Raw genomic sequence first — 57,671 nt, 5'->3', positions numbered from 1 at the left:
GATAACCCAAAAGGAGAGCACCGCAAGCAAAAACGTCACATGCACATCCTTATAGCCGCGCAAGGCCCCCTGCAGCGGTGCATTGATACTGTCTGAAACCTGCATGAATACCGCATAGACAAGGAAGCCAGCCAGGATGGGCTGCACCTCGGCACTCGATGTGTAAAGCGATGCAATTTCGCTTTTGAACTGTGTCAGGATAAGGGCCAGCGTCCCGACAAAAAGCATTGTCAGCACGCGGCTCAGGCGGATATACTGCTGTGCATCTGCGTAGCGCTTAGCCCCGACCTCATAGCCAACGAGAATCGTCAGCGTCATGCTGACTGCCAGCGGAATCATGTAGACGATAGTCGTGAAATTCATTGCTGCCTGATGAGCGGCAACGATGACCGTGCCATAGGCCGTCATAAATAGGCCCACCGCACCAAAGATGCTCTGCTCACAGAACATGGTGCTGCCAATCGGTATGCCCACACCGAGCTGCTTGCGCCACTCGGCAAAGTCCGGCCGTGGCAATGAACGGAAGACATGATAGCTTTGGAAGGGCTCGCAGTGCGTGACCGCCAGGACATTCAGCAGCAGGTTCAGCGTAAAGGCAATAGCGGAGCCGACGCCCGCGCCAATGCCACCAAAGGCTGGCAGACCAAAATGACCGTACATGAATACATAGTTGAGCGCGATATTCACGGGCACTGTCGTCATCGTGATAAGCATCGTAAGCCGCGTGCGCCCATGGGCATCGATGAAGTTGCGCAACACCGCCGCCAGGAAAATCGGTACAATGCCTGCCGATACCGCCATCAGATAATGCTGCGTGATGTATTCCACCCGCGGCTCCAACGCCAGCAGCGGCAAGATATACGGCACCAAGAGCCAGCCTGCGCCAATAAATAACACCGCAAGTGTCAGTGCCCAATAAAACCCCTGTTTTACGATAAAGCCAATCTTCTCCCGCTTGCCCGCTCCATAGAGCTGCGAAATGGTCGGCGTCAATCCCGAAATGATTCCGAGAAACGCTCCGAAAAATGGCAGGAACAGATTGACGCCCACAGCAACACCTGCCAAATCCTGCTGGCTGATGTGCCCAGCCATGACCGTATTGAAAAACCCAGTTGCCATAAGCGACAGCTGGGTGATGAAGATTGGCAGCAGCACGGCAAAGAACTGCCGTGCTTTTTGTTTATAGCCAATAGTCTTTTTCATTAATTCTCATCCTTATGCAGGCAGCAATTCTTGTACTTCTTGCCACTGCCACAAGGACATGGCTCATTGCGCCCGACCTTGCGGCGGCGGACCTCCTCGAAGGGGATGATCTTGCCCTGTCCGGCAGCTGCCATGAGCTGTTCCGGCGTATGGCCCTTGAGCGGCCAGAGATGCGTCGAATTGTTATAGGCGATCAAGAGCGGCACGATGGCTTCGGCCTTGCGGTCATCCTTCATGAATCCCAGCTCCGTCAGATAGTCCACAGCTTCTTCCATATTGCCGCCGTTCTGCAGCAGGATGAGGATCTCGCCGACAATATCGGCCGCCTTGAGCACATCACAGCCATGCTCGCGCATGAAGAACTGCGCCAGATCCTTATACGCGATGGTCGCATCGATATAGCTTTCCGTACCAGCATCATAGACCTGGCTGTAGCTCAGCGTGGCAAACGGCAGGCTGCCATGCTTGCGCTGCTCGTCTTCGAGCTTGTTCTCATCGATCAGCGTGTAGTATTTGGCGCCCTGCGGCAGTGCCACGAGCGTATTCTGCCAGCACGAAGCATTGAGCATGACACCGACAAAGTCCATGAACGACAGCTGCTCGCACTGTGCCTCCTCCAGATACGCCGAAACCTGGGCATAGAGCTGGTCGTAGTTCAGATAGCCATAGTAGAACAAGCAGCCCGAAGCCAGACGCGTGACTTCTGTATTGAGTTCAGCCAGGCTGCGGAACGCCCCCGAATCAATCTTCTTGAATTCAGCCTGCACTTCTTTCGGCATGTACCAAGCCAGTTTGTCCTCCTGTTTACCGCAGGAAACAAGCCCCAGCCCGCGCAGATAATCCAGCCGCACATCGTCCGCATTGAATTCCGTCGTCATGCCGTCATGCGCGATAAGATGCTGGAAACATTCATACTCCTCCTCCAGGATCGAGGGGAACCAGCGCTGGGCAAAATTCAGGATCTCACCTGAAAGCCGCTCGGCAAGCTCCGCTTTCTTCAGCGAACTCACGCCCGTCACGTTGAGATTGTAGCGGATGTCGTCCAGCTCTGCCTTCGTCATAGCTTCGAGCATCGGCAAAAGCTCCAGCTTGGCCGGCAGCTTGTGGCGGAACAGAGCCTTGCGGCGCTCTTCCATATCCGCCTTCACCATTTCTTCCAGCGTCTCGTTATTCTGCTCGATTTCCGTTTTCTCTTCCATTATATAAAGTCAAATCCTCTCTTTCCCTACTGTCAACCAATGAATATCCGCTGCATTCTCAGCCGAAAAAGTCCGCAATGCCATCGGCGATTCCCTGCGCTGCCTTCTTGATGCCCTCTTCACTGTTCATCAGCTGCTCTTCGCTCTTGTTAGAGATGAAGGCCACCTCAACGAGTGTTGCCGGCATGTCCGTATGCTTCACGACATAGAAATTGCAGCTCTGCGTGCCACGGCTCTGGGTACCGATCTGATCGATGACCCCCGACCGGATCTTATCGGCCAGCTCACGGGAACGCTTCGAACCCAGCGAGTAATAATACCCCGTTGTTCCCTTGGCAGCACCATTCGAGAACGAGTCCATATGGATGGACACGAAGATATCCGAGCCGTTCTTGTTCGGTATATCGCAGCGCGCCTGCAGCTCCTCGATATCCGTAGCCTTAGAGCCTTTCGGTGATACTTCCGTATCGCGGTCACGCGTCATATAGACCGTTGCCCCCTCCGCTACGAGCAGCCGCTTGAGCTCCTGGGCCACGCGCAGGGTCACGCTCTTCTCCATGACCCCCGTCGGGCCGATAGCCCCCGAGTCACTGCCACCATGGCCAGGATCGATGGTGATCTTGCGTCCCTTGAGCCCCGTGATGCCCGCCAGTTCATCGTCTTTGTCCTCAGCCGGCTCTTCCGGGGCTTTCTCCTCTTCCTTCGGCTGCGGTGCCGGTTTCACTTCAGGAGCAGGCTTGGCCGGCTGTTCCGCTGGCTGCGGTTTCGGCTTCGTCGTTTCCGGCAGGTCGATCTTCGCCTGCGAGGAATCCGGGCTCAGATTGCCAAAATCCATGACCACCCGTCCGGGCACTGTCCCCCCCTTGAGGGTGAACACCTTGTAATTGTTCTTCCCCACCTTGGTCTCGACTACGATGCGTACCGTCTGCTTATCGAACTGGGCCAAGCGTACCTTGCCGACAAAGCGGCTGCCGATGCTGTTATCCTTCTTTACCTTCGGCGAAAGCCAGGCCTTGGGGATATCCACCACCACGCGATCCGGATTGGAAAGGACCATCTTCTTGACACTGACGGCTTTGTCCGCATCGACCACGATGCGCGTCCGGTCCGAATCGGTGCTGACCCGCACGGCCTTTACCTCAGCCAGCCCATTCACCCGCTGGCCAAAATCCGAATCGGCCGCCGCAGCCGGCAGCGCAAATACCATCATATATAATGCAATAAAACACAAACGAATAAGCATTCGTCTCATATCCATAGGCTCCTCCCATCCAGGCACATATACTTCATTATCGTATTTCTCTTGACAAAAATCAAGAAACTTATGTACGAAAAACAGCAGACTGCCAGTATCTACCTATCTATCGTACTACGGCTTGGCAAGAGAATCCTAAGACTTGCGTGGCGATTGGATTAGAAATTCCATAAAAAAAGAACTGCGGTCCCCCACAGTTCTCTGACGATTGCTGCCCAATCAAAGCATATTCTGCAGAAATGCCTGCGTGCGCTCCTCGCGCGGCTGGCTGAAAAAGGTTTCTGGCTCGCCCTGCTCGACGATATTGCCATCAGCCATGAAAATGACCTGACTGGCAGCCTCACGGGCAAAGGCCATCTCATGGGTGACGACTACCATCGTCATATGCTCCTCTGCCAGTTCACGCATCGTCTTGAGCACCTCACCGGTAAGCTCCGGGTCGAGAGCCGAAGTCGGCTCATCAAACAGCATGATATCCGGCTTCATGCAGAGCGCACGCGCAATGGCCACACGCTGCTGCTGACCGCCCGACAGCTGCGATGGATAGTAATCAGCCCGGTCCGACAGGCCGACCTTGGCCAGCAGCTGGCGGGCATACGGCTCAACCTCCTCACGCTTGAGGCCCTTGACCTGCATCGGCGCCTCAAGGAGATTCTCCATGACCGTCATATGCGGGAACAGATTAAACTGCTGGAACACCATGCCCGTGCTCGCCAGCAGCTGACGCTCTTTCTTCGTCTCCACATACTCGGCTTTGCCATCGCCATCAGTGACGGCGAGGAACTCGCCCTTGATCTCGATCGAGCCGCTGTCAATCGTCTCGAGCTTGTTGATGCAGCGCAAAAGCGTGCTCTTGCCTGAGCCAGACGGGCCAATGATGGCAAGCACTTCGCCGCGGCGTACTTCAATGTCGATGCCCTTGAGCACTTCATTATCGCCAAAGGCCTTATGGATGTCATGCATGCGCAGCATGACTTCCTGCTTATCTGTCATATTTGCCATAATATGCCTCCAGTCTCTTGAAGCCCCAAGTCAGAACAAACGTCATCGCCAGATAGAAAACCGCTGCGATCAAGAACGGCGTCATATCGAACTCACGCTGCACGATCGTGCGCGCTACGCGCAGCAGATCATTCATGGCCAGGATATACACCAGCGACGTATCCTTGACGAGATTGATGGTCTCGTTGCTGACCGGCGGCAATACCATGCGGAAAACCTGTGGCAGGATGATGCGCCGCATCGTCTGCGGATAGCTCATGCCCAGCGTGCGGGCTGCCTCATACTGCCCCTTCGGCACCGACTGGATGCCCGCACGGAAGATCTCAGCAAAGTACGCGGCATAGTTGAGGGTGAATGCCAGGAGTGCCGCCGCGATATCCGGCAGGCGTACGCCGACCATCGGCAGGGCGAAATAGACAAACAGCAGCTGCAGCATCAAAGGCGTGCCGCGCATGATCCAGATGTAGAATTCGATGAAACGGCTGAGCAGCCTGAGGCTTGAGAGCCGTCCCAAAGCCGCCAGCATACCGAGCGGCAAGGCAATGATCAATGTGATGAAGAAAATTTCCAGCGTAATCTCTGAACCTTCGAGCATGAGCAGGAAAGTATCGAACAGCTTATCCATGCAAGCGTCTCCTTTAGTGTAGCAAAGTGTTAATACGCTATATTATACACGAAAGCTGTCACCCTGTAAAGCAAAGAGACAGGCCGAAGGGCCTGCCTCAAAACTGTTCCTGTTTATTTTTTCGTGATGTCCTTGCCGAACCATTTCTCGGAGATCTTGGCCATCGTACCATCGGCCTTCATCTCGTCGAGAACCTTCTGTACTTCGTCACGCAGCTGCTGGTTATCCTTGGCGAAGCCGATGCCGAACGTGCTGATCTCACCGACCGGCGAATCGATAGCCTCAAGGCTGTCAGCATGCTTGCTCATATAATAGCGGCCCGTGATCTCGTCTCCGACCACAGCATCGATGCGACCATTTTCCAGATCCATGAAGGCCGAGACATAGTCGGAATACTTCTTGACCTCTTTGACATTCTTCTTGAAGAAATCCGATTTATCCATATACTCTTCCGCCGTGCCCGCACTCTGCGTGCCTACGACCTTGCCAGCCAAGCTCTTCTCATCCGTGATGCCCGTCGTGCCCTTCTTGACGAAGATGATCTGGCGGTTATCCATATACGGATCCGAGAACAGCATGTTCTCCTTGCGCTTCTCCGTGATGTCGAGACCGTTCCAGAGGACATCGACACGACCGCTCTTGAGCTCAGCCTCCTTGCTCGACCAGTCGATCGCCTTGAACTCGACCTCGCGGCCCAGGCGTTTCGTCGCCTCTTTGGCCAGGTCGATATCAAAACCGACGATCTCATTGTTCTCATCCTTGAAGCCCATCGGCGGGAAGTTGTCATCAAGGCCGACAACGATTTTCTTGCCCGCGGAGGACGAGCCGCCGGCATCTTTGGCATTATTGCTGCCGCAGCCGCTGACAAATGCCGCCGTCATCACAGCGGTCATCCCGATTGCTAAGAGTTTCTTCCATTTCATATGCAAACGCCCCTTTTCACTTCTTTATCTCATTAAAGGATTAACATGATGCTATTATACTGTAAACCTGTAAAGGCTGTCAAGCATTTTTTCCTTCTGGTACTTTATTTCGCTTTATTTCCTTTTTTTGCAGGTATTTTCCCCAACAGTGCGAATTATATATATTAGATTCGTATTTCCGAACTACAAGGAGGAGATTACTTTGCGAGCCGTTTCCGTAGAGGATTTAAAAACTGGCATGATCTTAGCCCGCACCATCGTCAATCCCGACATGGTTGTGGTCTTGTCTGAAAATACATTGCTGACCAAGGCCCATATCACGCGCCTGACTTTCCTGAATATTCCTGTCGTCTATATTAAGGACGAATACGAACTCAGTCAAAACTATCAGGCCGTATCCACGATTTTCAACCGTGGCAACGCCTTCATCAAAGACTATGACAGCGTAGTCCAGGAAGCGCGCTCCATCTTCAGCAACGTAAACAACACCGGTACGATTCCGGTGCAGAAAACCGAAGACATGGTGCAGACGCGCATTGCACCGATGGCTGCCAACAGTGGTGCCATCGACTATCTGTATGAGCTCAACCATCTGGCCAGCGATATATACAACCACTCGCTGCGCGTTTCCATTCTCGCCGGCGTCATCGCCAAATGGATGCACTTCGACCGCGAAAAACGCAAAGATATCATGCTTGCCGGCTTCCTGCACGACATCGGCAAGACAAAGTTCCCGCAGCGCTTGCTCGACAAGAACATCAACACCTTGAAAGGCGAAGATTATGAAGCCTATATCCAGCATACCGTCGATGGTCATCATATCCTGAACACAGAGCCGTCGCTTTCCGAAGGGGTAAAACTCGCTGCCATGCAGCATCACGAGCGCATGGACGGCACGGGATTCCCGTTCAATTGCATGGGTGCCGATATCCACGAATACGCGCGCATCATCGCAATTGCTGATATTTATGACAATATCACCACCGAGCGCGAAGGCTATGTCAAGCAGACGCCATTTACGGCCATTGCCTACCTGACCGAGAACATGTTCACTTCGCTCGACCCGACGGTCTGCGTCCCTGTGCTCACGCATATCAAAGATGCCTTCCTCGGTTCGCGCGTCACGCTCAACAACGGCGAAAAAGGAACCATTGCGGCTTACCCGAACGACTTCGCCGCTCACCCGGTAGTAAGCATCTCGCCCGATGAGATCATAAACCTCAACGAACATCCAGAGCTTACAATTACCGAATACAATCCCAAATAACGGATAAATATATGAAAAGCAACGCCCCCATGAGTTAAAGGATTTTCTCCAACTCATGGGGGCGTTGTTTGCTAAATTGCAGTTTATCTGTCCGTACGTGGTTAAAACAAACTCGGTACAGCTCAGCTTGGGTGGGGGCGGGTGCACTTTTTCTCCGCTCCCGCTAAATGACCCGCGCGGCTGCTTTAGTACGTACTTAGATACATGTGCCGGGCAGGCCAGCGGCACGCCAATACATCGAATCGTTCTAGGAAGTACGTGCTGCGGGCCATCCCTCACTGCGTTCGGGCAAATCGCTCCCGCTGCGAAGAAAGTGTCCCCGCCCCCGCCCTCTGCTACGTTTGGATAAGCCTGCTTTGTTCCGGCATTAGGCTACGAATTACAGCGATATGCTTGTTACGAGAGAAACGGTTCGTACAAACCTGCTCATACGGATGATAGGGGCGAACGGGGTAGTGCTTCTTTCTGTCTGGAGCGACTGTCCTAGGCACAGAATGATACGTACTAACGTATTAGCAGGTTGAAGATTCATTCGGGCTATTGCTGAAACGAAGCCGCCGGGCAGGGGAATACCATAAGCGTAACATTGATGGTTTGCGTGAAGAAAATATTTTTTGCCTACACATTCCGTTGAAAAATTCACACCGTTCAAGCGTAGCGCGTTTGGGAACTTTTTCAATGCTTAGTTAAAGGCAAAAAATATTTTTAGCAAAGCATCTAAGTGAAGCGTTGGTACTCCCCTGCCCGGCGGCGCGGCTTTCCTCGAATAAAAACACGGTAATTTACAAACTGCAATTTACTCATACCGTAGTGCTTCAATCGGGTCGAGTTTCGCAGCTTTGCGGGCCGGATAAATGCCAAAGAACAGTCCGATGCCCACGGAAAAGACGAACGAAACGACAATCGGCAGCATCGTGATGACCGTCGTGAATGCGCCGATCTTGGCAATGAGCTGCGACACGGCGCAGCCGACGATGATGCCGATGATGCCGCCGATGATACCAATAACCATCGACTCGATCAAGAACTGCGTCATTATGTTCATGAACGTCGCGCCCAAGGCCTTGCGGATGCCGATCTCGCGCGTGCGCTCCGTGACCGACACCATCATGATATTCATGATGCCGATACCGCCAACCAGCAGCGAAATGCCGGCAATCGCACCCAAAAGCATCGTCAGCATCGCTGTTGACTGGCTCATCGTCTCCATCAGGCTCGTGAGATTGCGGACGTTGAAGTCATCCTCCTTGCCGCCGAGGATATGATGGCGCATCCGCAACAGGGTCTCTACCTCGGACTGGACCTGATCCATCTTGTTGGGGTCAGCGACCTGGATATTGATGGACTGGACATAGGTGATGCCAAGCATACGCTCCTGCGCTGTCGTTATCGGCACATAGACCATATCATCCTGATCCTGTCCCATCGATGACTGGCCCTTGGATTCGAGCAGGCCGATGACTTTGTACGGCTGGTTGTTGATACGGATATTCTTGCCGACCGGATTATCCTTGGCAAACAGATTTGCTGCCACCGTTGTGCCGATAACCGCTACGCGCGAACGCTTATTCATATCATTGGCCGAAATGAACGAACCATTGCTGACTGACAGCGAACGGATGGACATGAACTCCGGTGTCACACCCTGCACCGAGGTTTTCCAGTTGTTATTGCCATAGACAATCAGATATGACCCCGACACCGACGGAGAGACGTATTCGATATTCTTGATCTTGTTCTTGATAGCCTCCGCATCATCGTATTTGAGCGTCTGCATCGAGCCAGCCGCGCCGCGTACACCGCCGCGGTTCGATGACCCCGGCGAGACGATCAACATGTTGGAGCCGAGGCTCGCAATGGAATTCGTGACATTGCTGCGCACGCCCATGCCGACCGATACCAGCGCGATGACGGCCGCAACACCGATGATGATACCGAGCATCGTCAGCAGGCTGCGCATCTTGTTCGCATAGAGAGAGGTCAGCGCCATCTGGAAGCTTTCACTAAACAACATCCATAACCACTCCCTTCCCTTCATCGCGCGTAATCTTGCCGTCGCGCACGAGCAGCTGGCGGCTTGCGCAAGCAGCAATCTCCGGCTCATGCGTGACGAGGATTATCGTGCGCCCTTTCTCATGCATAGTCTCAAAGATTTCCATGATTTCCTTCGTCGACTTCGTATCAAGGTTGCCTGTTGGCTCGTCAGCCATGATGATATGCGGATCATTTACCAGTGCGCGAGCAATTGCCACGCGCTGCCGCTGGCCGCCCGAAAGCTCATTGGGCTGATGGTCCGCACGGTCGCCAAGACCGACGGCTTCCAGATAATGCATCGCGCGCTCCAGCCGTTCCCTGCGTCCTACGCCCGCATAGACAAGCGGCAGAGCCACATTCTCGAGTGCCGAGATGCGCGATAGCAGATTGAAGTTCTGGAACACAAAGCCGATTTTCCGATTCCGTGTGATAGCCAGCTTATCATCGCTAAGGCCAGCTACCTCCTCGCCATCGAGCTTATAGGACCCTTCCGACGGCCGGTCAAGGCAGCCCAGGATATTCATGAGTGTCGACTTGCCCGAGCCTGACGGCCCCATCAATGCGGCAAACTCCCCTTGATAGATATTGGTCGTGATACCATCAAGCGCGGCGAGTTCCTCGCCGCCGATATGATAGATTTTCCGGATACCGGAAAGCTGTATGGTCGGATAACGATTTTCCTTTTTTTCCATCGGATTTCCTGCTTTCCCTCTCATTACATTGGCGGCGGGCCGCCTCTGCTTTTCTTACTGCTCGTTGTCATTGTTGCTGCTTTAGCGGTATAGGTGCTCACGACCTGCTCCCCCTCGGACAGCCCTGCAAGGATTTCCACATACTCATCGCTGTAAATGCCCGTTTCGACATAGCGGTTCTCCTGCGTGCCATCGGGATTCTTGACAATGACATAGGAACCATTCGCATCGGTCTTGAGTGTCGAGATGGGTACCGCCAGCGCCCCTGCCTTCTCAGCCGTATTGATTTCTACGCGCGCCGTCATTGCCGGCAGCAGTTCATTGCCGGGATCATCGACATCCAATGTCACATAGTAGTAAATGACGCTGGAGGACGAAGTGCTCGACGAACTACTTGAGGAAGAAGACGTGTCCCAGCTATTGCCCGTATCCGTCTGCGAGATGTTCGTAACGCGTGCCGTAAAGGTCCGGCCCGTGAAGCTGTCCACTGTGAAGGTCGCCGTCTGGCCAACCTTGACACTGCCAATATCCGTCTCATCGACTTTGGCCTGGATCTGCTTGCTGGAAAGATCGGCAATGCGCATGATGACCGTTGGGCTGTTCGTCCCCTGCACGGCCATCGTGCCCGGCGTCTTCGGCTCGCCGACGACCACTCCCGACATCGGCGCCGTGATCGTCATCTCGTTCATATCCGACTGCGCTTCCGACAGTGCTGATACCGCTGTCTCATAATTCATCTGCGCATCCTCCAGATCAGCCTGGGTCTTGGCGCCAATGCTATAGAGATAACTGGTGCGCTCATATTTGGCCTTGGTATTCGTGACTTTTATCTGTGCCTGGTCACGCTTGGCTTCATAGTCCTTGCCATCGAGCGTCGCAATGGTCTGCCCCGCCGTGACTGTATCGTTCTCCTTGACGAGCACATTCTTGATGCGCGCCGTGACCTTCGAGCTGACCTCGACCGAGTGCACAGGACGGATGGTTCCCGTCGCTGAGACCGTCGATTTCATATCCATGCGTATGACTTCCGTCGTCTCCACGGCCGCTGCCTGCTTGGCCTGCTGCTGGCCCTGATAATATTTCCAGCCGCCAAACGCACAGGCCGCTACGAGCACTGCCGCGATACCGGCCTTTACTTTCCAATTGATGTTCATTTCGTCTCCTCATTTCCTGCCAATTCATCCGCTACAGCCGCCGGTGTTGCTGCCGGCTGCGTATCTGCCCCTGCTGCCACTCCGGCCTGCTCGATGGGAGAGCTTGCCAGCGTCGCGGCAACGTCGGTTGAGAGTTTTGCCGCAGCCTCTTTTTCCGCAGGACTCAGGCTGATGCCCATGGCATTTTCCACCGATGCCTTGTCGCGGGCATAATCATACTGCGCACTGATATAGTTGAGCTGCGCCGTCGAAAGCGCCTCCTGCGCATCGATGATATCGAGCATCAGGCCCTCGCCGGCACGATATTTCTCGCGGGCAATGTAGGCATCTTCCTCAGCCTGATGCACCGCATCCTGCGTCGAATTGAGCCGTTTCTCAGCCTCCCGCATATTGTAATAGGCCTGCCGCACAGCCAGGTCGACATCTTCCTTGTCCTTGAGCAGATTGAGCTTAGCCACCTCGTATTCCGTCTGCGCCGTTTTGACGGCTGCATCGGTGACGCCACCATCGAAGATGCTCCACTTGAGGCCGACACTGGCCGATGCCCCCTGGCTTGACGAGCTCGACGGTTGGAACACATTCGTATTATCCAGCCCCAGCGACAGTGATACCGATGGCAGATAACCAGCCTTAGCAGCCTTTACGGCCTGCTCCTGCTGCTCGACCTTATACTGATCGACACGCAGGTCCTTACGATTGGTATAAGCATAGGCAATGCAGTCATCGAGCGCAATCCCGAAAGCATCGTAGCTGAAATCCGTCGTGAGATTCAGCGGCTCCGTACGGTTTATATTGAGATAGTTACGCAATGTTGCCAGATCTACCTCATAGCTGTTCTGCGCTTTGATGAGATTCTGCCGCGCATTGCTAAGCTCGACCGACGAGCGGATGACATCGATACGAGCCTTAGCCCCCGCCGAGTAAAGCTGGCTGACATTCGTGTAGTGCTCCTGGTATTTATCCACGGTTTCCTGCCGCACAGCCACCGTCTTCTTGGCCTCCAAGGCATCATAATACGCCTTGATGACACTGAGTTTCAGATTTTCGCGGCTGCGATCGGTTAGCAGCCGTGCCGAATCGGCAGCAAGCTCTGCCTTTTTGATATTGGCCTGATTCTGGCCACCTGTATAGAGCGGCAGCGAAGCTGACACACCGGCTCCATTTCTCGCCTGGCGGTCACTGTCACTGCTCTTGCTCGTACTAAGGGTATCCGAAGCCGATACCGACACGCCATTGCTGCCTCTGGCTTTCTTGAGCGCCGCATCAGCCGTATCCTCACCTTTTTGCGTGACCTTCAGGCTCGTGTTCTGCGTGAGGGCCATGTTCACGGCCTCCTGCAGCGACAAATCAGCCGCCAAGGCTGCTGGCATCAGGCCCAGCATGACACTGGCCAGCGCCAATGCTATTTTCTGCTGCCGTTTTTTTATCTGACGACTTATCTTCACAATTTTTCCTCCCCGAAAAACTACTTCATCCTGAAATTCGAATCCTGTTTTCTATTTTAACATAATTCCCCACAACTACATGGGTTTATTGGTTAGATTATGATAAAATAGGGTTGTTGTAAGAACATAAATTTTCTCTGAGAAATTCATTAAAAATAAGGAGCCAGCCATGGACAATCCATACTTTGAACAAGCCCTCGGCCTGCTGCGCCGTTTCTACGGCTATCGCAGCTTCCGCCCGGCCCAGACCCCCGTGATCGAGAGCCTGCTTGCCGGCCAGGACACCGTCGCCATCATGCCGACCGGCGCCGGCAAGAGCATCTGCTTCCAGATACCAGCCATGGTATTTCCCGGCATCACGCTCGTCATCTCACCACTGATCTCCCTGATGAAGGATCAGGTCGACGCTCTCGCCGAGCAGGGCATCCCTGCCACCTATATCAACAGCACGCTCTCGCTCGCCGAATCCGACCTGCGTCTGAACGCCATTGCAGCTGGCAGGTTCAAGCTCGTCTACGTCGCTCCCGAGCGGCTCGACACGAGCTATTTCCAGTACATCATCGAGCACCAGCCCATCTCGATGGTCGCCGTCGATGAGGCACACTGCCTCTCCCAGTGGGGGCACGACTTCCGCCCCAGCTACCGCCAGATTGCGCCCTTCATCGCCGGGCTGCCGCGCCGTCCCCTCGTCGCAGCATTCACGGCGACGGCCACCCCCGAGGTTAAGGACGACATCATCAGCCTGCTTAGCCTGCGCACGCCGCAGGTGCATGTCACCGGATTTGACCGCCCGAATCTTTATTTCGAAGTGCGCCGCGGCGAGGACAAGAAGAAATTCATCACCAGCTACGTCCGCAACCATCCCGACGAGACCGGCATCATCTATGCCGCGACGCGCAAGGAAGTCGACAAGGTCTACGAGCTGCTGGCCAAGAAGAAGCTCGCAGTCGGCCGCTACCATGCAGGCATGACCGAAAAGCAGCGCACGAAGGCCCAGGACGACTTCCTCTACGATAACATCCAGGTCATCGTGGCTACCAACGCCTTCGGCATGGGCATCGACAAGAGCAACGTGCGCTACGTCATCCATTACAACATGCCCAAGAACATCGAAGCCTACTATCAGGAAGCAGGACGCGCCGGCCGCGATGGCGAACCAGGCACCTGCATCCTGCTCTACTCGCCGCAGGATACCATGACGCAGAAATACCTCATCGATGTCTCCATCGATGACGAGCAGCGCAAAGCCCATAACCTCGGGCGCCTGCAGAAGATGGTCGACTACTGCCATACACCAGAATGCCTGCGCCACTTCATCATCCATTACTTCGGGGACAGCTCGGCTCCCGAAACCTGCGCGAACTGTGGCAACTGCAAGGCAGGACTTGAACGCGTCGACATCACGCTTGATGCGCAGAAAGTCTTTTCCTGTGTCTATCGCATGCGCGAGCGCTTTGGCCTGACGCTTGTCGCCCAGGTGCTCAAAGGCTCAAACGATAAACGTGTCCGCGAACTCCATTTCAACGAGCTATCAACCTACGGCCTGATGAAGGAACGCAGTCTTGCCGACATCAAGCTGCTGATCCAGCGCTTTGTCGCCACCGACTATTTAGCAATGACCGAAAGCCAGTATCCGGTACTGACGCTCGAGCCCCGTGCCTACGCCGTACTCAAAGGGCAGGAAAAAGTCTATCAGGCTATGCCCAAGCCCGAACAGGAAAAAGAACCCGCTGCCCCAGAGCTTTTCGACTACCTGCGCGCCCTGCGCAAAGAAATCGCCGCCCGCGATCATATTCCGCCCTATGTCGTCTTCTCCGACGCCACGCTGCGGGATATGTGCCTGGTCCAGCCTGACACCCTCGACGAGATGCTCAACGTCAAAGGCATCGGCGAGCTCAAGCTCGAAAAATATGGAGCTGCGTTCCTGCAGTGCATTAAAGAACACAAATAAACCACAATACAACAATTGCTGTTTGTCTGTCAGTGCGTGCGGAACGGAATCCCGATAGTACGCAGCTCGGGGTTCACGGGGTAGTACTTTTTCTGTTTCCGCTGAATGGACCGTACGACCAGCTCTACGGACTTAGTTACCTGCTCCCGTAACAAGCACATCGATGTAATTCGTGGCCTATCGCCGGAACAGAGCAGGATTATCCCAACATAACGGAGGGCGAGGGTGGGTACACTTTCTTCGTAGACGAAGCGATTGCCCGAGCGCAGTGAGGGATGGCACGCGGTAGATATAAACTAGAACGCCAAGATGTATTGGCGCGCCGCCGGCCTGCCCGGCGCATGTACCTAGGTACATACAACCTGCCAGCGCGGGTCATTTAGCGGAGCAGAGAAAAAGTGCACCCACCCTCACCCCAGCTGAGCTGTATCAAGCTTATTGCAATCTCGTACTGACAGACAAATCGCAATTAACAAAAGACCCGTTGGCTTCCTGTTCAGCCAACGGGTCTTCATATATCATTAAGGCTGTTATCCCCAGCCCTTCTTATTGCATTTTCTGCAGCAAGACTTCTTTCGCCTTGGCGAGCTGCACATCGGTGGTGTCCCCCTCCTGAAAGTCCACCTCGACGTCCGGTTCGATGCCGACGCCATCGATGCAGCGCCCATTCGGCGTGTAGTACCTGGCAATCGTGAGCTTCAAGCCATCGTCCTCGAACAGCGGCACAACGACCTGCACCGAGCCCTTGCCATATGACTTCGTGCCCACGAGCGTGCCTGCACCGGTATCCTGCAGGGCACCTGCCAGGATCTCTGACGCGCTCGCGCTGTTGCCGTCAATGAGTACCACCACGGGATACTTGGGCGCCTCCAGCGAGGAATCATGCTCCTCCTTCGAGCCGTCGCGCTGGACGACGGAAACGATAGGCCCCTTCGGCACCAGCAGGTCAGCGACCTCCACACAGCTCTTGACGAGTCCGCCAGGGTTCTGGCGCAGATCGATGATGAGCCCCTTCATGCCTTCCTGGCCGAGTTTTTCGAACTCTTCCTTGAACTCCTCGCCGGTGCTCTCACCAAATGACGCGATGCGGATGTAGCCCATCTGGGTGCCATCCAGCAGCTTGCCCTTGGCCGTGCGCAGCTTTATCGTATCGCGCTTTATCGTGTAGTCTCTGTCCTCAGTTCCCGCGCGGCGGATGGTCAATGTCACATCCGTACCGACATCGCCACGGATATGCATCGAGACTTCTTCGGGCTGGTACTCAGTGACCGGCGTGCCGTCGACAGCCACGATCTCATCGTTGGCTTTGAGGCCTGCCGCCTCACCTGGCGTGCCCTCAAGCACCGACACGATGGTGACCTTGTTGTCCTTGAACCCCATCGTCACACCGATGCCGCCGAACGTACCGGCTGTATGCTCCTTGAGAGTCTTGTACATATCTTCCTTCAGGTAGATGGAATGCGGGTCGCCCAAGGATTTTACCATGCCATCAATGGCCCCATTCATCAGATCATGCGGGTTGACATCGCGCACATAGCGCGCCTCGATCATGCGCTTGACGCCAAGGAAACGCACGATATCGAGTGCCTTCTCCCCATTGAGCCCCAACGCAGCCGCCAGCCCCATCAAGGTCAGCAGGCTCGACACCAGGGCCGTGGCTGCAAGGCCAAGTATTATCTTTTTTTTGCTCACATACTGCATGTCTTTCTCCGTTATAAGTAACTATACGGGCTGACCGGCTCACCGCCACTGCGTACCTCAAAGTGGCAATGCGGCCCGGTGCTGTTGCCTGTCGAGCCGCAATACGCGATAATATCGCCCTGGCTGACCGACTGGCCCACCGAAACGGCCAGCGATTGATTGTGTCCATAAAGCGTCGTGATGCCGCCACCGTGGTTGATGATGACCGTATTGCCATAGCCAGAGATCCAGCCGGCATATTCAACGGTACCAGCCTGTGCGGCGCAGATGGCATCACCATAGTCCGCACCGATGTCGATACCGCTGTGGTACTTCTGGGTCCCCGTGATCGGATGCACGCGCCAGCCGAAATCCGACGTGATCGTGCCGCCTACCGGCCAGATCATCGAGCCATTGCCAGCCGCCGGCATATTCGCCATGCTGCTGCGCTGCAGCATCGCCGCGATCTGCTTCGATGCGGCCATGAGCTCATCATACTGACGGTCAACGGTGGCCTTGTCATTCTTCATCTTATCGATGATTTCCTTGCGGCGGCGCACCTTCTCCTCCATGACCTCGCGAGCCTGGCGCGCCTTGAGCTCCTGCTCGGCCCGCGCTTCCTTGTCCTTGGCAAGGCTCGCTTGCGTCGTCTCGATCTCATTCTTCTCGGACAGTACGCTCTGCACGAGATCATAGTCCTGGCGGATGACCTTCTTCAAGAGATCCATGCGCGTCATGAAATCCGCGAAGTCCTTCGCGCCGAACAGCACATCAAGATACGATACCTGTCCATTGATATAGATATCGCGCACCCGCTTGCCGAGATGTGCGCTCTTCTCCTCATAGTCCTTGCGGACCACCTTGAGCCGGGCTTCATTCTCATCCATGCGCGCGATGGTTTCGTCAAGGGCTGCCTTGAGCTCCTTATGGGCGGAAATCGCCACCTCTGCCTCTTCGTCCACCAGCCGCTTTTCCTCGGACAGCGACTCGATTTTCTGCTGCAGGGCCTCGCTTTCCTTACGCTTCTCCTCCGCCTGGCGTTCGTAGCTCGCCTTGTCATCCTCACGGGATGCCTGCACGGTCTCCGCCCCGAGGGTCGTGAGGAAACCAGCCGCCAGCGCGATCGCCACAGCCTGTTCTGCTTGTCTTTTCATGCCTCTGCTTCCTTCCTCAAACCTTCAGGAACCGCTTGAGCGAGATTGCCGAGCCCAAAGCACCGATGGCCATGCCCGAGAGGATGATAGCCACCGTGACGTAGTTCATGAACGGGTACTGGGGCATCAGCGGGAAAAAAGCCAGCGTATTGTAGATCTTGGCTGCCATCGCTGCGTAGAAGCTGCGCAGGGCAATCGCCGCCAGCGCGCCGCCGACAAAGCCCATGACCACACCTTCGAGCACGAAAGGCCAGCGGATGAACCAGTCCGTCGCACCGACATACTTCATGATGGCAACCTCTTTGCGCCGCGCAAACACCGTCAGGCGGATCGTATTCGAGATGATGAACAGCGTCGCCGCTGCCAGCAGCACCATCAGCGCCAGGCCGAATACGCGGATCAGCCGCGTGATGTCAAAGAGGTGCTTGACGACATCCTGGCCGTACTTGGCCGCCTCGACGCCGTCCATCTTCTCGATGGCCTTGGCCGCCGTCTCGACCATGTCCGGCTGAGCTACCGTGAGCTCAAAGGACTCCGGCAGAGGGTTCTGGTCCCCCAGCGCGTCGAGCAGGTATTTCTGGTCGCCCAGGCGCTCGGTCAGGCGTTCCTTGGCCTCCTCGCGGCTCACATACTTGACGCTCTCGATGCCCTGCATCTTCTCGATGTCCTTCTGCAGATCCTTGCGCGCCGAAGTCTTTATGCTGTCCTCCAGATAAACGCTGATCTGCACCTCCGACTCCAGCGAGGAAGCCAGCCGGTTCATATTGAGCACCAGCGTCAAGAAGACGCCGAGCACGAACAGCGAGACGGCTACCGTACCCACCGAGGCAAACGACATCCAGTTATTGCGCCGGAGCGAGTGGAATACCTCCGTGATGAAATATTCACTGGTCCTAAGCTTCATAACCGTAGCCTCCTCTTAATTCATCGCGCACGATATGGCCATCCTCGATGGCGATGACGCGCCGCTTCATCGTATCGACGATCGTGCGGTCATGGGTCGCCATGACGATTGTCGTGCCTGCCTTGTTGATGCGCTTGAAGATATCCATGATATCCCAGCTCGTATCGGGGTCAAGGTTGCCCGTCGGCTCATCGGCGATGACGATGGCCGGATCGTTGACGATGGCGCGCGCGATCGCCACGCGCTGCTGCTCGCCGCCTGAGAGCTGGGCCGGGAAACAATTATACTTGTCCCTGAGGCCGACGACGTCGAGCACCGCATTGACACTGCGCTGCATCAAGCGGCGCGGCGCCTCGATGACCTGCATCGCAAAGGCCACATTCTCGAACACCGTCTTGTCGGGCAGCAGGCGGTAATCCTGGAAGATAACGCCAAGGCCGCGGCGCAGGTACGGCACCTCTTTGTGGCTCATATTGACGACATCGTGACCGTTGACCGTAAGGACACCGCTCGTCGGCAGCTCCTCACGGAACAGCATCTTGATGAAGGTCGACTTGCCGGCGCCGCTGGCACCGACGATAAAGACAAATTCGCCCTTCTCGATATCGACATCGACACCGTCGAGGGCCACAGCACCATTTTCATATATCTTGGAAACGTTGCTCATATGTATCATAGGATACTCATCCTCCGCATTCAAATTGCAAAACTATCTTTTATTGTACCATATCCATGGTAAAAATATAAGCCTTCCCCGAACAGGGAAGGCCTGTATCTATTCACTTATGGGCCAGATTCAGAGCGAGCTCCGCATTGCTGGCGGCCTGATCGCGCAGTGCCGCCAAAAGCTCTGCATTCTGCTGGCGGAACGTCTGCTTATCGTTCCACTTGCGGCGGATCTCCGCCATGAGCTCATCAGCCGTGACATCCCGCAGATTGCCGACCGGCTCCTCGCCGATGGACTGCAGGAAGCGGTCAATCTTCGGGTCATAGGAAATGCCGAGCATCGGCACGCCCATGACACCGGCAAAGATCAGCGCATGCAGGCGGATGCCGAGCATCAGATCCATGTTGCCGACGAGCGATAGGAACTCGCTGGTGGTGTACTCATCTTTGAGCACCGTGCAGGGCTCCTGGGTACGTGCGGCAATATCCCGCGCCGCCCGCACATCGTCGGGGAACTGCATCGGCAGGAACACGACGCGGGCACCGAGCTCTCGGACCACGCGGTCGGAGACTTCGGCGAGCACCTCTTTGTAATGGGTCCAGCCCTGCCACTCGCGCACCGAAATGCCGACGACTGGCTTAGCGCCATCGGCCTGATAGGCCTTGAAGATGGCACGGCCAGCCGCACGGTCCACCGGATGGATAGCCAGCACCGGATCGGCCGTACATTGAATTTCCGGCCGGCGAATGCCCAGGCGATCAAGCTCCTTCAGCGAACCCTCATCACGCACCGTGATAAGATCCACGCGGTTGCCCAGCCAGCACATCGCCCGCTCAGCCACTCGGCCAAGTATCGGGCCGATGCCCTGGGCATAGAGCATGACCTTCGTGCCCAGCAGGCGAGCCAGCAGGATGATGGCCAAATAGTAGTAAAGACTGCGGCGGCTCGTGACATTCTGCAGCAGGCTGCCGCCGCCGCTTATCAAGAGATCCGCCTGGCGAAGCTCGCGGATGATGGCCGGCAGTCCGAGCCAGGAAACCGCATCGACGCCATGACGCTTGCGCGTATCTTCAGGGTCAGCAGAAATCACCGTGATATGAAGTTTTGGGTCGAGATCTCCAAGGACCTCCAGCATTGCTGCCAGCATCGCTTCATCGCCGGCATTTTTCGAGCCGTAATATCCCGATACGACGATCCTGCTCATGAATCTGCCTTACTCCCCTTTGCTTTCGAAATAATGACCTGCCAGAGCTCCACAAGAACCATGGCTGCGGCGCCAATCCCTGCGCCCAGCACAATGCCGCCGATGCCACGCATGAACGACATATAGACCGGCGTGCGCATATGCGCAAACGTCTCCACCATCGACCCCTGGCCAATCGTGGCCACGAGCACCAAGGCGAAAAATACCATCGTCGGCCACTTGCGCCAGAACGCCATTGCGGCGAGCATGAAAGCCGGATGGCCAATCATGAGCTCCTTGGTACGCGGTCTGGCATAGAAGGCCTGCTCAAGGAACGCGCGGAACTTGAGCTCCGACTGCGAAACCGGCATGCCCGACGTGTGGCCGCTGCGGGCCACGAAGACAATACCGGCAATGAGCACGAGCCCCATCAGGAACAGGGTCTTTACCCGAACCGGCATATCGAGGATCTTCTTGAGCTGGTTGACGACACCTTCGGTGTCATCCATCTTGCCATCGAAGATGTCAAAACGCTGCAGGAAGGCGGCGCCCACCAAGAGGATCGGCAATACAAACGTCAGCTTGATGCCGCGGAAAATCTGGAATTCGAGCAAATACTCGGTATCGGCGAGCGAACCCGAAAGATAAGCCGCACCGATATAAGCAAGTGCGCCAGTGACGAACAGCGCCAGAGCTGCCGTCACGATAAGGCGCGGCAGGGCGATTTTGGCCTTCTCCTTGAACGCGCGCACGCGGTCAAGCTGGAAGATGACCGCCAGCGCTGGGAAGACATTTGCGCTGGCCAGTGCTGCCAGGATGCGGATTTTCGAGCCATTGCCCATAAGCACCGGTACCGCAGCAGCCAAAGCAAACAATACAAACAAAAGATACTGCGTTTTAGGACGCGCGTTGAGCGCCGGAATCACCAGCGAAAGATAGAGCACGACAGCCGCCGCTACGCCCATCATAACGAGTGCACGCAACCCCTTGGACGGCAGGAGCTCCGGGAACGTGCCCGCCGGGCCGATCGTATAGCCATGCGCCACGAGTTTATCATGCGTATCCTGGAAATATTTCAGATTCGTCTCCAACAGGCTCATGTTCGGCGACGGCTTGTCGTAGATGCGCAGCAAGTCGATGCGGATATTGCGCTCCTCATCCGTATTCGACCAGCGCTCGACAGCCGTGTCGATCTTGAGCTTCGGCTGCTCATCCTTCGGCACCGAGTAGAGGCGCGCCACATGGTCATAGCCGACGCCCTTGGCCACCTCGTTCATGCCATCCTGATGATAGAACTGCAGCTGCGTCGTCGCCTCGATGAGGCCCAGCGTCAGGCCGCGTTCCTTCATCTCATCGATGGTCGTCTGCAGCGCCTTCGTCGCGCCCAGCACCTGGCTGCCCGAGAACACGACCTCCGAGATGCGGAAGCCATCCATGCGGCCAAATACCGCCTTGACATCCTCCGGCGTGCAGGCCGTGAAATTGCTCGGGCGGGCCAGCACATAGAAGCCCGCATCGTTTACAGCCTGCATCTCATCCGTCGGCATGCCGATATCCATCTTGACGAAGGACTCATAATGCGCCTTTACGGCCATGACCTCTTCGGAACCGACCTTGAAGAGTCTGACGCGGTCTGCACCGAGACGGCGCGGCAGATCTTCCTTCAGTTCCTTCCACGTCTGGGCATGATGGCCGACGATATAGACCTCCGTGCCGATGATCTTGCCCTCAGCGGCCAGCTTCTGCCAGAGCGGATCTGCCAGGCGGCCACTATGGTAATCAGCCAGCAGCTGGCTGCCTGCAATGGCCGTCGCCTTGCCGTTGGCATTGAGTTTCTTGAACGTCGTATCATAGACAGCCAGCGAAGTGATGCCGGCCTCCTTGGCCTGCTGCAGCACCTCGTCCACCGGCTTGCCCTCTCGCTCTGCCAGCTCGATAAGCCCCTCATAGTCGATAGCCATATCGACCTGACGATTCACCTGCTCGGCAGCATGGCGCTGAAAGCTTATCGCCAGCGCTGCGGCCAGACCGATGGCAATAAACAGCAGCAGCCAGCGGTTGTACTTGAATACCTTCATTGCTTCACATTCACCTTATTCCTTATTATCCCGTGCCGCCGTGATGATGACAGCGCCATCCGTCTGCTCGACCTGACGGATCTTCATGCCCAGCGGCAGTTTATCGGCAGCCGCCAGCTGGATATTGCCGAAAAGATCGCCCAGCTTGGCCGTACCGATAAGGGTATTTCTCATTTCCAGTCTCGTCATCAGGAAGAACAAGGCCCCGCTGTTCTCGGTAATCTGCCCTTCCATCTCGATATCAGCCACGCGGCCGAATATCTTGGCATTGGCCGTGACCAGCACGCGGTCACGGTTGATGCGGACCTGGACATTCTCTATCTTGTCTACGCGGCGCTGCAGGACTTCCCGCAGGTTCTCTTCATCGACTGTGCCCGTGAGCGTGAGCTCATCGGCCTGCTTCACCTTTATGCCCTGCTCGCTGAAGAGCGCCGGCATGTCGAGCTGCACATTGCGGCCCTTGAGCGTGAGTTCCCGCAGGAACACCTGGCCGACCTTCGCCTGATGCAGCACTGCATCGAGCTGCTGGATGCGCCCGATAGCCAGCAGTGCTGAAGGCGTGGAAGCCACCGTGACCACGACATCATCCGTCGCAGCCTTCTGCGCCAGCTTTGTCTTGATGGTCGACTGCGCCAGCCATGGCAGCACCGTCGCGCTTGACACGATTAATATTATGAATAACAAGCCCAGAATAGTCAAGCCTTTTCGCAAATCAATCACCTCGCAAAGTAACAAGGAGCCAGGAACATTCGCGTACTCCTGACTCCTTTAAGATTAGAATTCGTGATTTGCCTTGGCATTCAAGAAGGCACGGATGAACGGATCGATCTCGCCATCCATGACAGCCTGAACGTTGCCCGTCTCATGGTTCGTGCGATGATCCTTGACCATCGTGTACGGCTGGAATACATAGGAACGGATCTGGCTGCCCCACTCGATATTCTGCTGATCGCCTTCGAGCTTGGCAAGCTCAGCCTCTTTCTTCTCCATCTCGAGCTCGAAAAGCTTGGCGCGCAGCATCTTGAGGCACTGCTCACGGTTCTGCAGCTGCGAGCGTTCATTCTGGCACTGGACGACGATACCCGTCGGCTCATGCGTCATGCGGACAGCCGAAGACGTCTTATTGATGTGCTGGCCACCGGCGCCCGAAGCACGGTATGTATCAACGCGGACATCGGACATATTGATATCGACCTCAACGGCATCGTCGATTTCCGGCATGATATCGCAGGCCGAGAACGACGTATGGCGGCGCGCATTGGCATCGAACGGCGAAATGCGCACGAGACGATGGACGCCCTTCTCCGACTTGAGGAAGCCATAGGCATTGTGCCCCTTGATAAAGAGCGTTGCCGACTTGACGCCAGCCTCATCGCCCGGCAGCAGGTCAGCCGTCTCGACCGTAAAGCCGTGACGCTCCGCCCAGCGTCCGTACATGCGCAAAAGCATCTGCGTCCAGTCCTGTGCCTCCGTTCCGCCTGCACCAGCATGCAGCGTCAGGATGGCATTGTTGGCATCGTATGGACCTGAGAGCAGTACTTCCAGCTGCAGGGCCTCAAGTCCCTCGGCGACGGCGTCAAGTTCAGCCTTGACGTCCTCTTCCATGCTCGCGTCATCTTCTTCCATGCCCATCTCGAACAGCGTTTCTGCATCCTCAAACTTATTGAGCAGTGCCTTGTATTTGTCGACGCTGATCTTGACATCGTTGAGCTCCTGGTTGATTTTCTGTGCCTGCTCGGCATCATCCCAGAAGGTCGGCTCGCCCATCTTGTATTCGAGCTCGGCGATTTTTTCCTCTTTTGCCGGAACCTCGAGGGACGTTTCCATCTGCGCGAGCTTTTCACGCAGCTCGCCCAGCTGTGGTTTCAAATCTTCTAGCATTGTTCCACCTTTACTTATGTAAAACCTAATGATCTATCTTACTCGTCCTTGCCGCAGCAATTCTTATACTTCTTGCCGCTGCCGCAGGGACATGGGTCGTTGCGGCCGACCTTTTTGCCATCATTCGTGACCGGTTTCTTCTTCGCCTCTGCTGCGCTGACTTCATCGCCATGGGAGGCCTGCGCATTTTTCAGATGGTCGGAAAGCTGCGAGCGCTGCTCCTTGATAGCCTGCTCGAGTTTCTGCTTCTGCGCGGAGCTCGGTTCCTCGCCAGCCTCCTGCTGCGCAGCAGCTGCCTGCTGCTCCGGCGTGATGATGCTGACATGGTACATCAGCGAAGCGATCTGATCCTGGATAGCACCTTCCATTTCCTCGAACATATCCAGCGCCTCGATCTTGTACTCGACGAGCGGATTGCGCTGGCCATAGGCACGCAGGTTGATGCCCTCGCGCAGCATGTCCATATGGTCGAGATGCTCCATCCACTTGCTGTCAACGACACGCAGCATGACGACCTTCTCGAGCTCGCGCATGTTCTCTTCGCCAAACAGCAGCTCACGCTGATGATAGCCTTCCTCAGCGAGTTTCTCGAGCTCTTCTTTGAGCTCATCGCGGCTGAGCTCTACGAGCTCTTCCTTCTTGAGGCGGCCAGCCGGCGCGTAGATCTTCTCGGCATCCTCGATGAGGCCGTCGAGCTGCCACTCCTCCGGATACAGCTGCTCGTTGGCATACTGGTTCATCTCGTCTTTGATGATGTGCTTGACCATGCCCATGATGTTCTCACGCAGGTTGTCGCCCATGAGGATCTTGCGGCGCTCGCCGTACATGACCTCACGCTGCTGGTTCATGACATCATCATACTCGAGGACATGCTTGCGGATATCGAAGTTGCGTGCCTCGACCTTCTTCTGCGCATGCTCGATGGAGTTCGTGATGAGCTTATGCTCGATCGGCTCATCCTCTTCCATACCCAGCTTGTCCATCATGCCAGCAATGCGGTCCGAAGCAAACAAGCGCAGCAGGTCATCTTCGAGCGACAGGAAGAAGCGGGATGCACCCGGATCGCCCTGACGGCCCGAACGGCCGCGCAGCTGATTATCGATGCGGCGGGACTCATGACGCTCCGTGCCGACGATGAACAGACCGCCAAGCTCTGGCACACCTTCGCCGAGCTTGATATCCGTACCACGGCCAGCCATGTTCGTCGCAATCGTGACAGCACCCTTCTGGCCGGCATCGGCGATGATTTCTGCCTCTTTCTCGTGGAACTTCGCATTGAGCACATTGTGCGGGATGCCATTTTTACGCAGCACAGCACTGAGTTCCTCCGACTGCGTGATGGACGTCGTACCGATAAGCACTGGCTGCCCTTTGGCATGCAGTTCCTTGACAACCTTGCCGACCGCTCTGTACTTAGCCTTCTTGGTCTTGTAGATGAGATCCGGATAATCAACGCGCTGTACCGGCTTATTCGTCGGCACGACAATGACCGGCAGATTGTAGATCTTGAGGAACTCATCTTCCTCCGTCTTCGCCGTACCAGTCATACCAGCCAGCTTGTCGTACATGCGGAAGTAGTTCTGGAACGTAATCGTGGCCAGCGTCTGTGACTCGCGCTGGATCTTGACGCCTTCCTTGGCCTCGATAGCCTGATGCAGGCCATCGGAATAGCGGCGGCCTTCCATCAGGCGGCCCGTGAATTCATCGACGATGATGACCTCATCGCCACGCACGACATAATCGCGATCGCGCTTCATAAGAGCCTTAGCACGCAGTGCCGCCGTAAAGCAATGCGAGAGCTCGATATTCTCCGGTGCGTAGAGGTTCGTGATGCCGAGCATCTTCTCGATTTTCGGCACCGTACTGTCGGCTGCAGCTACGGTCTTCTGTTTCTCATCGACCGTATAATCAGCACCTTCCTTGAGTCCTGCGACCGCCTTGGCCATGACTGCATACATATCCGTCGATTTTGCGCCCGGGCCCGAAATGATCAGCGGCGTACGTGCCTCATCGATAAGGATCGAGTCCACCTCATCGACGATCGCATAATGCAGCTCACGCTGAACCATCTGGTCCTGCGAGATGACCATGTTATCGCGCAGATAGTCAAAACCGAACTCGTTGTTCGTACCAAACGTGACATCGCAGCCATAAGCGTATTTACGCTCCGGGAAATCCATATCATGGACAACCAGGCCGACCGTCAGTCCAAGGTAACGATAGAGCTTACCCATTTCCTCGCTATCACGGCGGGCCAGGTAGTCATTGACCGTAATCACATGAACGCCCTTGCCCGTAAGCGCATTGAGGTAAACCGGCAACGTCGCCACGAGCGTCTTGCCTTCACCAGTACGCATCTCAGCAATGCGTCCCTCATGCAGGCACATACCACCGATCATCTGGACATCGAAGTGACGCATGCCGAGCACACGGCGCGAACCCTCGCGGACTACAGCGAAAGCCTCCGGCAGGATATCATCGAGCGTCTCGCCATTTTCGAGACGCTCACGGAACTTATTCGTATAGCCCGTCAGCTTATCATCCGTCAGATTCTGCATCTGCGGTTCGAGGGCATTGATTTTCTCGACGACCTCGCGATAACGTGCTATCTCTTTATCGTTATTGTCACCCAAGAATCTTTTAAGAAATCCCAGCAAACAAAATCACTCCTATTACAATTATAACTTCTACAAGTAGTCTTACCTTACAATATTAACAAACTGCCTTAGATAAGTCAATTCATGCAACTCTTTTCCTATTATATTTATAGCTTTACTGCATCATAAAAGCCTTCCCTGCCGGGAAGGCTCTTTTTTCGCTATTTATTTGTTTTGACCGGTCAGTTGCCTGACTCGATCAGTCCATAGTTGCCATCGGTGCGCTTATAGACCACATTGACTTCCTCCGTCTCCGAATCACGGAACACGAAGAAGTTGTGATTCAGCAGGTTCATCTGCATGATGGCTTCCTGCGTATCCATAGGTTTGACGATAAAGCGTTTCGTCTTGACGACCTTGTACTCCTCATCCGAGTCATCCTGTTTGTCGGGAACAGCCGGTGCCTGCAGCGCCTCCGCCTTGAATCCGCCACCGCGGAAACGACGAGCCAGTTTCGTTTTCTGTTTGTGGATCTGACGCTCCAGCTTTTCTACGACCAGATCAATCGACGTGTACATGTCCATCGTGGCTTCCTCGCCGCGAAGCAGGATGCCACCTTGCACCGGTACCGTGACCTCAACGATGTGACGGCCCTTCGATACCGTGAGCAATACGGAAATCTCGCCGACATTGTCAAAGTACTTCGTCACTTTGCCGACGCGTTTCTCCACGTACTCACGCAGGGAAGGAGTGATCTCGATGTTCTTGCCTCTTACAGTGAATGTTGCCATACGACACATCCCCTTTCTTATGATGGACCATGGCAGATGCCACGGCTCTTTTCGTATAATCCTGCCTCCCGGTAGGTTTATACCCTTAGTATTCGCCAACAAGCAGCAAAACCCTTCTTTTCGGGCAAAGAAAAAATCTGAAATTTCAATGAAAGTGATTCTGCCCATCAAAAAACCCGGCTCAAATGAGCCGGGGTGACATTTTACCTTTGTCTTACGCCGTCTTTACGACATTCGACGCCTGCGGGCCGCGTGCACCCTCGACGATGTCAAACTCTACAGCCTGACCCTCGTTCAGAGTCTTGAACCCTTCGTCCTTGATTGCCGAAAAATGTACGAATACATCATCGCCATCCTCACGAGCAATGAAGCCATAGCCTTTTTCCGCACTGAACCATTTTACTTTGCCAACCATTGAGATTCCTCCTAGTGAAAAAATACCACACCACAACAATAGTGGTCAATCCTAATTATAATTGTTGGCAATCCCACTGTCAATATTTCTATTTTTTTCTGACAAATTATTTTTATCTTGCAAATCCGCGATTACAGTACTTTGGATAAAAACAGCTTCGTACGCTCCTGCTGTGGATGCTCGAACACCGCTTTAGGCGTCCCCTGCTCAAGGATCTTGCCCTGATCGACAAACAGCAGCCGGTCGCCGACTTCACGGGCAAAGCCCATCTCATGCGTGACGATGACCATCGTCATGCCCTCCTTCGCCAGGCTGCGCATGACATCGAGTACCTCGCCGACCATCTCGGGGTCAAGTGCTGATGTCGGTTCGTCAAACAGCATGACCTTCGGCTTCATCGCCAGCGCCCTGGCAATCGCCACACGCTGCTGCTGGCCGCCCGAAAGCTGGGTCGGATAGTTATCAGCCTTATCTGCCAGCCCCACGCGCGTCAGCAGCCGGACAGCCTCGCTTTTCGCTTCGTCCGCTGCCATATGGCGAACCTTCATCGGCGCCAACATGATATTCTGCAGCACCGTCATATGCGGGAACAGATTGAACCGCTGGAACACCATGCCAACTTCCTCACGCACCTTATTGATATTGGCTTCGCCATCCAGCACGATACCGTCGACACAGACCGTTCCCTTCGTCGGCTCTTCCAGATAGTTCATGCAGCGCAGCAGCGTGCTCTTGCCCGAGCCCGACGGCCCAATGATGACGACAACTTCTTTTTCCTTGATATCGAGGTCGATGCCCTTCAAAACATCCACCTTGCCATACGATTTATACAAATCCTTAATGTTTATCATCAGTCTTGAACCTCCACTCCAGATAAGCCACGAAACGCGAAATGGAAAGCGTCATAATCAGATAGATAATCGCAACGCAAGTCCAGATTTCCACCGACGCATACGTCTTGGCGATGATCAGCTGGCCGCGGCGCGTGAGCTCCTCAAAGCCGATAACCGAAACGAGCGAGGAATCCTTGAGCAAAGCGATAAACTCATTACCAAGCTGCGGAATAACGCGCTTGAACGCCTGCGGGATAATGATGTAGCGCATGGTCTGTGCCCAGGTCATACCCAGCGAACGTCCAGCCTCCATCTGCCCCTTGTCGATGGACTGAATGCCCGAGCGGAAAATCTCGGTGACATAAGCCCCTGAGTTCAGCCCACAAGCACTGATGGCCGCGACATACGGATCGCTGCGCTGCCCCGTCAGCAGCGGCAAAGCAAAGTATACCAGGAAAATCTGCACCAGCAGCGGCGTACCGCGGAAAAAATCGACATAAACAGCCGCGATGATGCGGAAAATGCGGATATTCACGATGCGGGCAATGCCCATGAACAAACCGATGATGATACCGACGATAACCGACAACGCGGTGATCTTGACGGTGATAGCCGCCCCCATCAACAAGAGCGGCAGCGAATCCTGCACCAGCTGGAAATTGAAATCCATAAACCTTCACCTGTTTCCTTTGCCATTTTGTTTAATATTTATACATCCATAAATAATTCTATAGTTTATTATATTTCAATGTCCATTCGGTGTCAACACTGAATCATAAGCTATAATTCCAGTAAACAAAAACACCGGTCGCCTAGCTGACCGGTGTTTTTTTATGCAGTTTCAATGATTATTTTTTCTCACCAAACCATTTGGCGAAAATCTTGTCATACTCGCCGTTTTCTTTGATTTTCTTGAATGCAGCATTGATCTTTTCCTGCAGTTCTTTGTTGTCCTTGCCGACAGCGATGCCGTAATCCTCAGCCGTCAGTTTCTCCTCGAGAGCCTTGACGCCCGTAGCACCGCTCTTCGTGATGTAGTAGTCATTGACCGGACGGTCATTCACAACAGCATCGACACCGCCAGCCTTGAGCTCCATGAAGCAGTCTGCCGGCGTGTTGAGCGTCTTGACCTCAACCCCATCGATCTTGCTGACCTCAGCTGCACTCGTCGTGCCCATCTGGACGGCAACCTTCTTGCCTTTGAGATCCTGGAAGGTCTTGATACCCTGCTCATCGCTGCGGACTACCATCGTCAGACCAGACTGATAATACGGCTCCGAGAACAGCACATTCTGTTTGCGCTCATCATTGATTGTCATACCCGAAATGATGACATCGATATTCTTGCCCTGCAAGGCCGGGATAAGACCATCGAAACCGAGATTCTGGATTTCAACCTCATAGCCCATCTCCTTGCCGATAGCACGGATCAGATCCATATCAAAGCCCTGGTATTCTTTCTGTCCCTCATCCTGGAACTCGAACGGTGCAAAGTCGATGGACGAACCGACCTTGAGCACCTTAGCCCCCGAGCCGCTGCCCGAAGAAGCATTCTGGCTGCCGCCGCAGCCAGCCAGAGCGAACACAGCAAAGGCACAAACTGCCAGAAGTGCCAATACTTTTCTCATTTTCATAAAAATCCCTACCTTCTCAAATAGCTTTGTCATTTACAGTGAAACAAAATGGAGCCCAAGCGTAAAGCTTGAGCTCCATTGCTCACGCACATTTATTATTATAGCACACGCTGAGCAAACTGCAAGAGATTAGTCTCTCTCAACTCTTTTTTTATTGAAGCAGTCACGGCAGTAAACCGGACGGTCATTTTTCGGCTCGAACGGAACTTCCGTCTCCTTGCCGCACTCAGCGCAAGTTACCTTGAACATCTGACGCTGCTCACCGCCCTCACGCGTACGACGGCGTTTGTCACGGCAGTCACGGCAACGTGCCGGCTCGTTCTCGAAACCTTTCTCAGCGTAGAACTCCTGCTCACCAGCGGTGAACGTGAACTCCTTGCCACAATCTTTGCATACCAGTGTCTTGTCTTCGAAAGCCATAAGATAATCCCCTTACTAGAAAAAATAAATGTTACTTTTGGTCCCCCACTTCTCTTTATGTAAAAAACACGAAGAAAAGAACGTCCCAAAGGTTATTATACTAAATTACTGTCAAAAATGCAAGTTTTTTTGTTATTGTTTAATTTGTGCAAAAATTCTCCCATATTTGACAATAACCAGTTTCCAACTCATTCATATAGTTTTTGCGATCCATGAGCGGCGATTTGAGCAGATTCGCCCTAAGCCCCGAATGGTACGCCCCCACGAGCTCCGGTGCATTGCCAAGCTGCACAGCCCGGCGCACATAGTTGATGTCATTTTCAACCACCAGCTCCTTGACCCCAGCATTCGTGAGAATTGACGCCCCAAAGCGTGCCCCGTGACTGCGCCCGCGAATGCTCACAACTGGCACGCCCATATAGAGTGCCTCACAGGTCGTAAGGCCGCCATTATACGGCATCGTATCAAGCGCAATATCGATGTCGCGGTACTGCTCGAGGTAATCAGGACTGTACGGCCGCAGCTCCACACGTCCCAGGCTGATACCCAGCCGTGTCAGGCGGTCTTTCACGATTGCCTGTCCCGATGGGATGCTGCAAATCTTGCCCTTGATGACAAGCCGCGAGTCTTTGACCTGATCGAGGATGCCCCGCCACAAAAGCAGCGTCTCATCGGTCACCTTGGCAAAATTGTTGAAACTGCCAAAGGTTATATAGCCATTGCGCATACACGGAGCCTCCATACCAGCTGCTGGTATCTCGCGCACAAAGCCTGGCGCATAGCAGAGATGCGAGTGAGGCAGGCGCAGGATCTTTTCTGTAAACCCAGCGGCCGTAGCCTCCCCTGTCGGCAGACAGACCTCATCGGAAAGAAAATAATCAATAGCCGATAGACCCGTCGTATTCATATAGCCAATGCCTGCCATCTGCACGGGTGCCGGACGATATGCCATGATGGGCAGGCAGCTCCCCTGCGTATGCCCCGACAGATCGACAAGGATATCGATCTTGTCCTCAGCAATCAGCCGGGCCGCCGTCCGCGGGCTGCGGCCGCGCAGCTCCCGCCAATGTACATGGCAGGCACGCAGCTTACGCGTTACCTCATCGGTGCGCCCTGTCGAATAGCAATAGATAGAAAACCGCTTGTCATCGTAATACTTGAGCAGCGGCTCCAGAAAAGAGGCTACGGCATGTTCACGGAAATCCGGCGACAGATACCCGATGCGCAGCTTCTTGCCCGGCAATTTCTTCACATCATCGTGCGCATAAGCCGTGATGCCAAGCAGCGGTTCATATTGCTCAGCTGCCTGCCGGCTCTCCTGCAGCGACTGATTCCGGTAATTACGCATGAACAGGTACTTGCTGTACGAATCCGCCTTAGCCAGCGGCTCATCCATAAGCTCACTGCGCGCCAGAAGTTCCGCCGCCGCCTTGTCAGGTGCTGCTGCCAGATATTCCCCATCGGCAAGCCATCCACGCGCTTTGTCAAGGATATGCTGCAGCACACCATAATACGCATCATCGGGGTCAAGTGCCTGCCGCTTGCGCTCCGTCTCTGCGACGATTTCATGCAAGAGCGGCAATTCCTCATCGAGACGGAACTCGACAGCCGCCAGGCCAGCCTTTACGAGCCGCCCACGCAAATGCTTGGGCTTCCTTGCCAGGATCTCCTCCACCAATGTCTGTGCCTCTTCGCGTTCTCCCGAATACAAGGCAGCTTCGGCCATGACAGCTGCGCCGTCCATGCTTTCCGCATCGAGCTCCCAAAGCTCCCGCGCACAAGCGCGCATCCCCTTGGGATCGCCATCCGCCGCAAATTTATCTGCTAAACTCAGCCAATTCAGTACATCGTGGTTCATGAACAAGGACTCCTACTCCGTCTCGTAATCTCGCATATTTTCTTACATTCGACAAAAAACCTGAAACTCCTGCTAGACTACAGGAATTTCAGGTTTTCACTCACACCTCTGGATGCAGCTCGCTTCCATATTCCTTTACGAATATCTTCTGATACCCCTTATATTCCACAGCCAGCGGTTTTTCCTTCGGGCAATGGATGCACCAGAAATCTTTTTCCTGATTAGGAACTACTACCTTGAGCCCGCGCCGCTGCATCTCCTTGCAAAGCGACGTATCGTAAAGATGAAAGCCCGTGAACAGGTCTTCACGCCACGGGATATCATACTGTGTCGCGATGAACAGGCCATCGACAGCCTCGACCTCCTGGCATGCTCCCTCGGGCTCCCGGCAATGCGAATCGACGACGCTTTCGGGCTCGCAGGCATGCAGCACACGGCCATACGTCCGCAGCCCATCCCACCAGACACCGCTCTTTGGCAGGCTGCGGCAGCCAATCACACCAACTGCACCTACTGTTTCATCGGCAAACAGTTTTTGCAGATCACGCACCAGATGCTTATTGACTACCAGCGTATCCTGATGCAGATAGACCTTATACTTGGCATCCGACTGCTGCATGCCAGTATTGTAGCCCGCACACATCGAAGCTGCGCCATGCACGGGAATAAATTCAGCCGTCATCCCAGCAGGCAGCTCCAAATGCTCCAGATAAAGGCGGCACTCACTATACCAATCTTCACTATTGACGCAGGTAATAAAGGCTACCTTACTATCGTCAAGCGCTTTGTTTATCGTCAAATCCATCAAATATCCCTCATCTTCCCGGCTGCGCCTGCAATTCCTGCTCCAGCACCTCGATCCAGCGCAGTTCCTGCACCGAAGTCACATTTTCCCGCGCACTCTCCAGCATCGCCACGATTTCATCGAGTTCCCGCCCCGAATAGCGGACAAGATTCCGATAGAACCTTTCTGGATGGAACACTGCCTGTTTCACGAAATTTGCCGTATAATCGGCAAACAATCCCGTCTCTTCATAAAACGCCCAAAACAAGCGGCATTGCCCCTCTAAATCCACACCGTATTCGATGCGATGCAGATAATCCGACAGCTGTTTGCGCTGCTCCTTCGTATACATAGACTTTAACAGCGCCATCTCAGGCATCGAGCGATCAGCCTTCACCAGCCAAAACTCCGTATCGATATCCGCATGGATATTTTCAAAGCCCGCCGCCACGAGCTTGTCCACGATATCACTTTCTGCCTCGCGCCGCTGCGGCCGCACGGTCACATTCTTGTAATACGAAGCATAGAGCAGCCGCTCGAACTCTGACTTCGCATAAAGCCGCGCCACCACATGATAATAATGGCCATCCATCAGCTCCTCAAGCACCGACCAATGACGGATATTGCGGAAACTCGTAAGGAAAGACCCCGTCTGCTTCAAGAACGTCGAGAACCCCGCCGCGATATCCTGCGGATTCCCCGCCTGCTCCAAGGTCAGATCCGAAATGATGTAATCGAGGCTCTCCGTAGCAAACGGCAGGCGCTCGGACAGATAATCCACGCAGGAAAACTCCACATCCAGCCCCTCATAACCATCCATCGCATCCGGTTCAGCCGCCACCGCCAAAATCTCCGCCCGTGGCATCATCCGCCTGAGATCCGGCAGGTAGTAGAGACTCTCCACCACCAATATCCTAAGCGGCAGCCCCCCCGCCTGCAAGAACCCCAAAAGTTCCGGCTTTATCTCTTCCGCCATTACACGCCTCCATCTGTCTATACTAACATTTCTACTGCCTTTACAATATCTGCCGGATTTACCTGCTTGATACAGTGGCTGTATTTCTCTTTACAGCCGCCATAACAAAATTCCTTCGCACAGGCACCGATCTGTTCGTCCGGACAGCAGATCACGTAGTTCGTCTGCCAGGGAGCAAACCTCTGGTTCTCGCTGAGCACCCCCGCCAAACTGCCACAGAACTCCTCCGCCTCTCGTGAGACCATGACCACTGGCAGACCGGCTGCTGCCGCCATATGCATGACGCCCGTATCGTTACCTATATACATGCCGCAAAACGACAGCACTGCCGCCGTCTCAAGAACGGAAGTCTTACCCACAAGATTACAGGTAAGCTCCGCTGGCAGCAGCGCCTGCAGTCTTTTAGCATCTTCCTGTTCCTTCTTGCCGCCTAACAGGACAAAATATACTTCCCCCTGACGGCATATCCCCTGCAGTGCTTCTGCGTATTTTTCCACAGGGTACTTCCGGCTCTCCTGACCAGCGCCCAGACCTATGGCCACCATAAAGCGGCCAGATTGCCGCCCTCCCTGCAATAACATCTCTGCCTTTTGTGCATCAGCTTGGCTATACCATATTTCCATGTGTTCATCTGCCACGTTCATTTCCATCAGCCGCAGCAGATATAGCATCCGCTCTGCCTCATGGATGATATCTGCTGGAATGACATACGAATCCGTCATCAAAGCCGATTCCATCCGGGTGTCTTTCACTGGATATCCATATACAGTATCGACATTACAGCTATATCCCACACGCCTTTGAGAACCACTCAGATATGCCGCCAGTTGGGATACTGTCTTATCGTCGCCCCATTGCGGGCAGATGCTGATGGCATAGCGCTCAGACCAGAAGTTCTCTGCACAAAGCTGCAAAAGCTCAGCAAAGAATCTTTTCTTGTCGATGTAGAACAACAGCTTATCAAGAACCAATATCCGATTGACATAGGGACACTTCTGCACCAACGGATAGATTGCGGGACTGACCAAAAGCGTGATATACGCTGCCGGATGATTGCGGCGTACCTCCCGAACAAAAGCTGTCGTAAGGACCATATCCCCCATCGCATCCAGCCGTATCAGCAGGATATGCTGCTGTCCCTTGCTGTGTTCGTCACGGAAGCCCTGCCTAGCAAACACCGGCTCGAAAGCCTGGACAAGACCTTGCCAATCCCACTTGGCAAAATCTGCCCCTTGCGCATATTTCTCTGCCACCTGCACCAAAGTCTCCATCCGGTTCACCCCCTGGCAAACTATTACTTTATTCTTCAGCTGCTTCTCTCTTCACCGCTGACAATGCCGTCTCGATGACTTTATCCATGTCGTAGTATTTATACATTGCCAACCTGCCGCCAAGAATCAGCTTATCCTCCTTCGCCGCCAGTTCGGCATATTTTTCATAAAGCTGCTGATTCCGTTCGTCATTGACCGGATAATAGGCCTCTTCGCCTGGCTTCCACTCCTGCGGATACTCGCGGGTCACATAGGTTACCGGCTGCGTGCCGAACTCAAAGTGCTTATGCTCGATGATGCGGGTATACGGAACTTCCGCCGCCGTATAGTTCATGACCGCCACACCTTGATGATTTTCCTGTTCCAGCCGCTCTGTCTCAAACTTCAGGCCGCGATACTCCAGCCGCCCGAGCTGATAGGCAAAATATTCATCCAAGGCTCCTGTATAGACCACCTTGCGAGCCACGCCTTCATACTCCCCTCGGGATGCATTATAGTCGACGCCAGTCCTTACCTCGATGCCCTCCAGCAATCCCGCGATGATCTTATTATAGCCACCGATAGGGATTCCCTGATACAGTGCATTGAAATAGTTATTGTCATAAGTATAGCGCACGGGCAGCCGCTTGATGATGAAAGCCGGCAGCTCGGTACACTTGCGGCCCCACTGCTTCTCCGTATAGCCCTGGATCAGCTTCTCATAGATATCACGGCCCACCAGCGAGATGGCCTGCTCCTCGAGATTCCGCGGCTCACCCTCTATCTCAGCCCGCTGCGCGGCAATCTTTGCCGCTGCCTCAGCCGGCGTCGTCACGCCCCACATGGCATGGAACGTATTCATATTGAAGGGCAGATTGTAAAGCTCCCCACGGAAATTGGCCACCGGCGAATTCACATACTGATTGAAGTCCGCAAACTGGTTCACATACTGCCAGACCTCTTTGTTATTCGTATGGAAAATATGCGCGCCATACACATGCACATTGATGCCATCGCGCTCCTCACAACGGATATTGCCGCCCACGGCCTCACGCTTCTCCAGCACCAGACACTTCTTACCCCGCTTCGTCATCTCATGCGCAAACACCGCACCAAACAACCCTGAGCCTACAATCAAATAATCCAATCCATCCTGTCGCATCATGCTCTACTCCTGATTTCTTATCTATCCTAATGTTAAACCGATTCTTCATAAAGCCGCCCATATAGGGATTCCATTGCCCGCATATACGCGTCACCATCCATAAGCGGCAACTCCTGCATCATACGGCGAAGATTTGCCCGCAACAAAGCAAGCAGTTCCCAATCACCCGCAATCTTCACAGCAATGTCCACATAGCCTTCCGCCGCCTCGGCGACCAGCTCCTGCAGACCAAGATTTGCCAGAAAACTATAGCCGAATCTTGCCCCATGACGATTTCCCTTCAGCGTCACCACGGGTACCCCCATATAAAGGGCCTCGCAAGTCGTAAGACCGCCGGGATACGGACTAGTGTCCAAAGCAATATCCATATCATTATACTGTTCGAGATAATCCTTCGATAATCCTCTAAACTCGATGCGTTCCATTGGCATTCCGAGCCGCTCAAAACGCTGACGCGTATAGGAAAGACCTTCCTCCGTGCCCAAAAGCGAATGTTTCAACAATAGATGCGAATCCGGCACCCGCTGCAGGATTTCCTTCCACAGCAGCAGCATGCCATCATTGACCTTCGCAAAATTATTGAAACAACCAAACGTCACATACCCCTTTGCCAGACACGGCAACTGCCCCACCGCAGGGAACTTCGAAAACGGCTGATAGCAGAAATGACTCTGCGGCAGACGCAGTAATTTTTCCGTAAAATAAGACGAATATTCCTCCGGCGAACAATAACGATCAGACAGGAATCCCTGCATCTCCTGCATTCCCGTGCTATTGAAATAACCAATCCCGGAAATCTGTACTGGTGCCGGCCGATACGCAAACACCGGCAAGGCATTTTCCGCTGAGTGACCGGCTAAATCCACCAAAATGTCGATTTCATCAGCCCGTATCTGTCGCGCTATTTCCGCCCACGAACCGTCGGAAACATCCCGCCAGGTATCACAGCCCTGCTGCAAAGCCGCCGTCACATCATCAGGCCGCCGCACCAACGAATACCCATAAACTCGAAAGCGCTCCCTGTCATATTGACAAAACAGCGGCCGCACGAACTGTGCCACCGCATGATCGCGCAGGTCAGCTGAAAGATACCCCACACGTATCTTTTCATGCTGCCAGTCCGGTACTGGATATGGCTCTATCGCTAAATCCGCTAAGAGCCTCCGATACAGCGCATATAGCGACTGCATGTATTCCGCAGTAACGCCATCGATGGCATTGGCCGAAAAAAGCGCATTGCTGCACTCCACGAGCTTCTGCTCCTTATCCGGCTCAAGCTCCACAGATTTTTTAAACGCTTCTACCGAAAGCTCGCTCTCCCCAAGCCGCCGCAACACCGAGCCCAACATACTCCAGGCATCAGCCAAAAGTTTTGCCTCACCTGAATCCGCAAAACGTTCCAGCAGCTCCTCCAGCACCTTGACTTCTGACACATACTTCTGCCGGTCGCGCAGGATATACGCCATAAGCAGCATCCCACGCAAAGATTTCATGCCACTTTGCTGCCAAAACTCATCCAGCAACTTTTCCGCCTCAATCAAACGCCTTTGTTGCCATAAGCGGAACACATTCCGATAGGCCTCGATTAACCGCTGACGCCCATTTTCCATATCCCAACCACCTTAACTATATCGCCTCTACTTGGCTTGATAAAGCTCTAAAAAAATCTGTTCCCCAAAGCTGCAATTTTTCTTCCGTTTTGATAAAACTCCTCACATCCTGCTTTGCCTGTTCATAATCGATCGAATCAAATCTCTCAGCCAACATATTCCTCAAATCCTGAATGGTCAAAGTATCTTCTTTATTCCAGTGCCCAGTCTGCTCCAGGCGCTTTTGTAAATGGAACAGATTGACCTTTGTCCTATTCGTAATATACCAGACAAAGTCATAAATGTCTCGCCCTTTTACCCTGTTTCGCCAATTTCGACAAAGCACAGCGTGTAATTTACCGGCAAACAACGACGGTTCATCATACAATCGAACCATGTAAGGAACAGGACGCAGACCATACTTGATATCATACGAAGCGCCCGCAGGAGGATTCGTATCAATCTCCATCTTGATTTTTATTACCTCATGTGGTGCAATCCCTGGAAATCCACGCTCCTCTTTATCCCATATCGTAATCAATTGGATTATGGTTTCGCCCTTGATAAATGCCGACTGAACGTCGGTTTGATTGGCCTTTATCTTTTTAGAAACCGACATTTCTAGGCCATGACTTGCCAAAGCTTCCTCCACATAGGAAAAATATTTCTCCAACGAAAAGTCCGCATTCGGCTCAGCTAGGGAAAAATCCATATCTTCAGAAAAACGATCCAGCCCGTAAAAGATCCGCAATGACGTCCCACCATAAAAAGCCGCTTTTTGAAAAAAATCACTGTGGCTCAATCCATATAACGCAATCTCCTGGACAATCTCCTTCAACGCATTCCTATAGTCATCCGCCGTCTGTGGTTCATAGAACTTCATATAGTCATTCAATAACGTATCCACCAGCTCACCGCCCCTTGTCCAATAATTCCCCTAGCAAATTCAAAGTGCGCCGTCTATAGCGTGGCACCAGCTGCTGTAGCTCTTGTCGATTTAGCTGCGCAAAAGCTGCCTCATCAATACGCAAATCAGCAAACAACAATTCCCTCAATGCCTTTTGACTATATACGGGTTTCTGAACATACAGCATATCGCATAATGCCTTTTCTGGCGATGCAATTGCATAAAACATATCATTCTCCCTCTCACACTTAACCCCAAGCGGAAAAGCAGCCGCAGGAATATCACGATATGTAAAAACGCCCAAATCATTTTTATATATCTTGGAACGATTCTTCCGAAAAGTAGCTGAGGTACAAGCGTAAACACGCTCCGGAATCAAACCATATCTTGAAAGCGCAGTTTCAAACGAGATATACGACGGCCCATATATAACACCTGCTACTAGATATGAGGAAATTTTAGTGGTTGTTACATATAATCCTCTTCGCAAACGAAAAAGATTCCCCTCCTGAACCATTCGCTTGATTTTCATATCAGGATTGGCATAACCAGAAAAAGAATCTAATAAATCATATGTCGTTCTAATCATATCACTTTCCTCCACTAACTATAATTATATGATAGTTAGTGGAGGAAATCAAGATATCTTCAAATACTCTAAACGAGTTAAACAGAAATTCGTGTAGCAAAATACTGTCCAATCTTATGAATAAACTCCAAGGCATCCGCTTTCATCACATCTGGAAATGCCGTCAACACCGGTGCCGTCTCAAAACTCAATACACCTTGATAGTCAATATTCTGCAAGCCACGGATAAAACCTTCCCAATCCGTGGACGAGGCATTTTCCCGCGTCCGCGTGAACGTAAAGGGGATCTGATGCAAGTCCAGCCGCCCATCGTTATCATGGATATGCAGCACCTTCAGCCGCTGCCCCAGCTGCGTGAGGAAATACTCAAAATCCAATCCTATCAGGTTCGCATGGCCTGTATCAAAACAGAAGCCCAGCACCTCAGCACCATATTGCTCATTGATGCGGTCAATCCGCTCGACAGCCTTATCCACATTACAGCACGGTCCCTCAACGATATGGCCATTCAAGTTGTCATAAAGATTCTCGATACAGACCGTTATTCCCATCTCCTTGGCCATCGGTGCCAGATAGTGAATGAACCGCTCCGTCTCCGCCCACTCAGCCTCCTCAGCACCAAGGAAATACGTAAGCTTGAACCCATGGATTACGATATACGGACAGTCAAAGAACTTGCAAAGCTGCATACTCTTGGGCGCCATTTCCTCCCATAGATAACGGTTGAGCTCGTTATTCCCCTGCGGCACATAGGCAGGATAGGGCATATGCATCTGCCCAATCGTGATGCCCATCTTCGCAGCCGCCTGCTTATGCGGCCGGAAGAACGCCTCCAGTTCCGCCATTGACTTGTCAAAGAAATGGCTATTCTTCATCTTGTAGATATCCGTATTCCGCATATAACCATTCAAACTGAAATCCACATGCGAAAACCCAGCTTCCCGCAAAAGCCGGAAACCATTTTCCGGACAGGCATCATCGATTGCCTCTTTCGTCTGTACGCCGATTCCCTGTACCGTCATTCCTTCACCTGCTCTTTCCATGCATCCGACTCCAGCCGCTCAAAATGAAACGACGGCATGAACTCATCATTAAACCGCTCAATGGGATTCTTCAGTCCCATATCCCGCAGCTGTCGCTCGATTTCTTCATAATATATATTGCAGATAAATATCGCACAATCCTCCGGCAAGCTCCGTAAATCCTCCGGCGCATGCACCGAAAGTCCACAGAACTCTGTCCCCCAGACCTGCGGATTATTATCACAAGTATAAAGCGGCGGAAATTCCTCGCCATAGCATTTCATATAAGCCCGGCACATATTCCCCGCACCAAACAATACCCGACTGGGATAACGTCGCAAACACTCCTCCATTTGCACCTGCCAGGTCAGATACTCTGCCACCTTATGCGCAAAGGATAGCATCGCAGGACGCAACAGCCCTGACAAAGCCGTAAGCGTCGTCCGAAAATCCAGTACCGCAACGCCAGAAAAGTGCACTGCCCGCAAACCACGGATAAAATTCAGCCAATCCATGCGCGAACCGCCGCCATGCGCCGACGAAAACGGTAACAACGAATCATCATGGACACCATCGTTTTCCCGCAGGATAACCGCCTGCAAGCGTGCGCCTAAAGCAGTCACGAAATCATACATATTGATTCCTATGAGGTTACACACCCCCGCATCAAGACAAAAGCCCAACACCTCTGCCCCTAACGCCGCATTGATTTCATCGACAAATGCCACCGCCTGCGCTGGCTCACCACAGAACCCACGCACCAAATGACCGTTTATATTCCTATAACTATTCACCACGAGCAAGCGGACTTTTGCCGATTGTGCCATTCGCCCCAGTCGCAGAAAGTATTCACGGTTCTTCGCAAAATTCTCTGCATAACTACCACCAACCAAACTACGCACCACTAGCATGTCAATACTATACTGAGCAGACTTTTGGATACAAATCTCTGCCAGTCTTATCTCAAGTTCTTCCGAATCCGGAATCTTCTGCTCGGACTCAAAATGCGGAGCAAAAGCCAAGCCAAGTAACACTCCCTGTCGCTTGGCCTCCTCGACATACCGATCCGCCCACTCCTGCCAATGAGCCTCAGCCTCAGCCCGCCGTTTTTTCCCAGCAAAACCACCAGCAAACAGCCCAAAATCCACCACCGTCTCAGCAAAGCCACTCTGACCAAGCTTCTCCAATCCACCACGCGGCCGCCTATGCTCAACAATCCCCACCGGAGAACAAACTACCTTCATACTTACACCTGCCTAAACAAAACCACTCTTGCTATCAAATCAGCCGTTCCGTAATCAACTTCTTGAGCTTTGTCGACGACGTACTCTGCGTATACGGGAAGAACACCATCGTGCTGCCCCGTTCCTCCAACCATGCTTTCTTCTTCAGCCATACCGAATCATGTTCGTAATCACTACCAGAGAATTGTACATCGAAGTGATAAAGCTTCCAAGCCATATTCGTATCCGGATGCTCGAAGGGGATTTCATGTGCCTCATCCACGTAGCGGCAAGCTCGCACCATTTCCAAGCGCTCCTCAAACGGCACAAAAGGCTCTACCTTCTTGCCCTCACGCACCTGGCGGTCAGACACCACGCCTACAATCAAATAATCGCACTGTTCCTTTGCCCGGCGCAGGAGATTCAAATGCCCGATATGAAAAAGATCAAAGACTCCTGCTACATACCCAATATGATACTTTTTCTTCTCCTGTTTGAGAGAAACTTCCGCATTCGCTACCATTGGCGCTCTAGGAACCACATAACTTTTGCCTGGATTGAAAATACTGTAATCATCAACGCGCAGAGACTCCAACTGCTCCATAACGGGCAGGAAGTCTTTGATGCAAACCAAGACCTTGCACTCTCCCGGCTGCATCTTTTCCAATATTGCCGGTGGCTGGATTTGCACGCCATGGATTTCTTTTCCCCATGCCGCTTCATTATTATCAACGATAGCATATACCGGATAACGGACACGATAAAGATTCATAAATTCATGCGCATATCTGCCACTACCGAAAAGAATCAACTTCTTTGTATCTGCATCCTGGAATATGTCAAAGAATAATTTCCGATAATCTCGAGCGGGATAATTCATCCGTCTGCGATTTGCCTGCATTATGTCATCATCTCGCCGCACCTGGCGATGATATTCGCGTAAAATATCTTCCTGACGCAATTTCCGTAAGAACGCCCACTCCATCTCCAGCCATCTCTGTTTTTCCGCTAATAATCCATACCGCTCATATAATTCATCTGCCGGAAGTATCTGATGCAACTCAGAATTGCCCGCATACAAAGTCGCAATCATGCGCGTCAAAACTACATTTACCGGATAGTTCGGTTCTGAAAACTCCTGATCAAAGAAAACGAATTTTCCATCCAGATAAAAACTGTTCAATGGGACCATATCAAGAAAGGCCTCATCAAAGAGATCTGTCTCTCCCTTCTCTCCTCGCGCATCGATAAATTCTCCGCGATGAATCGGTGAAGACGCCAAAATTGCATCCCGAAAATCATCCATAACCTGTAAAAACGCCGCTTTATCCTTCAATAATAAGTTTTTTAAATAGACCTGACCTGTCACGGACTCGATATAGGGCATGACATAGTGTCCATCATCCTCTAAATGCCCCTCCACGACAGGCACACCACGTTGCTGCAACGTCTCCATATGCTCTACCAAGCACTTTAGGCGATCCTTCCCTTCCGGGTAAATTACTTGCTTGCTGACTGTACCATCATCATGTATTACCGTCATCATGGCATTTTCTTTGCCACGTTCCACAGACGACGTCACATAAAGTGCATCCGCAAATTCTCCTGTCAACGAACATTCTATCAGAAAGGCGTTCGCCATCCGATGGAACAATCCATTATCGGCCAAAGTTCCATATAGAGACTCTTCCTGTAAGAATACAGATGGTGGATAATGATAGTTCGTGAAGAGGCGATTAGCCATATCCTCCTTTGGCAACTGCCCATCTGCGAAAAGAAACACCGGCTCAGCTAAATTCGGCAGAACCGAGTAAAACTTCCACCGTGACCAACCAGCAGCAGATAACATCGCCTCTATTTCGTTACGAGCATACATTCTCCCCGAAGAAGATTTCCCTCGACGATAGTTCTCCACGCCATCAAAGGATTCATTAGTATAAAGATCACGATCTCCACAGAAATATCGCACACCTAATCGATTATTTAGCCCTAACAAAAGGACGCCATCTCTAACCAACAGCTTCTGAAGCTTCATTAAAACTTTCACTGGATTAGTGGCATGTTCCAAGCTGCCTATCAATAACACATAATCAAAAGATCCTTCTACCTCTCCTGATTGCTCAATTCCTGCAACAACCAAATCCATCTGGAAATCATTGCGCAGTACAACACCCAAAGCATCATCTTCGCCCAAAAGCAATGCTCTGCGCCCTTTCTCGAACGGATACCAACGGATCAGCGCTGTTGGCAAATATTCAACAAGTTTTTGACCATTTATCCCAGCTATATCAGTCAATATCATAAACCTCCCCTATTTATGCATCCCATATATCCCCGAATATACCGATTCAACTATCAGCAATCAAATATCATACACGCAAGGCCTGTCGCACCTCTGGCATAAACGACACCACATGCGTAAAGCCTTTATCAAGTAGATTCGCCAGTATCTCTGGCTGTGCCTTCATACCTGTAGCCATTAAAATAACATAATTTGCCTGCTCTAAAACCAACTCATCAACGCAACGAACTCGAACTCCCTTCACATAATCATCATTGTCTGCCATATCTGACACCACAAAACAATCGATTTGCTTACCATGGACACGCAGTGCATCCAAAGCCGCTCTTCCAACTTTTCCAGCACCGTATATAGCAATCTTTGGAGCTTCATCAAACACACTAAAAAAACCATTCATTACAATATATTTACGCCATAACATCACACAATTATCAAAGAAAAACTGCTTAGGATCATCCAACAACTTTTGTAAAGCAATCCAACTCCATTTATTCCAAAATTCTTTATGCAACCGGCCATTTCGTTCATATTGAATCATTTCATCGCACATATGGTTATAGAAATTCCATTGGCTATCAAAAGTAAGCCATCTATCAAAACAATTCCACAGATAATGTCCCCATCTAAAATATGGGATTAAATATTGATATTTATCATCCCAGTCATCCCGTGAAGAAAGGAACCTCTCAGCCTCATCATACTCATCGCACACACAGAAGAGTTTACCATTACTACGTACAGACGCATTCACATTATCGCGACGATAATGATAAAATGCTTTTTTCGTAAACACCGCTCGCTCAGCAGATGCAAATACTTTTGTCCGCCAAGCTATATCCTGAAATGATGCACCTGGTGTCTCTGAAAAAGATATGTCATTCTCTATCAAAAATGATTTCTTATACAGATTACTCCAAATACTCGGATTTAAATCAAAAATTTCAAAAGTATCTTCTTGTGACACAACTTTATCATACCACTCATCAGAAATAACATCACAAAATACATCCGAACCATTTGTATGAATCCAAAACGCAGATTTCACTACATCTGCATCATTATTCTTTGCTATATCATACAAAAATGAAAACATATTATTTTCTATAAAATCATCACTCTCGACAATTCCTATATACTCCCCCTTAGCAACAGATAACCCCAAATTCATTGTCTTCCCATAGCCACTATTAGGCTTATCAATTACACGAAATCGTGAATCGTTCCGTTCGTATTTATGTGCAATTTTAGAAGAATCATCTAAAGAACCATCATTTAAGCATATAATCTCAAGCTCCAGCATATCCTGTGCTGCTAAACTTGACAAACATTGGTCTAAGTATTTTTCTACATTACATATCGGCACTAAAACTGAAACTTTACACACGTTTTATTCCTCCAAAAATACATTAAATATATTAAAAAGCGTACAATATAGTTTCACAATCATTGAAAAAATAATGACGCATATAAAATTTATAATCCGCATTAAAACTCAATATTATATTCGGTATTTCCCATAAATCTGTAGGTTTATGGTATACGGATATTGCCAGTTTAGGCATCCATTTACGAATAGTCTTTTCAGCACCATATAGTCCCTTTAATTCCGCACCTTCTACATCCATTTTTATAAATGTAACACGTTCTCCAGCTAATTCATCATCGATTGAAGCAACAGATATCGTATCATTACCAATTGCTTTCTCATCCTCGATGATTTTAGATCCAGGACCATTTTCTCTAAATTGTAATACAGTATTTTTATCCCATACCCCTTTATTGAACAAAGTAGTATTCTTTAGTGTATTATATATCTTCGCACAATTACTATAACTAGCTGCATTAGGCTCAAATCCATATATATGATCATATTTATCATTAGACCACTCCGCAAATCTTATAGCTGACATTCCATCAAAAACGCCAGCATCTATAAAGACCTCATTATCCTCATGTTCGAAATATGGACAATCAAAGTATTGTTTATACACAGGTTTATCTACAATATCAGCAAGGATTAAAATATTATCGTCACCAAATCCATTAGACATCAACTGATTGTATATCTCTTTTCTTGCTCCATAGGCTGTAATAATTATAAACTCATTTTTATAATTATTACATAATTCATCAAATGAAATGACCGGAATACCCAAGCACTTGCTGCCAGCTGGTAAATAATTATCCACATATAATAATGGCTCTACATTAAAAAATTTAGGCAATGCATATCTGGGAATTGAACTCCACCAACCTGCCCCAAAGAATATTACTTTTTGGTGCCTATGCTTCTCAAAAACATTAAGCAAATGTTTATAATCATCAATTTCATAAATAATTTTATTCATAAAGCTCGGATCTTCTGTTATATTATACATTAATCGATCAGAATATATCTGTTTTGATTTGTCGTCCTGCATTTTACTATATGTCTCTTTTATAACTTTTGGCACTATCATTTCACATATCCTCCTCATATTAAAAAAGTATACTATTCCAAAAATCTTTCAAATTATTTTTTCTATTGTTAATTAAAATCCTTTCATGTGCAGCCGTACCTAATATATGCAACAAATCTCTTTGTCTATATAGTTTTCCAATGACCTCTACAATTTCATCAACATCACCTACAGGAACCACGTACCCATTTCTACCATTATCTATATCATCCAAGGCCCCCGATGTATCGGTAACAACTGGTACAGCTCCTGCTGCCATAGCCTCTGCCTTTGAAATACTATTACCTTCCCAATCCGAACAAGAAACCATAACATCTTGTGTTTTCCAAAAAGATACCATTTTCTTCTTTGGTAACTGCCCCAAGAAATCAACTTTACTCCCGAAACCTTGCCTTTTCAATTCTTCTTCCATACTTTTCCTATAACTACCGTCACCAGCAATAGTAAATTGTATATCCATATCTTTCTTTAAGAGCATTATAATAAGTGACAACAGTAAATCAGCTCTTTTCTGTTCTATTTCCAGCCGACCAGCATAACCAATTTTTAAACTATCACCTACGCCTGACCACCCGCGTTCCAAACATTCAACACATGGAATATACCACCCAAGATATTTGATCTTATTAGTGGGAATATGATAAACATCCAGCAACATTCTTTTTTGTTTAGAACTCATATACAAAATACGATCAATACTATCGATATATTTTGCGTAAGTCTCATAGTACTCCTTCATATCATTATGAACAACAGCTATTATTCTTATATCTTTATGGCAACGACTCTTAAGCCAAGCCATAATATCTAATATTATATTGCAAAAATTACAGATATAAACGAACCTGTTTTCGCTTAATAATTTTCCAGCAACAATCAAACCATATTCAAGATCACGAGTCTTACTATCTTGCGTTATCCCTATAACCTCTTTATCGGTCATATCATAAATTTTCGTTTCATAACTACGGGAAATATACTTGACATTTTTACCATTATTCTTTAAGTAATTTCCCATATCTACTGACCAGGATTCAACGCCCCCCAAAACCACACCATTGCCCAGATCAAAATAAATATCATTCCAAGATTTACTTTCGTCATCATTTGTATGGTGCAATAATCTCATAAGTCGTGGTAAGACAAAATCTAAAAATTCCAACCGATTTTCATATTTGTATACATTAGCAGATACAAGCCCCTTGGACACAATCTTACTCTTTACTTCTTCCCCTCCGTGTGCCATAGTAATTAGGATACTTGCCTCCTTGGCAAATCCTTTCCCTTCGACCTCAAAAAAATCCCTCGCACTTAAGACTGGCACCTCACCTACATATTTCTTTTCCGTGCCCACATTCATATCAAGATAACAAACAGGTTCTATCTTATGTTTAGAGAACAACGATCCGCATTTCTTTCCAATTTTCCCCGCCCCATAAAAAATAAATTTATCAAAAGGACGGAAAATTTCCATCTGTTCCTGCTCAAGCCCCAACTCCAACAGTTGACGTTTCAATGTTAAACCAAAAAACTTGGAAGTAATCACATAATAAGCATGAGGATACGCTTTGCAGCATTCTTCCACCGACAATGCACCAGTAATACGACCATTATCACAACAGGCTTTTACTTTTATCCCCTGCCCCTTGCAAATCGCCTCTAGGCACTTCCCTCTTTTCCCATAGCCAACGATAATAACATCTCTATCCTCTAATCGCTCTACGAGATTCTTTTCCCATTTTTTCTGACATTTTATTATCCTGCTCATAAAAACAGCATACGTTACAGGATGATCCATCAGCATAGAAAAATCCCATTCATCCGTATCGTAATGCTCGAAAAATGGCCTTATCTTCAAATAATCTTTCTCCAACATTAGATGAAAATCATATTTAGCAGACATACGACCAAACTCGTTCATAAAAATATGCGAAAGTCGTCTCATTACCAACGGAAAACATCTAGAACTTTTGATACTTTCTTTTTTTAATAAGAATCTAATTTCCTGATATACGAACTCCAACACCTTTGGATTTAAAGTAGAGGATCCCTCTCGCATATACCGATACTGATACATAGCCTTATCTACGTAATACAAGCTTTTGGCTACAGCTAACACCTGTAGAACAAAACCTATATCCTGAAAAGCAGCACCAGATGTCTCATTGCATAATATTTCGTTTTCCCTTAAAAAATCCGTTCTATATATACCACTCCATATATTGAAATCCGAACCCAAAATTATATCTTTAACCGTATCGTCCAATTCATTTAACTCGATAACCCTATTGTAATATTCCTTCTTCCTAAACAAAGGGATATATACTTTTCTTTCCTTCATCCCCTCTACTTCTATGACCCTTTGGTAATCTGCCTTGACTATTTCCGCTTCTGTAGATTCGCCGATTTCAAAGAGCGTCTCATACATATCTTCAACAATATAGTCATCTGATTCGACAATAGCCGTGTACATTCCCTGAGCTAGGCTGATGCCAATATTTACCTGATGACCATAACTTTTTACGTCACTATTTACAAAACGGATTCTGTCATCATATGCTGCGATTTTTTTTATTTTTTCTGTTGTCCCATCCGTAGAGTTGGCATCCACGCAAATAATTTCAATATCCTTTAAACTTTGTCGCATCACACTTTCAATACATTGCTCAATATATTGTCCAACGTTGTATGACGGTATTATTACTGATACCTTTACCATCGTGTCACGACCTCCTTTTCATTCCTAAATAAACGCTATCGCCTCCTATAGCATCATTCATTCCCCTTCCTCTAACACATATCACGACTAGATCAAAACTACTATAAATTTCTAATTATTTTCATTTCATTTATGACATCATATCCTGATAAATAATCATGTGATACAAATTTGTCAATTATAGAATCATCCATTATCGAACATGTCGGATCTAAAAGATCAAGCATATTAAGCATTAAACATATAGAACGTTTCCTTGTATACCATTTCTTATCTAAATATGAATTAATAAACTTTTCCATATTAACCTGCAACTCTTTAAGCATCTCTGCATCATACTTTGTATCATCATTAAACAACGGTTCTCCGTCTTGATCAAATGCTATTAACTGACCTCCGCTAGAAGCATATACTTTTTCTAATATCATACTCTTCTTAGAAAATGATGATAAAGACGATATCTCTTTAGCGTATGTGCTTTTATTAAGTAAATCTTCATTATCTTTATTGACTATCAGTCTAACCGTCAATAAATTTATCTTTTTCGCGATAAGATTTGATAAACTAGACAAGCTATTACCAGTAGTTTGAATGTCCACTAGGTATATTTCTTTATATTTTTCTAAATTCTTTTTGTTTATATAGCGCAAGAAATTATCCCTTTTCTCCTTCGAAATCGATACTATTTCACTTCTATGATTGGCTAATTCTACTCGCAAACATTCATTAAATTCTTCATCATCCATATCTCCAAACAAACCATCATATGACAAATTATAATCCGTGCCGTATACCAAATTTAGATATTCTCTGAATTTCATATTACTATAGGCCTTCCGCGCATATTGAAAACCTGGTTCTATTCTATCAAACGATGTTATCTCCCCACCTCTAAGTGCTTGACGCGACACATAAAAATAATCTGCAGTAGGTATATCCAATCCAATAGCTTTAAGTTTTTGATACATCTGATATAAGAAATAACAATCACGTGACGAAAACAATACAATCGCATTTTTTCCTTTCACTTTATCTATAATCCAACTGATAACCCCCATAGCCACACCAACAAAACAAGAACAAGCCATTGTTGCTAAATTATCGAATTTTATTTTTCCCTTACCTAAAGACAACGCAAAAGGCGAATTAAACAAAACATTTATAACCTCGCCCAAAAAAATCTTATCGTCTAAGTTAGTTACATTTTTTTTTATTTTTGCAATAGCAGATGTTTCCAACATTTCTTTCGCACTCATTACCACAAAAGTCGAAATTCCAAATCGTCTTGCCATTTCGCCATCACTAAACCAGTTATCACCAACATGTATTATTTTTTTGTTTTCTTTCACACTATTTAAAAATACTTTATATAAGCCTCCATCATGCTTTGTCATGCCCCACTCATTAGAGACAAATATTTTCTTGTAACCACTTATCCCATTTTTTTTCAATATAGTGTCTAATACGCATGATGGCAAATACATGTCAGATATTAAATATACTTCTTTACCTTTATCAGTAGCATATTTTAACGCATCAAGCACTTGCACCCTAGGGCACAAAACTTTTTCTTCCCACAACAATTCCATAGCCTTTATTTCATCTATATCGCTCAATGAAATTGCATTTTTTTTACTCATATATTCATATATTTCATCTAGGCTTGGCTCCTTACAATCGAGACGAAGTATTTTCTCTGATTCAATTCTCCACTCCGCAAATGGTATATTATTCCCATTTTCTCTTAATTCTCTTTCGACCAGAAAAAAAACATCTCTAGGTTCAAGGACCTTACGCATTAATAGCGTATCAAAAATATCAAATGTTACTATTTCATTATCATCAATCTTTTTGCAAAGATCTTCGTAACAGACATCCCAATAAGGATTACGTATATTCTCCACATTCAATCTATGCCCTTGCATATCAAATACAGGAAATTCTGCTGGTAATATTCCCTTTATCCTATTATATACAATTCTAGTAGATGCCGGTGTTGCAGCAATGACTATTACGTCACTCAAGTTTAAAGCTTTATATATAGAGACAACTGGAAGCCCATACAATTCACTTCCTACAATATTATCGTCTATTAAGCACCGAATATTATATCCCTTGATATTCTTCAAAATATATTCCGCATTTTTTCCGACGCCATATATTGCCATAGATGAATTTCTATATTCCATAAAACTTTCATCAAAATTCTTTTGGGCATAATCCATTTTATTCCTCTTTCTAAATAAAAATATTCAACAGAAATATACCTAATATAAAAACATATCTTTTTGTTTATTCAATCATATCCGAAACTTTGTTACATAAAAAAATCAATCACAGCTTACTCCAAACTATTTCCCTAATTTTTTTCCTCAGTATATATATTGCCACATCATTATAATACCAAGGAAAGCAACCAAACTTATATGTCTCATCTGTGTAACAATATTGTGGATCTATTTTTACAGATATGACATTGTATTTATTCTTAATATAATTATAATAAGACGCAAGACGATGATTGATCCTTCTTATTTCATTCAAGTTGTTGTATGACTTTCTATTCTTAAAAGAACCATATTGTTCCACTAAATACAACTCAATTAAAATAATTTCTGTATTGGTTTTTTTTATATTACCATAAAAATCATCCACCGCTTCCTCCCATACAGCCTTCCCTTCTCTAGAATCTCTATCCAATATTTCAACATTATCTTTAATTTTGCATTGAGTTTCAATCGCTTCACTATATAAAAGCATACTGTCTTTATATGTAATTATATCATTACGTTCATCCAGCAAATCAACAATTATATAATCATATTTTTGTGTATTACATTTCCATAACTTTCCCAAATCTTTCTTTATCATTTCTATACGATACGTATTATTGCCAACATAATCCAATAGTAAATTGTTTTTTATTGGTTTACTCATTATACTTATAATACTCGTAAATGAATATACATCATTTTGATAATCAGGAAATAAAACCAAACCATCATACACTTTTGCAGCAATATGACTTCCAATACTTGCAATTTTTTTTGATGTATCATCTATCGAAAAATTCTTACGATAAAAATCAATCATTTCTCTTTGAATATTACCTGCATCAAATTCTCTTGCCATTCTCCATCTAGGAGACAATTGAGAACGACATAATTCCAAATATTCCCTTTTGTATTTTTCAAAAATATTTCTATCCTTGGCTAAATATAATAAATATTGCAAAGCAATAATCATTTCTTTATATTTTAATCCGTGCAAATGCATTATGCTACCAACACGTTTTCTATAATTATATAAAGGCATTTCAACAACAGCATATGAACAAAAATAATACACTAATACCCCATATACAGCAGTGTCTTCATATATAATATGAGGAAACTCTATTCCGATTTTTTCCCACGAGCTTTTTTTATACAACGCTGCACATACACTCGCATTAATCCCTAAAGCTACGCGATCTTCAATACCAGCATTAATAAAATTAAATATCGATCTAACATTCGATATCTTACTAACACCGTTATCCATACGGATGACGGTATCACAATAAACCGCATCGACATTATCCGAAATTTTTGAAATCATCTTCTCTAGATAAAACAAGTCTAACCAATCATCTGAATCAAGAAATGTTATCCATTCTCCATTTGCTTTTTTTATGCCATAATTTCGAGCTGAGCCCAGCCCACCATTTTCTTTATAAAAATATATAAATCTATGGTCTCTCTCACACCATTCATTGCATATTGCTTGACAACCATCCGTACTACCATCATCGACTAATATCGCTTCAAAGTCGCCATATGTTTGATTTGCAACACTTTGCAAGCACTCATTTAAAAACGGTTCAACATTGTATATAGGAATTATAATCGAGACTTTAGCCATTTTATCACCTAATTCGCTATCCGTTTACCAAGGCATCTATTATTTTACCATAACGTTTAACAAAAGCATCATTCGAAAAATATTTATCATATATTTTCCTATTATGATTTTTTTTGCACACCAATCTATCCATCAAACATTTATAGTCAGTATCATCGTCAACCAAGTTTATATTATCACTAACATTAAATTCTGTATTCCCGGGAACATTCGATAGTACAATCTGTAAATTATGATACATAGCCTCTAGTGTAGCCAAATCAAAAATGCTTATTCTGTGCAGCATGATGTATACATCCGATATAGAAAACAGATAATTTATTTGCTCATGTTCCATAAAATCAAACTGAATATAATCAACCGAAGAATTAGATAAACAGAGCCTATCCATTTCAGCTCTAACTTTGTCCTTCAGCACTCCATTAGCAACAACAATCCATCTAATTTTCTTCGTTACATACTTTGAAATTATTTCCAAAAACATCGGTATCCTATCCATACCCTTTGAAGTAGTCATTTGACCAACACTAAAAAAAGTTATATAGTCATCATCCTTTTCTACTCCACTTACAGGACAATATGATTTAAAATTACTCGGAAGCAACGTATTATATGCCGCATCTCCTCCTTTATATTTTAAATCATATCCCCCCCAAGTCTTTCCAAAAAAATATTTTGCCCCACTACTAGGAAAAACTACACAAAATGCGTTTCGCAAGCTAAATTCTTCTAACCTATATATCAATTCCTTCTCTTTTTCTCTTAAACATATCCCCATTTTCTCCATTTCATAAACCGTCTCGCCTTGGCTATGATATACTAAAGCATATTTCTTTCCATTTGCAGCTAAACCTGCTGCTGAAAAAATATCATGAGAAATATATGCTGTATCCTCATCTTTAGATGATATTTCCTTTGCAAATTCCACTGCGCCTAAAACATTAGGGCATGTATAATCCAAACTAAGCGATATCCAATTTTCTTTTTTATAGCTATAACACAGATCGATGTTATTATATTTATCTCCCAATAAAACCTCTTGTGTATACAGAACTTTTCCAGCACCTCCCATCATTGCAATTTTTGATATATCAAATGTCCTATATGCAATACTTCTTACCTTCGTAATTTTTTCTTTTATATGTTTTTTTTCTACCTTTATGATATCATTAACATATCGCAAAGAATTATCTATTATTTCCTTCTTGCTCAATCGTACCAACGACTCTTCTTTTACCAAAAAAATTCTATCATCATTTATATATTTTCTTAAAAAACCATATATACTTTCAGCATTACTATTAACTGCCTTATCATTCCCTGCAATTAGATATATCAATTCTTTTTTCTCTTCTTCAGCATCGAATTTCGATATCTCTATGCCTAATATTGACTCTCCACATTTCTTTTCATCATTATCATAAACAATAATATTTTTTATATCATCTTCTATTAATCGAAAAATCAATCGTTGTCCATAGTGCCCTGCTCCAAAAACGGCAAAATTACAATTTCTATTCTCACTTACGACTTCATTATAATCAAACCATTTCACGTTAATTTATCCTCCGTCAGTTCTAACATTTTCCTCTGTCACTCTATCATTTATTCAGTTGTCGTTTTCCTTATCAAACCACACCATCTTAGAACAGACTATCAAAATCCACCCGTTCGAATACCTCCAGTTTCCCTCCCCGAGTAGCGTTGTATATCTTCACGCCTTTTTCCTCTGCATAGTGGCGCGCAACTTGATAGCTCACAAAAGTCTCCTGTACTGGGAATGACGTTCGCGGCTGTTTGTCTGTACGACTGCAATATTCTTCAATAAAATGATTTCCTTCATCCTGAGGCATTCCTTTGTAATCGCAATCCGCTCCAATCAAGTATATTTCTTTAAAGCCCATGTACATCGCCATTTGCAGGCAAGAAAAGACGACTGTTCTCCCTCCTGAGACAAACCGACTTATTTCCTTAGAAAATCTTGGCCATCCATTCACTCTGTCATTCGAGAGATGATAAACATGCATATTTTCCCCCAACGGTTTAGCAGACCACTGGGAGATACCCGTATCAGCCAAAAAAATATTTGGCAACTTCAAATCCCTCACCTCATGCTCATATTCCGTTAAGCCATGCATGTCTTCAAATAAATAATAATCTGGCCGCCATTGCGTTCTATCGAAACATCTATAGACCATATTCACACTCATACATAGCTCATTTTTCTCATGCAACCTATCCAGATCTGCTAGTCTAAGACTTGGACCAGTTGCCACAATAAAGAGCCTTCGCTCCGCTCTCTTATGTATGTTAAAATATTTTCTAAGTTCCGGATGATGATATTTATCCATCTGCAAAGCAAGATTCCAAAAATCCTCAATTCTATTGGCTGGATATACGCAACTTGCCGTTTCGATATTTTTTTCTGCACACAATATAACATTTTTATTGTTTGGCTTAGTCTCTACTCTTATACCTAACTGCTGTGCTTGTTCAAAAGTGATACCTTCAAGCCCTGGAAGAAAAGAAACTTCCTGCCATCCATGCTGTTTGAGATATTCATATAATAAAATAGCAAAAAGATTGATACCATAAATATACAAAGGTAATTCTTTAGGGAATCTACTTAAATTAAGATCTCCAAAATGAACCGGCATTCCTAAAGAAATTTCAGATGGTTCTTCTACCGTATAAATAACAGGTATATCCTTATAATCGTGAAGAACAAGGTTTATCTCATCAGCATAAAGCGGGGAAACAATAATAGGATACCCAGCATAATCCTTCTGATATCTCTCAAAAGATATTACCGGAATCCCCTCTAATGAATCCATTACTTTATGGTTCTTATCGATAAAAGCCACTATCCTTTGCCCCAAAAGACCATGTAGCCGTTTTCCTCTAAGCCCAGCTCCCCAAACTACAAATTCCAACATGTTATCAATCACTCTCTTTTCCTTTCGGGCACTAATATATCTCATTCTATATATTTTTCTATAAATTCATCTATAGGCAAGAAAAAATCATCATATCTCTCCCTAATGACTTCATCATCCCAATTCCACCATTTTATCCGTTCCAAATCCTCTATCTGTTTAGGATTATAACGAAACTTTATAATACGGGCTGGAACACCAGCCACGATGGCATAAGCCGGTACAGTTTTGGTAATAACAGCTCCAGCTGCGGCTATCACTCCATCACCTATGTCCGAATAATTGGTTATAATTACATTCGCTCCCAACCATACATCATTACCAATAGTTATACGATGTACACCTGGCACCTTACCTTGAGGAACAAGTCCCGAAATATACCATTCTTCGGATTCCCAGGCCTCATACGGAACTTCCTTGAATCCCTCTACATTTTCAAATCCACCACTACCAGTCAAAAAAGGCGATGTAGAAAGTAAATTAGTTGGATGATTGTTAATTACTGTGGAACCAGCAGCAAAACTGCAAAAAGCTCCCACTTGTTTTACCAAAGGATGATTACAAAGGCCTCCATAACTATGTTTACCACATTGTGTCTTTTCCCAATTTTTAGGATTCCAAAGGCCTCCACGATTCAAATCCTTTTGAAAAACATCCAATATACGTTTCTCCGAAATAATCCCTAATACTTTTTCGCGGAGTATATCATGTATAGCTGGATCCGCTGTAGCAAGAATTAAAACTATATCTTCATTACCCTCTTTATTCAATTCAATCAATGCAGATGACGCTTTTACATGGGGATTAAATTTACTTATATTTTCATCGAAAATATACACAGGATTCAAGCCAAACTGCTCTTCCAAAATCCTTTTAGTAACAACACCAAGCTCTCCAAAAGGATATATAGCAAACCGTCCCCCCCGAAGGACTTTTGTAAGCTATTTTTGATGCCATTAGAGATTTTTTAAAAGTCAGTCATGTTTCTCATCCTTTAAATAA

General features: G+C 48.9%; 46 protein-coding genes (1 of these 46 running past the window's edge). 2 read left to right on the top strand and 44 right to left on the bottom strand.

Annotated features, from left to right (window positions below; genetic code table 11):
* The 6 genes from FZ041_RS09945 to FZ041_RS09920 all read right to left on the bottom strand — a co-directional run.
* Positions 1 to 1,203: the 5' portion of an MATE family efflux transporter gene (locus tag FZ041_RS09945; protein ID WP_149189440.1), read on the bottom strand. It extends 144 nt beyond the left edge of the window; the window shows 1,203 of its 1,347 coding nt (coding positions 1-1,203); the start codon lies at positions 1,201 to 1,203; the stop codon falls past the left edge of the window.
* A complete protein-coding gene (locus FZ041_RS09940; protein WP_149189439.1) occupies positions 1,203 to 2,402 on the bottom strand; it encodes a YecA family protein in 1,200 nt (399 codons plus the stop codon). The genes FZ041_RS09945 and FZ041_RS09940 overlap by 1 nt, the downstream gene beginning before the upstream one ends.
* A 58-nt stretch (positions 2,403 to 2,460) precedes the next feature.
* Positions 2,461 to 3,654: an N-acetylmuramoyl-L-alanine amidase gene (locus FZ041_RS09935; RefSeq protein WP_149189447.1), complete on the bottom strand. Its 1,194-nt coding sequence runs from the start codon at positions 3,652 to 3,654 to the stop codon at positions 2,461 to 2,463.
* 222 nt (positions 3,655 to 3,876) lie between these two features.
* Positions 3,877 to 4,659 (bottom strand): amino acid ABC transporter ATP-binding protein, encoded by a 783-nt coding sequence (locus tag FZ041_RS09930; protein ID WP_149189438.1) that lies wholly within the window; start codon positions 4,657 to 4,659, stop codon positions 3,877 to 3,879.
* Positions 4,640 to 5,284, bottom strand: coding sequence for an amino acid ABC transporter permease (locus tag FZ041_RS09925; protein ID WP_075442404.1), 645 nt, complete (start codon positions 5,282 to 5,284; stop codon positions 4,640 to 4,642). The genes FZ041_RS09930 and FZ041_RS09925 overlap by 20 nt, the downstream gene beginning before the upstream one ends.
* A 113-nt stretch (positions 5,285 to 5,397) precedes the next feature.
* A complete protein-coding gene (locus tag FZ041_RS09920; protein WP_075442403.1) occupies positions 5,398 to 6,207 on the bottom strand; it encodes an amino acid ABC transporter substrate-binding protein in 810 nt (269 codons plus the stop codon).
* Between the two features lie 202 nt (positions 6,208 to 6,409).
* On the opposite strand from FZ041_RS09920, the gene FZ041_RS09915 reads away from it, so the two are divergent.
* The gene (locus FZ041_RS09915) at positions 6,410 to 7,474 is read left to right on the top strand and encodes an HD-GYP domain-containing protein (RefSeq protein WP_255449340.1); all 1,065 of its coding nucleotides are present in this window, start codon (positions 6,410 to 6,412) and stop codon (positions 7,472 to 7,474) included.
* A 796-nt stretch (positions 7,475 to 8,270) separates the two neighbouring features.
* Here FZ041_RS09915 and FZ041_RS09910 read toward each other — a convergent pair.
* The 4 genes from FZ041_RS09910 to FZ041_RS09895 are packed head-to-tail and all read right to left on the bottom strand — an operon-like array spanning position 8,271 to position 12,799.
* Positions 8,271 to 9,488 carry an ABC transporter permease gene (locus tag FZ041_RS09910; protein ID WP_149189437.1) on the bottom strand — a complete coding sequence of 406 codons (1,218 nt, stop codon included), beginning with the start codon at positions 9,486 to 9,488 and terminating at the stop codon, positions 8,271 to 8,273.
* On the bottom strand, positions 9,478 to 10,200 hold the full coding sequence (locus tag FZ041_RS09905) for an ABC transporter ATP-binding protein (RefSeq protein WP_075442401.1): 723 nt from the start codon (positions 10,198 to 10,200) through the stop codon (positions 9,478 to 9,480). Before FZ041_RS09905 ends, FZ041_RS09910 begins: the two co-directional genes overlap by 11 nt.
* A 23-nt stretch (positions 10,201 to 10,223) precedes the next feature.
* A complete protein-coding gene (locus FZ041_RS09900) occupies positions 10,224 to 11,354 on the bottom strand; it encodes an efflux RND transporter periplasmic adaptor subunit (protein ID WP_149189436.1) in 1,131 nt (376 codons plus the stop codon).
* On the bottom strand, positions 11,351 to 12,799 hold the full coding sequence (locus FZ041_RS09895; RefSeq protein WP_255449338.1) for a TolC family protein: 1,449 nt from the start codon (positions 12,797 to 12,799) through the stop codon (positions 11,351 to 11,353). The genes FZ041_RS09900 and FZ041_RS09895 overlap by 4 nt, the downstream gene beginning before the upstream one ends.
* 169 nt (positions 12,800 to 12,968) lie before the next feature.
* Between FZ041_RS09895 and recQ the strand changes: the two genes are divergently transcribed.
* On the top strand, positions 12,969 to 14,750 hold the full coding sequence (gene recQ / locus FZ041_RS09890) for a DNA helicase RecQ (RefSeq protein ID WP_149189435.1): 1,782 nt from the start codon (positions 12,969 to 12,971) through the stop codon (positions 14,748 to 14,750).
* Positions 14,751 to 15,296: 546 nt separating this feature from the next.
* On the opposite strand, the gene FZ041_RS09885 is transcribed toward recQ, so the two are convergent.
* The 34 genes from FZ041_RS09885 to FZ041_RS09720 form a co-directional block, all read right to left on the bottom strand.
* Positions 15,297 to 16,442: a S41 family peptidase gene (locus FZ041_RS09885; protein WP_187626362.1), complete on the bottom strand. Its 1,146-nt coding sequence runs from the start codon at positions 16,440 to 16,442 to the stop codon at positions 15,297 to 15,299.
* 20 nt (positions 16,443 to 16,462) lie between these two features.
* Positions 16,463 to 17,584, bottom strand: a complete 1,122-nt coding sequence (locus FZ041_RS09880; RefSeq protein WP_149189433.1) for a murein hydrolase activator EnvC family protein — start codon at positions 17,582 to 17,584, stop codon at positions 16,463 to 16,465.
* A 16-nt stretch (positions 17,585 to 17,600) separates the two neighbouring features.
* The gene (ftsX, locus tag FZ041_RS09875) at positions 17,601 to 18,488 is read right to left on the bottom strand and encodes a permease-like cell division protein FtsX (protein ID WP_149189432.1); all 888 of its coding nucleotides are present in this window, start codon (positions 18,486 to 18,488) and stop codon (positions 17,601 to 17,603) included.
* Positions 18,478 to 19,164: a cell division ATP-binding protein FtsE gene (ftsE, locus tag FZ041_RS09870; protein ID WP_149189431.1), complete on the bottom strand. Its 687-nt coding sequence runs from the start codon at positions 19,162 to 19,164 to the stop codon at positions 18,478 to 18,480. The genes ftsX and ftsE overlap by 11 nt, the downstream gene beginning before the upstream one ends.
* 103 nt (positions 19,165 to 19,267) lie before the next feature.
* A complete protein-coding gene (gene csaB / locus FZ041_RS09865; RefSeq protein WP_149189430.1) occupies positions 19,268 to 20,359 on the bottom strand; it encodes a polysaccharide pyruvyl transferase CsaB in 1,092 nt (363 codons plus the stop codon).
* Positions 20,356 to 22,416 (bottom strand): DUF5693 family protein, encoded by a 2,061-nt coding sequence (locus FZ041_RS09860; protein WP_149189429.1) that lies wholly within the window; start codon positions 22,414 to 22,416, stop codon positions 20,356 to 20,358. The genes csaB and FZ041_RS09860 overlap by 4 nt, the downstream gene beginning before the upstream one ends.
* 15 nt (positions 22,417 to 22,431) lie before the next feature.
* The gene (locus FZ041_RS09855; protein ID WP_187626361.1) at positions 22,432 to 23,127 is read right to left on the bottom strand and encodes an LmeA family phospholipid-binding protein; all 696 of its coding nucleotides are present in this window, start codon (positions 23,125 to 23,127) and stop codon (positions 22,432 to 22,434) included.
* A gap of 63 nt (positions 23,128 to 23,190) precedes the next feature.
* On the bottom strand, positions 23,191 to 24,297 hold the full coding sequence (gene prfB / locus FZ041_RS09850; RefSeq protein ID WP_075442391.1) for a peptide chain release factor 2: 1,107 nt from the start codon (positions 24,295 to 24,297) through the stop codon (positions 23,191 to 23,193).
* Between the two features lie 38 nt (positions 24,298 to 24,335).
* A complete protein-coding gene (gene secA / locus FZ041_RS09845) occupies positions 24,336 to 26,954 on the bottom strand; it encodes a preprotein translocase subunit SecA (RefSeq protein WP_149189427.1) in 2,619 nt (872 codons plus the stop codon).
* Positions 26,955 to 27,136: 182 nt separating this feature from the next.
* A complete protein-coding gene (gene hpf / locus FZ041_RS09840; protein ID WP_149189426.1) occupies positions 27,137 to 27,685 on the bottom strand; it encodes a ribosome hibernation-promoting factor, HPF/YfiA family in 549 nt (182 codons plus the stop codon).
* A gap of 214 nt (positions 27,686 to 27,899) precedes the next feature.
* Positions 27,900 to 28,100 (bottom strand): cold shock domain-containing protein, encoded by a 201-nt coding sequence (locus FZ041_RS09835; RefSeq protein ID WP_075428998.1) that lies wholly within the window; start codon positions 28,098 to 28,100, stop codon positions 27,900 to 27,902.
* Between the two features lie 131 nt (positions 28,101 to 28,231).
* Positions 28,232 to 28,951: an amino acid ABC transporter ATP-binding protein gene (locus FZ041_RS09830; protein ID WP_075442388.1), complete on the bottom strand. Its 720-nt coding sequence runs from the start codon at positions 28,949 to 28,951 to the stop codon at positions 28,232 to 28,234.
* Positions 28,938 to 29,603 (bottom strand): amino acid ABC transporter permease, encoded by a 666-nt coding sequence (locus tag FZ041_RS09825; RefSeq protein WP_149189425.1) that lies wholly within the window; start codon positions 29,601 to 29,603, stop codon positions 28,938 to 28,940. Before FZ041_RS09825 ends, FZ041_RS09830 begins: the two co-directional genes overlap by 14 nt.
* Positions 29,604 to 29,781: 178 nt before the next feature.
* The gene (locus FZ041_RS09820; RefSeq protein ID WP_075442386.1) at positions 29,782 to 30,567 is read right to left on the bottom strand and encodes a basic amino acid ABC transporter substrate-binding protein; all 786 of its coding nucleotides are present in this window, start codon (positions 30,565 to 30,567) and stop codon (positions 29,782 to 29,784) included.
* 129 nt (positions 30,568 to 30,696) lie between these two features.
* Entirely contained in the window at positions 30,697 to 30,987 is a 291-nt protein-coding gene (locus FZ041_RS09815) for a zinc-ribbon domain containing protein (RefSeq protein ID WP_075442385.1), read from the bottom strand.
* Between the two features lie 139 nt (positions 30,988 to 31,126).
* A complete protein-coding gene (locus FZ041_RS09810) occupies positions 31,127 to 32,845 on the bottom strand; it encodes an O-linked N-acetylglucosamine transferase, SPINDLY family protein (RefSeq protein WP_149189424.1) in 1,719 nt (572 codons plus the stop codon).
* 100 nt (positions 32,846 to 32,945) lie between these two features.
* Positions 32,946 to 33,650, bottom strand: coding sequence for a glycosyltransferase family protein (locus FZ041_RS09805; protein ID WP_149189423.1), 705 nt, complete (start codon positions 33,648 to 33,650; stop codon positions 32,946 to 32,948).
* 10 nt (positions 33,651 to 33,660) lie between these two features.
* Complete coding sequence (locus FZ041_RS09800; protein WP_149189422.1) at positions 33,661 to 34,605, bottom strand: class I SAM-dependent methyltransferase; 945 nt, start codon at positions 34,603 to 34,605, stop codon at positions 33,661 to 33,663.
* Positions 34,606 to 34,622: 17 nt separating this feature from the next.
* Positions 34,623 to 35,876, bottom strand: a complete 1,254-nt coding sequence (locus FZ041_RS09795; RefSeq protein ID WP_149189421.1) for a glycosyltransferase family 9 protein — start codon at positions 35,874 to 35,876, stop codon at positions 34,623 to 34,625.
* 28 nt (positions 35,877 to 35,904) lie between these two features.
* The gene (gene glf, locus FZ041_RS09790; RefSeq protein WP_255449336.1) at positions 35,905 to 37,020 is read right to left on the bottom strand and encodes a UDP-galactopyranose mutase; all 1,116 of its coding nucleotides are present in this window, start codon (positions 37,018 to 37,020) and stop codon (positions 35,905 to 35,907) included.
* Positions 37,021 to 37,052: 32 nt separating this feature from the next.
* Entirely contained in the window at positions 37,053 to 38,630 is a 1,578-nt protein-coding gene (locus tag FZ041_RS09785) for an O-linked N-acetylglucosamine transferase, SPINDLY family protein (RefSeq protein ID WP_149189420.1), read from the bottom strand.
* A 16-nt stretch (positions 38,631 to 38,646) separates the two neighbouring features.
* On the bottom strand, positions 38,647 to 39,516 hold the full coding sequence (locus FZ041_RS09780; RefSeq protein WP_222931155.1) for a nucleotidyl transferase AbiEii/AbiGii toxin family protein: 870 nt from the start codon (positions 39,514 to 39,516) through the stop codon (positions 38,647 to 38,649).
* Positions 39,517 to 39,520: 4 nt separating this feature from the next.
* Complete coding sequence (locus FZ041_RS09775; protein ID WP_075428986.1) at positions 39,521 to 40,105, bottom strand: type IV toxin-antitoxin system AbiEi family antitoxin domain-containing protein; 585 nt, start codon at positions 40,103 to 40,105, stop codon at positions 39,521 to 39,523.
* 77 nt (positions 40,106 to 40,182) lie between these two features.
* Positions 40,183 to 41,148 (bottom strand): sugar phosphate isomerase/epimerase family protein, encoded by a 966-nt coding sequence (locus FZ041_RS09770; RefSeq protein WP_222931154.1) that lies wholly within the window; start codon positions 41,146 to 41,148, stop codon positions 40,183 to 40,185.
* Entirely contained in the window at positions 41,124 to 42,371 is a 1,248-nt protein-coding gene (locus tag FZ041_RS09765; RefSeq protein ID WP_149189419.1) for a sugar phosphate isomerase/epimerase, read from the bottom strand. Before FZ041_RS09765 ends, FZ041_RS09770 begins: the two co-directional genes overlap by 25 nt.
* A 34-nt stretch (positions 42,372 to 42,405) precedes the next feature.
* A complete protein-coding gene (locus FZ041_RS14830; protein ID WP_255449335.1) occupies positions 42,406 to 44,646 on the bottom strand; it encodes an adenylyltransferase/cytidyltransferase family protein in 2,241 nt (746 codons plus the stop codon).
* Between the two features lie 73 nt (positions 44,647 to 44,719).
* On the bottom strand, positions 44,720 to 46,036 hold the full coding sequence (locus FZ041_RS09755; protein ID WP_149189418.1) for a glycosyltransferase: 1,317 nt from the start codon (positions 46,034 to 46,036) through the stop codon (positions 44,720 to 44,722).
* Positions 46,037 to 46,067: 31 nt separating this feature from the next.
* The gene (locus FZ041_RS09750; RefSeq protein WP_187626360.1) at positions 46,068 to 47,111 is read right to left on the bottom strand and encodes an FkbM family methyltransferase; all 1,044 of its coding nucleotides are present in this window, start codon (positions 47,109 to 47,111) and stop codon (positions 46,068 to 46,070) included.
* Positions 47,112 to 47,130: 19 nt separating this feature from the next.
* Positions 47,131 to 49,830, bottom strand: coding sequence for a glycosyltransferase (locus FZ041_RS09745; protein ID WP_149189416.1), 2,700 nt, complete (start codon positions 49,828 to 49,830; stop codon positions 47,131 to 47,133).
* Positions 49,831 to 49,931: 101 nt separating this feature from the next.
* Positions 49,932 to 52,055, bottom strand: a complete 2,124-nt coding sequence (locus FZ041_RS09740; protein WP_149189415.1) for an HAD-IA family hydrolase — start codon at positions 52,053 to 52,055, stop codon at positions 49,932 to 49,934.
* A gap of 109 nt (positions 52,056 to 52,164) precedes the next feature.
* Positions 52,165 to 53,733 (bottom strand): glycosyltransferase, encoded by a 1,569-nt coding sequence (locus tag FZ041_RS09735; protein WP_149189414.1) that lies wholly within the window; start codon positions 53,731 to 53,733, stop codon positions 52,165 to 52,167.
* A 16-nt stretch (positions 53,734 to 53,749) separates the two neighbouring features.
* Positions 53,750 to 55,288: a glycosyltransferase gene (locus FZ041_RS09730; RefSeq protein ID WP_149189413.1), complete on the bottom strand. Its 1,539-nt coding sequence runs from the start codon at positions 55,286 to 55,288 to the stop codon at positions 53,750 to 53,752.
* A gap of 88 nt (positions 55,289 to 55,376) precedes the next feature.
* Positions 55,377 to 56,669: a 6-hydroxymethylpterin diphosphokinase MptE-like protein gene (locus tag FZ041_RS09725; protein ID WP_187626359.1), complete on the bottom strand. Its 1,293-nt coding sequence runs from the start codon at positions 56,667 to 56,669 to the stop codon at positions 55,377 to 55,379.
* Between the two features lie 41 nt (positions 56,670 to 56,710).
* The gene (locus FZ041_RS09720; protein ID WP_187626358.1) at positions 56,711 to 57,535 is read right to left on the bottom strand and encodes a CatB-related O-acetyltransferase; all 825 of its coding nucleotides are present in this window, start codon (positions 57,533 to 57,535) and stop codon (positions 56,711 to 56,713) included.
* Positions 57,536 to 57,671 lie beyond the last annotated feature (136 nt).

Source organism: Pseudoselenomonas caprae, assembly GCF_008271345.1.
Taxonomy (GTDB): Bacteria; Bacillota; Negativicutes; order Selenomonadales; family Selenomonadaceae; genus Selenomonas_A; species Selenomonas_A caprae.
Note: the sequence above shows the minus strand (reverse complement) of the source record. Positions and strands in the feature narration are given on the sequence as shown.

Coding starts and splice junctions, on each gene's coding strand:
- FZ041_RS09940 (WP_149189439.1), bottom strand. CDS start 2,402: ATGGAAGAGAAAACGGAAATCGAGCAGAATAACGAGACGCTGGAAGAA.
- FZ041_RS09935 (WP_149189447.1), bottom strand. CDS start 3,654: ATGAGACGAATGCTTATTCGTTTGTGTTTTATTGCATTATATATGATG.
- FZ041_RS09930 (WP_149189438.1), bottom strand. CDS start 4,659: ATGGCAAATATGACAGATAAGCAGGAAGTCATGCTGCGCATGCATGAC.
- FZ041_RS09925 (WP_075442404.1), bottom strand. CDS start 5,284: ATGGATAAGCTGTTCGATACTTTCCTGCTCATGCTCGAAGGTTCAGAG.
- FZ041_RS09920 (WP_075442403.1), bottom strand. CDS start 6,207: ATGAAATGGAAGAAACTCTTAGCAATCGGGATGACCGCTGTGATGACG.
- FZ041_RS09910 (WP_149189437.1), bottom strand. CDS start 9,488: ATGTTGTTTAGTGAAAGCTTCCAGATGGCGCTGACCTCTCTCTATGCG.
- FZ041_RS09905 (WP_075442401.1), bottom strand. CDS start 10,200: ATGGAAAAAAAGGAAAATCGTTATCCGACCATACAGCTTTCCGGTATC.
- FZ041_RS09900 (WP_149189436.1), bottom strand. CDS start 11,354: ATGAACATCAATTGGAAAGTAAAGGCCGGTATCGCGGCAGTGCTCGTA.
- recQ (WP_149189435.1), top strand. CDS start 12,969: ATGGACAATCCATACTTTGAACAAGCCCTCGGCCTGCTGCGCCGTTTC.
- FZ041_RS09880 (WP_149189433.1), bottom strand. CDS start 17,584: ATGAAAAGACAAGCAGAACAGGCTGTGGCGATCGCGCTGGCGGCTGGT.
- ftsX (WP_149189432.1), bottom strand. CDS start 18,488: ATGAAGCTTAGGACCAGTGAATATTTCATCACGGAGGTATTCCACTCG.
- ftsE (WP_149189431.1), bottom strand. CDS start 19,164: ATGATACATATGAGCAACGTTTCCAAGATATATGAAAATGGTGCTGTG.
- csaB (WP_149189430.1), bottom strand. CDS start 20,359: ATGAGCAGGATCGTCGTATCGGGATATTACGGCTCGAAAAATGCCGGC.
- FZ041_RS09860 (WP_149189429.1), bottom strand. CDS start 22,416: ATGAAGGTATTCAAGTACAACCGCTGGCTGCTGCTGTTTATTGCCATC.
- prfB (WP_075442391.1), bottom strand. CDS start 24,297: ATGCTAGAAGATTTGAAACCACAGCTGGGCGAGCTGCGTGAAAAGCTC.
- hpf (WP_149189426.1), bottom strand. CDS start 27,685: ATGGCAACATTCACTGTAAGAGGCAAGAACATCGAGATCACTCCTTCC.
- FZ041_RS09835 (WP_075428998.1), bottom strand. CDS start 28,100: ATGGTTGGCAAAGTAAAATGGTTCAGTGCGGAAAAAGGCTATGGCTTC.
- FZ041_RS09830 (WP_075442388.1), bottom strand. CDS start 28,951: ATGATAAACATTAAGGATTTGTATAAATCGTATGGCAAGGTGGATGTT.
- FZ041_RS09825 (WP_149189425.1), bottom strand. CDS start 29,603: ATGGATTTCAATTTCCAGCTGGTGCAGGATTCGCTGCCGCTCTTGTTG.
- FZ041_RS09820 (WP_075442386.1), bottom strand. CDS start 30,567: ATGAAAATGAGAAAAGTATTGGCACTTCTGGCAGTTTGTGCCTTTGCT.
- FZ041_RS09815 (WP_075442385.1), bottom strand. CDS start 30,987: ATGGCTTTCGAAGACAAGACACTGGTATGCAAAGATTGTGGCAAGGAG.
- FZ041_RS09810 (WP_149189424.1), bottom strand. CDS start 32,845: ATGAACCACGATGTACTGAATTGGCTGAGTTTAGCAGATAAATTTGCG.
- FZ041_RS09805 (WP_149189423.1), bottom strand. CDS start 33,650: ATGGATTTGACGATAAACAAAGCGCTTGACGATAGTAAGGTAGCCTTT.
- FZ041_RS09800 (WP_149189422.1), bottom strand. CDS start 34,605: ATGGCGGAAGAGATAAAGCCGGAACTTTTGGGGTTCTTGCAGGCGGGG.
- FZ041_RS09795 (WP_149189421.1), bottom strand. CDS start 35,876: ATGGAGACTTTGGTGCAGGTGGCAGAGAAATATGCGCAAGGGGCAGAT.
- glf (WP_255449336.1), bottom strand. CDS start 37,020: ATGATGCGACAGGATGGATTGGATTATTTGATTGTAGGCTCAGGGTTG.
- FZ041_RS09785 (WP_149189420.1), bottom strand. CDS start 38,630: ATGGAAAATGGGCGTCAGCGGTTAATCGAGGCCTATCGGAATGTGTTC.
- FZ041_RS09775 (WP_075428986.1), bottom strand. CDS start 40,105: ATGATTAGAACGACATATGATTTATTAGATTCTTTTTCTGGTTATGCC.
- FZ041_RS09770 (WP_222931154.1), bottom strand. CDS start 41,148: ATGGAAAGAGCAGGTGAAGGAATGACGGTACAGGGAATCGGCGTACAG.
- FZ041_RS09765 (WP_149189419.1), bottom strand. CDS start 42,371: ATGAAGGTAGTTTGTTCTCCGGTGGGGATTGTTGAGCATAGGCGGCCG.
- FZ041_RS09750 (WP_187626360.1), bottom strand. CDS start 47,111: ATGATAGTGCCAAAAGTTATAAAAGAGACATATAGTAAAATGCAGGAC.
- FZ041_RS09745 (WP_149189416.1), bottom strand. CDS start 49,830: ATGGTAAAGGTATCAGTAATAATACCGTCATACAACGTTGGACAATAT.
- FZ041_RS09740 (WP_149189415.1), bottom strand. CDS start 52,055: ATGGATTATGCCCAAAAGAATTTTGATGAAAGTTTTATGGAATATAGA.
- FZ041_RS09735 (WP_149189414.1), bottom strand. CDS start 53,733: ATGGCTAAAGTCTCGATTATAATTCCTATATACAATGTTGAACCGTTT.
- FZ041_RS09725 (WP_187626359.1), bottom strand. CDS start 56,669: ATGTTGGAATTTGTAGTTTGGGGAGCTGGGCTTAGAGGAAAACGGCTA.